44 protein-coding genes (1 of these 44 running past the window's edge) are annotated in these 57,671 nt (G+C 42.7%); 24 read left to right on the forward strand and 20 right to left on the reverse strand.

Features of this window, described 5'->3' with window-relative positions; genetic code table 11:
* The coding region (locus R7Q09_RS09385; RefSeq protein WP_318143697.1) for a Calx-beta domain-containing protein at positions 1 to 3,975 on the forward strand (3,975 nt) is incomplete at its 5' end.
* 70 nt (positions 3,976 to 4,045) lie between these two features.
* On the opposite strand, the gene R7Q09_RS09390 is transcribed toward R7Q09_RS09385, so the two are convergent.
* Positions 4,046 to 5,239 carry a class I SAM-dependent methyltransferase gene (locus tag R7Q09_RS09390; protein WP_318070754.1) on the reverse strand — a complete coding sequence of 398 codons (1,194 nt, stop codon included), beginning with the start codon at positions 5,237 to 5,239 and terminating at the stop codon, positions 4,046 to 4,048.
* 161 nt (positions 5,240 to 5,400) lie between these two features.
* Positions 5,401 to 6,804 (reverse strand): methyl-accepting chemotaxis protein, encoded by a 1,404-nt coding sequence (locus R7Q09_RS09395; protein ID WP_318070753.1) that lies wholly within the window; start codon positions 6,802 to 6,804, stop codon positions 5,401 to 5,403.
* Between the two features lie 91 nt (positions 6,805 to 6,895).
* Between R7Q09_RS09395 and yccX the strand changes: the two genes are divergently transcribed.
* On the forward strand, positions 6,896 to 7,168 hold the full coding sequence (yccX, locus tag R7Q09_RS09400; protein ID WP_017634611.1) for an acylphosphatase: 273 nt from the start codon (positions 6,896 to 6,898) through the stop codon (positions 7,166 to 7,168).
* Between the two features lie 2 nt (positions 7,169 to 7,170).
* Here the strand turns inward: yccX and R7Q09_RS09405 are convergent, their stop codons facing one another.
* Positions 7,171 to 7,500 carry a TusE/DsrC/DsvC family sulfur relay protein gene (locus tag R7Q09_RS09405; protein WP_005377396.1) on the reverse strand — a complete coding sequence of 110 codons (330 nt, stop codon included), beginning with the start codon at positions 7,498 to 7,500 and terminating at the stop codon, positions 7,171 to 7,173.
* A gap of 908 nt (positions 7,501 to 8,408) precedes the next feature.
* Here R7Q09_RS09405 and R7Q09_RS09410 point away from each other — a divergent pair.
* The gene (locus R7Q09_RS09410) at positions 8,409 to 8,783 is read left to right on the forward strand and encodes a chromosome partitioning protein ParB (RefSeq protein WP_318070752.1); all 375 of its coding nucleotides are present in this window, start codon (positions 8,409 to 8,411) and stop codon (positions 8,781 to 8,783) included.
* A 76-nt stretch (positions 8,784 to 8,859) separates the two neighbouring features.
* On the opposite strand, the gene R7Q09_RS09415 is transcribed toward R7Q09_RS09410, so the two are convergent.
* The 5 genes from R7Q09_RS09415 to R7Q09_RS09435 all read right to left on the reverse strand — a co-directional run bounded on the left by R7Q09_RS09415 (position 8,860) and on the right by R7Q09_RS09435 (position 14,101).
* Positions 8,860 to 9,528: a Bax inhibitor-1/YccA family protein gene (locus tag R7Q09_RS09415; RefSeq protein ID WP_017634610.1), complete on the reverse strand. Its 669-nt coding sequence runs from the start codon at positions 9,526 to 9,528 to the stop codon at positions 8,860 to 8,862.
* A gap of 249 nt (positions 9,529 to 9,777) precedes the next feature.
* The gene (locus R7Q09_RS09420) at positions 9,778 to 10,527 is read right to left on the reverse strand and encodes an amino acid ABC transporter ATP-binding protein (protein ID WP_005377400.1); all 750 of its coding nucleotides are present in this window, start codon (positions 10,525 to 10,527) and stop codon (positions 9,778 to 9,780) included.
* A gap of 23 nt (positions 10,528 to 10,550) precedes the next feature.
* On the reverse strand, positions 10,551 to 11,648 hold the full coding sequence (locus R7Q09_RS09425; protein WP_005389988.1) for an amino acid ABC transporter permease: 1,098 nt from the start codon (positions 11,646 to 11,648) through the stop codon (positions 10,551 to 10,553).
* Position 11,649: 1 nt separating this feature from the next.
* Positions 11,650 to 12,855, reverse strand: coding sequence for an amino acid ABC transporter permease (locus tag R7Q09_RS09430; protein WP_005377402.1), 1,206 nt, complete (start codon positions 12,853 to 12,855; stop codon positions 11,650 to 11,652).
* A 217-nt stretch (positions 12,856 to 13,072) separates the two neighbouring features.
* The gene (locus R7Q09_RS09435) at positions 13,073 to 14,101 is read right to left on the reverse strand and encodes an amino acid ABC transporter substrate-binding protein (RefSeq protein WP_005377403.1); all 1,029 of its coding nucleotides are present in this window, start codon (positions 14,099 to 14,101) and stop codon (positions 13,073 to 13,075) included.
* A 460-nt stretch (positions 14,102 to 14,561) separates the two neighbouring features.
* Here R7Q09_RS09435 and R7Q09_RS09440 point away from each other — a divergent pair, with 460 nt between their 5' ends.
* Positions 14,562 to 15,482 carry a bifunctional precorrin-2 dehydrogenase/sirohydrochlorin ferrochelatase gene (locus tag R7Q09_RS09440; RefSeq protein WP_258641781.1) on the forward strand — a complete coding sequence of 307 codons (921 nt, stop codon included), beginning with the start codon at positions 14,562 to 14,564 and terminating at the stop codon, positions 15,480 to 15,482.
* A gap of 101 nt (positions 15,483 to 15,583) precedes the next feature.
* Here R7Q09_RS09440 and R7Q09_RS09445 read toward each other — a convergent pair whose 3' ends face one another.
* Both R7Q09_RS09445 and R7Q09_RS09450 read right to left on the reverse strand, forming a co-directional pair.
* Entirely contained in the window at positions 15,584 to 16,066 is a 483-nt protein-coding gene (locus R7Q09_RS09445) for a YajQ family cyclic di-GMP-binding protein (RefSeq protein ID WP_005377415.1), read from the reverse strand.
* A gap of 21 nt (positions 16,067 to 16,087) precedes the next feature.
* Entirely contained in the window at positions 16,088 to 17,146 is a 1,059-nt protein-coding gene (locus R7Q09_RS09450; protein WP_005390197.1) for a 3-deoxy-7-phosphoheptulonate synthase, read from the reverse strand.
* 372 nt (positions 17,147 to 17,518) lie between these two features.
* On the opposite strand from R7Q09_RS09450, the gene R7Q09_RS09455 reads away from it, so the two are divergent.
* The gene (locus R7Q09_RS09455) at positions 17,519 to 18,016 is read left to right on the forward strand and encodes a DUF4442 domain-containing protein (RefSeq protein WP_005377418.1); all 498 of its coding nucleotides are present in this window, start codon (positions 17,519 to 17,521) and stop codon (positions 18,014 to 18,016) included.
* A gap of 33 nt (positions 18,017 to 18,049) precedes the next feature.
* Here R7Q09_RS09455 and R7Q09_RS09460 read toward each other — a convergent pair whose 3' ends face one another.
* Entirely contained in the window at positions 18,050 to 19,402 is a 1,353-nt protein-coding gene (locus R7Q09_RS09460; RefSeq protein ID WP_005377421.1) for a hypothetical protein, read from the reverse strand.
* 192 nt (positions 19,403 to 19,594) lie between these two features.
* Between R7Q09_RS09460 and R7Q09_RS09465 the strand changes: the two genes are divergently transcribed.
* A complete protein-coding gene (locus tag R7Q09_RS09465) occupies positions 19,595 to 20,428 on the forward strand; it encodes a S1 RNA-binding domain-containing protein (protein WP_017633794.1) in 834 nt (277 codons plus the stop codon).
* A 283-nt stretch (positions 20,429 to 20,711) separates the two neighbouring features.
* On the opposite strand, the gene rsmF is transcribed toward R7Q09_RS09465, so the two are convergent.
* The 4 genes from rsmF to R7Q09_RS09485 form a co-directional block, all read right to left on the reverse strand.
* Entirely contained in the window at positions 20,712 to 22,148 is a 1,437-nt protein-coding gene (gene rsmF / locus R7Q09_RS09470) for a 16S rRNA (cytosine(1407)-C(5))-methyltransferase RsmF (protein WP_151514807.1), read from the reverse strand.
* 150 nt (positions 22,149 to 22,298) lie between these two features.
* Positions 22,299 to 24,947 (reverse strand): PqiB family protein, encoded by a 2,649-nt coding sequence (locus R7Q09_RS09475; protein WP_151514806.1) that lies wholly within the window; start codon positions 24,945 to 24,947, stop codon positions 22,299 to 22,301.
* Positions 24,940 to 26,190 carry a paraquat-inducible protein A gene (locus R7Q09_RS09480; RefSeq protein WP_005377429.1) on the reverse strand — a complete coding sequence of 417 codons (1,251 nt, stop codon included), beginning with the start codon at positions 26,188 to 26,190 and terminating at the stop codon, positions 24,940 to 24,942. The genes R7Q09_RS09475 and R7Q09_RS09480 overlap by 8 nt, the downstream gene beginning before the upstream one ends.
* A gap of 24 nt (positions 26,191 to 26,214) precedes the next feature.
* Complete coding sequence (locus tag R7Q09_RS09485) at positions 26,215 to 28,011, reverse strand: ABC transporter ATP-binding protein (RefSeq protein ID WP_318070751.1); 1,797 nt, start codon at positions 28,009 to 28,011, stop codon at positions 26,215 to 26,217.
* Between the two features lie 92 nt (positions 28,012 to 28,103).
* Between R7Q09_RS09485 and R7Q09_RS09490 the strand changes: the two genes are divergently transcribed.
* From R7Q09_RS09490 to rmf, 14 genes are all read left to right on the forward strand, one after another.
* A complete protein-coding gene (locus tag R7Q09_RS09490; protein ID WP_005377433.1) occupies positions 28,104 to 28,577 on the forward strand; it encodes a GAF domain-containing protein in 474 nt (157 codons plus the stop codon).
* A gap of 97 nt (positions 28,578 to 28,674) precedes the next feature.
* Complete coding sequence (gene proQ, locus R7Q09_RS09495) at positions 28,675 to 29,301, forward strand: RNA chaperone ProQ (protein ID WP_005377435.1); 627 nt, start codon at positions 28,675 to 28,677, stop codon at positions 29,299 to 29,301.
* Positions 29,302 to 29,318: 17 nt separating this feature from the next.
* Complete coding sequence (gene prc, locus R7Q09_RS09500; RefSeq protein WP_318070750.1) at positions 29,319 to 31,325, forward strand: carboxy terminal-processing peptidase; 2,007 nt, start codon at positions 29,319 to 29,321, stop codon at positions 31,323 to 31,325.
* A gap of 194 nt (positions 31,326 to 31,519) precedes the next feature.
* On the forward strand, positions 31,520 to 32,185 hold the full coding sequence (locus tag R7Q09_RS09505; protein ID WP_182016347.1) for a hypothetical protein: 666 nt from the start codon (positions 31,520 to 31,522) through the stop codon (positions 32,183 to 32,185).
* A 226-nt stretch (positions 32,186 to 32,411) separates the two neighbouring features.
* Positions 32,412 to 35,018, forward strand: a complete 2,607-nt coding sequence (pepN, locus tag R7Q09_RS09510; RefSeq protein ID WP_318070749.1) for an aminopeptidase N — start codon at positions 32,412 to 32,414, stop codon at positions 35,016 to 35,018.
* 65 nt (positions 35,019 to 35,083) lie between these two features.
* On the forward strand, positions 35,084 to 35,302 hold the full coding sequence (locus tag R7Q09_RS09515; RefSeq protein WP_005377440.1) for a DUF2835 domain-containing protein: 219 nt from the start codon (positions 35,084 to 35,086) through the stop codon (positions 35,300 to 35,302).
* A gap of 201 nt (positions 35,303 to 35,503) precedes the next feature.
* Positions 35,504 to 40,345, forward strand: a complete 4,842-nt coding sequence (locus R7Q09_RS09520) for an NAD-glutamate dehydrogenase (protein WP_005377441.1) — start codon at positions 35,504 to 35,506, stop codon at positions 40,343 to 40,345.
* 311 nt (positions 40,346 to 40,656) lie between these two features.
* Positions 40,657 to 41,667, forward strand: coding sequence for a quinone-dependent dihydroorotate dehydrogenase (gene pyrD, locus R7Q09_RS09525; RefSeq protein WP_017634281.1), 1,011 nt, complete (start codon positions 40,657 to 40,659; stop codon positions 41,665 to 41,667).
* Between the two features lie 168 nt (positions 41,668 to 41,835).
* Positions 41,836 to 42,378 (forward strand): cell division protein ZapC, encoded by a 543-nt coding sequence (locus R7Q09_RS09530; RefSeq protein ID WP_005377444.1) that lies wholly within the window; start codon positions 41,836 to 41,838, stop codon positions 42,376 to 42,378.
* 486 nt (positions 42,379 to 42,864) lie between these two features.
* Entirely contained in the window at positions 42,865 to 44,985 is a 2,121-nt protein-coding gene (gene rlmKL, locus R7Q09_RS09535; RefSeq protein ID WP_318070748.1) for a bifunctional 23S rRNA (guanine(2069)-N(7))-methyltransferase RlmK/23S rRNA (guanine(2445)-N(2))-methyltransferase RlmL, read from the forward strand.
* A gap of 21 nt (positions 44,986 to 45,006) precedes the next feature.
* Positions 45,007 to 45,249 carry a glutaredoxin family protein gene (locus R7Q09_RS09540; protein ID WP_017821808.1) on the forward strand — a complete coding sequence of 81 codons (243 nt, stop codon included), beginning with the start codon at positions 45,007 to 45,009 and terminating at the stop codon, positions 45,247 to 45,249.
* Positions 45,227 to 47,146, forward strand: coding sequence for an ABC transporter ATP-binding protein (locus tag R7Q09_RS09545; RefSeq protein ID WP_005377449.1), 1,920 nt, complete (start codon positions 45,227 to 45,229; stop codon positions 47,144 to 47,146). The genes R7Q09_RS09540 and R7Q09_RS09545 overlap by 23 nt, the downstream gene beginning before the upstream one ends.
* Before the next feature lie 7 nt (positions 47,147 to 47,153).
* Positions 47,154 to 48,887, forward strand: a complete 1,734-nt coding sequence (locus tag R7Q09_RS09550) for a DUF3466 family protein (RefSeq protein ID WP_318070747.1) — start codon at positions 47,154 to 47,156, stop codon at positions 48,885 to 48,887.
* Between the two features lie 181 nt (positions 48,888 to 49,068).
* Positions 49,069 to 49,242: a ribosome modulation factor gene (rmf, locus tag R7Q09_RS09555; RefSeq protein ID WP_005377453.1), complete on the forward strand. Its 174-nt coding sequence runs from the start codon at positions 49,069 to 49,071 to the stop codon at positions 49,240 to 49,242.
* Positions 49,243 to 49,382: 140 nt separating this feature from the next.
* Here the strand turns inward: rmf and fabA are convergent, their stop codons facing one another.
* Positions 49,383 to 49,901: a bifunctional 3-hydroxydecanoyl-ACP dehydratase/trans-2-decenoyl-ACP isomerase gene (gene fabA, locus R7Q09_RS09560; protein ID WP_005390081.1), complete on the reverse strand. Its 519-nt coding sequence runs from the start codon at positions 49,899 to 49,901 to the stop codon at positions 49,383 to 49,385.
* Between the two features lie 70 nt (positions 49,902 to 49,971).
* Entirely contained in the window at positions 49,972 to 51,612 is a 1,641-nt protein-coding gene (locus tag R7Q09_RS09565; RefSeq protein WP_005377458.1) for a Lon protease family protein, read from the reverse strand.
* 210 nt (positions 51,613 to 51,822) lie between these two features.
* Here R7Q09_RS09565 and matP point away from each other — a divergent pair, with 210 nt between their 5' ends.
* The 3 genes from matP (at position 51,823) to R7Q09_RS09580 (ending at position 53,037) form a co-directional block, all read left to right on the forward strand.
* A complete protein-coding gene (gene matP, locus R7Q09_RS09570) occupies positions 51,823 to 52,272 on the forward strand; it encodes a macrodomain Ter protein MatP (protein ID WP_005396497.1) in 450 nt (149 codons plus the stop codon).
* Positions 52,273 to 52,287: 15 nt separating this feature from the next.
* Positions 52,288 to 52,599: a DUF3634 family protein gene (locus R7Q09_RS09575; RefSeq protein ID WP_005377468.1), complete on the forward strand. Its 312-nt coding sequence runs from the start codon at positions 52,288 to 52,290 to the stop codon at positions 52,597 to 52,599.
* A 114-nt stretch (positions 52,600 to 52,713) separates the two neighbouring features.
* Positions 52,714 to 53,037 carry a hypothetical protein gene (locus tag R7Q09_RS09580; protein WP_318070746.1) on the forward strand — a complete coding sequence of 108 codons (324 nt, stop codon included), beginning with the start codon at positions 52,714 to 52,716 and terminating at the stop codon, positions 53,035 to 53,037.
* A gap of 644 nt (positions 53,038 to 53,681) precedes the next feature.
* Here the strand turns inward: R7Q09_RS09580 and R7Q09_RS09585 are convergent.
* The 3 genes from R7Q09_RS09585 to R7Q09_RS09595 all read right to left on the reverse strand — a co-directional run bounded on the left by R7Q09_RS09585 (position 53,682) and on the right by R7Q09_RS09595 (position 57,044).
* A complete protein-coding gene (locus R7Q09_RS09585; protein ID WP_005377471.1) occupies positions 53,682 to 55,403 on the reverse strand; it encodes an ATP-binding protein in 1,722 nt (573 codons plus the stop codon).
* Entirely contained in the window at positions 55,393 to 56,574 is a 1,182-nt protein-coding gene (locus tag R7Q09_RS09590; protein ID WP_005377472.1) for an FIST signal transduction protein, read from the reverse strand. The genes R7Q09_RS09585 and R7Q09_RS09590 overlap by 11 nt, the downstream gene beginning before the upstream one ends.
* Positions 56,575 to 56,687: 113 nt before the next feature.
* Positions 56,688 to 57,044 (reverse strand): hypothetical protein, encoded by a 357-nt coding sequence (locus R7Q09_RS09595; protein ID WP_005377473.1) that lies wholly within the window; start codon positions 57,042 to 57,044, stop codon positions 56,688 to 56,690.
* Between the two features lie 257 nt (positions 57,045 to 57,301).
* Between R7Q09_RS09595 and ccoN the strand changes: the two genes are divergently transcribed.
* On the forward strand, positions 57,302 to 57,671 hold the start of the coding sequence (gene ccoN, locus R7Q09_RS09600) for a cytochrome-c oxidase, cbb3-type subunit I (protein ID WP_005396488.1). Its footprint extends 1,058 nt past the window's final position; the window shows 370 of its 1,428 coding nt (coding positions 1-370); it begins with the start codon at positions 57,302 to 57,304; its stop codon lies off the right edge, out of view.

Genomic DNA, 57,671 nt, shown 5'->3' on the forward strand with positions numbered 1-57,671 from the left:
GAAGTTGGAGATTTGGGCACCTTAGAATACAGCACGGGAAGTGGTTGGGTTGCAGTGCCAAACGATGGCGTGGTGACCGTGCCAGCAGGGCAAACCGAGTTTGATGTACGCATTGCTTCTATTGATGATGCCGTTTATGAAGGTCCTGAAGATTTCAGTGTGACAGTAACTGGCATTGGCGCGGTGCAAGGCAGCGATACGGGTACGGCGACGATAGTGGATGATGGCAGCGGCCCTGGACCCGATCCGGATGATGACCGTCCGAGCGTGACTATTACCGATGCTGGCATTATTAATGAAGGTGATACGGCGAACTTCACAGTCACCTTATCGAACGCGTCTGAAGCGGAAACGCAAGTGGAGTTGGGTCTTAATCTCGGCGATACCGAAGCCGGTGACTTAGGTACCTTAGAATACAACACCGGAAGCGGTTGGGTTGCAGTACCAAATGATGGCGTGGTGACCGTGCCAGCCGAGCAAACCGAATTTGATGTGCGTATCGCTTCCATTGATGACACCGTTTATGAAGGCCCTGAAGACTTCAGTGTGACCGTGACTGGCATTGGGGCGGTACAAGGCAGCGATACGGGTACAGCAACGATAGTGGACGATGGCAGTGGCCCTGGACCCGATCCGGATGATGACCGTCCGGTTGTTGCGGCAATTAGTGATACAACCGTAAACGAAGGTGAGTCTGCTACGTTGGTTGTCACTTTGAGTAACCTAAGCACTACGGATACTCTCGTTAATCTGACACTTAATGATGGCACAGCAGAGGGAGGGGTAGATTACACCAAATCGTCTGTTACTGTTACCTATGCAGATAGTTCATCAGACGTTATCCCTGTGAACCCTGATGGTACATTTAATGTGTCCGTACCAGCTGGTGATATGACCTTTGACGTTGTGATAAGTACCACCGACGATGAGCTGTTCGAAAGCGATGAAAATTTCACATTAATTGGACAGACCGAGATACAAACAACTCCGGTTATAGGCACGGTAACGATTCTTGATAACGATACAGTCAGCGTTGCCTCTATTTCTAGTGAAGTGGTTAATGAAGGTGAACCTATCATTTTTGATGTTACTTTAAGTAACCCTAGTGATAGTGAAAGTTTGGTCAATATGGTGCTCGCTGATGGTAGCGCAGAGGGGGGCATAGACTACATCAATACATCGGTTACAGTTACCTATGCGGATAACTCAACAGATGTCATTACTGTCAACGCAAACGGAACATTTGATGTTTCAGTTCCCGCGAACGACGTCTCATTCAGCGTCACAGTCAATACTAATGATGATGACCTATTCGAAGGCGCAGAGACTTTAACACTGTCGGGTAAAACTGCCACTCAAATTACATCTGCAATGGGTACAGGGACTCTTCTTGATGATGGTTCGGGGCCAGGACCTGATCCAGATGACGATCGCCCAACAGTGGCAGCGATTACCTCTACAACGGTAAACGAAGGTGATATTGCAACACTAGATGTAACGTTGAGTAATGAAAGCACCACCAACACCACTGTCAATATGATGCTGACTGACGGATCAGCAGAAGGCGGTGTGGATTACACCGATACTTCAGTAACAATTACTTATGAGAGTGGCGGCATAGAAGTCGTTACGGTAAATCCAGATGGCAGCTTTATTGTCGATGTGCCCGCAAATGATACGACTTATAGTGTTTCTGTAAGTACAACAGATGATGACTTATTCGAAGGACCTGAAACCTTTACGTTATCAGGTAACACTGATAACCAAGTTGGTTCTGTGATTGGTACCGGTACTATTGTTGATGATGGTAGTGGCCCAGGACCAGATCCTGATGATGACCGCCCGACTGTAGCAGCGATTACGGATGCCATAGTTAGTGAAGGTGAGCTGGCAACGCTTGAAGTCACTTTAAGCAATGCAAGTACCACAAACACCGTTGTTAATATGACATTAGCAAATGGGACAGCTGAAGGAGGTTCGGATTATACAAATACGACAGTAACCGTTACCTACGCTGATAGTAGTACCGACGTTATTTCAGTGAACCCAGATGGTACGTTTGATGTCATTGTACCAGCGTTAGACACAACATTTAGCGTTACTATGGTGACGTTAAACGATGATATTTATGAGGGTGATGAGAACTTTACATTATCCGGTGCCACTACTGTGCAAACAACTGCTGCTGTCGGTACCGTAACGATTAACGATAATGCAGACATACCAACTGTCACTGAAATTACGGATATTCAAGTGGTGGAAGGTAACGATGCGAAATTTAACGTTACACTGAGTAATGCAAGTGCGGTTGCGATTATGGTTAGTATGTCTCTCTTAGACGGAACCGCTGTCGCTGGAGATGATTTTAACGCTACGAGTGTGACCATTACTTATGCTGATAACACGACGGAAGTTATTGCGGTAAACCCTGATGGAACGTTTGATGTCTCCGTACCTGCGAGTGATACTAACTTTAGTGTTACGGTAAACACTGTTGAAGACCAGATTTATGAATCTTCAGAAAACTTTGTTTTAACTGGTTCGATTCAAGGGCAATCACCTGCAGCGTCAGGCCTTGGTACGATTATTGATGATGACAATACACCTCCGACAGTAGAAGACTTTGGCATTTCGGTTGACCTTAGTGTGGGAGGAGACGCTTTAATTGACTTTGCACCACATGCGCAAGACTTTGAAGATGACTTTGATCTTCAAGATGATAAAGAAACGAGCATCTGTGTCACGACGCTTCCAGACTATGGCTATCTCTATTACTTGGATGATCAGAACAATGAAGTCATATTGGACATTGGTGATGTGATTCCAGAAACTACGGAAGTCAGATATGCACTAACGGAAGACTTCTTTGATGAGCAAAGCTTTGATTCCCAAGATTTACTCGATGAATTTTCTAAAGACTTCATTGCCGATTCAGTCGATGTTAACGGTTTAAGTTTCTTTGGAGGAACCATTGATGGTAATGGTGACTTTGTCAATAATGCTCAAATCAAGGTCGACTTTGCCGCTCAGCAGGTAGGTTTAGTTGTAGTGTCACCGGGCGAAACTGGCCAAGGGGATGAAATTAGTACGAGTGAGTTCATTGCCATTGAATTAGATGAAGGGCTTGAAGCTAAAGAAGCAAGGTTAAACCTAGCAAGCTTGAATGATAGGTTTAACAGTGGCGGCGCTTGGATTCAAGCATACTTTTATATGGGCGATACTCTTGTTGATATACAAACCATACACACCAGTGACATCGTATTTACTGGTAATCAAGAAGGTTACGCTGACGTATCGCTAAGTAATGGCAGTTTTGATGAGATTCGCTTGTTCCCTGAAACAGACAGTTCAAGTGATAAAGCCAGCTTTACTCTAGTTGGTACTCAGATTACAAGTTTTAATAATGTAAACGACTCGTTTGATTACAAAGCGATTGACTCAGATGGTTTAGAAAGCGATACCACTGCAACCGTTGATATTGATTTTAACAATGTCTCTTTTGAAACAGTGACCGCTTTCGGTACACAGACTGCTTCGTTACAGCAAGAGCCTAATATCATCATGGGAACAGACCAAGATGATGTTCTTGTAGGCACCGATGGTAATGATATTCTAATTGGTGGTCTAGGTAATGATATTTTGACTGGTGGCGGAGGTGATGACATCTTCAAGTGGACAGAGATGCAATCCGCAACTGACACCGTGACGGATTTCAGTGACGGGGATCAGCTCGATTTTACCGATGTATTTGATGATATGAGTGGTACTGATATTTCCACATTACTTGATGATCTCGGCTCTGGCGATTATCACGGAAGCGTGGATGATATCACGGTGGCGGTGACTGAAAGTGGAGGTAACTCAACTCTGACCATCAATAAAGATGGACAACAGTTGGAGGTTAATTTTGACGGAGCTTCTGCTTCTGATATCGCCAATAGTTTGATTTCTAATCTTGAACAATTACGAGAGTAAATGATTCAAAATGAAAAACGGAGCGAAAGCTCCGTTTTTCATTTAGTAATGCAGTAAGTTCAGGCAATAATTAAAGCACTTTACATGCAAAACCTTTTAAGTAGAAACCTTCTGGATATGCTGTATCGGTTGGGTGGTCAGCGGCTTGTTCAAAACGCTCCACAAACTTTACTTGGCGGTTAGCGTCTACGGCTGCATCAGCGATGATTTTCTGGAACAGAACTTGATCCATCAAGCCAGAGCAAGAGTAGGTCAGTAGCGTGCCGCCCGGTTTTAGAATTTGCATTGCTAGCATGTTGATGTCTTTGTAACCACGACATGCGCCGTTTAGTTGTGCTTTGCTCTCTGCGAACTTCGGTGGGTCCATGATCACAACATCGAACTGAGTTCCTTGATCACGATACTCACGAAGCAGCTTAAACACGTCTGCATTTAGGAACACGGCACGCTTCTTCGAAATATCAAACTCGTTTAGTTCTGCGTTGAATTTTGCGGTATCTAAAGCAGGTTGTGACACGTCAGCGTTAATCACACGCTTTGCATCACCTTTTAGAGAGTAAAGTCCGAAGCCACCAGTGTAAGAGAAGCAGTTAAGAACTTCTTTGCCTTTCATATATTTCATCGCTTGCTGGCGACTGTCACGCTGGTCTAGGTAGAAGCCTGTTTTATGTCCACCTACAATGTCGACACTGATTTTTACGCCGTTTTCTTCGATGACGACAGATTTTGGAGGCACTTCACCGTGCAATACGCCAGTGGTCTCTTTCAAACCTTCTTTCTTACGAACGGCCACGTCAGAGCGCTCGTACACATTACAATCAGGGAAGCACTCAACCAGAGCGTCAACAATAGCCTGCTTATTGTGTTCTGCGCCAGCACTGAGAAGTTGGCACACAAAGAAATTTTGGTAACGGTCGATCGTAACGCCTGGTAAGCCGTCAGACTCTGCTGCGATAAGGCGATAACCCGTAAGGCCATCACGTTCGATAATGTCTTCACGAAGAAGTTGTGCGTCTTTAAGTCGTCTAACGAAAAACGCGGTGTCGATTTCTTCTTTATCAAAACTCCAAATACGAGCACGAATTTGTGAAGCTGGCGAATATGCCGCCTTAGCTAGCCATTTACCGTCGTGAGTGAATACATCAACCGTTTCGCCAAGAGCAGGTTCGCCCTCAACTTTGTTGATGCCTCGAGAGAAGATCCAAGGGTGCTTGCGCTTGACCGATTTCTCACGACCTTTAACCAAATAGATAGCAGCTGTCATTTCATTAGCTCTTGTTGAATTTTGAAAGGGGCGTATTGTCCGGGATGTGGATGGTAAAAGCAATATCCCTCGGCAATCCAGTACATTGTAGTGACTTTTAAATACAAAAAAGGTCACTAAAGTGACCCTTTTATTTGAATTTGCTGTAACAGATTCCGTTGCTATGCTTTAAGTCCAGTAAGTAGTGCTTCCATTGTGTCGCTTTGCTTACGCAGTTGATAAACGTTTTGTGAAGTCGTGCTTATCATATTGCACACGTTATCTGCTTGAACTCGAATTTCTTCAACGCTTGAGGCGATATTGTCCGCGACTACACCTTGCTCTTCAGCTGCTGTTGCAATTTGAATGCTACTGTCGGAGATAGTTTGATTTTTATCTGCCAAAGAGCCGATTTCGTGATTCACTTCCGTCATGAGGTTTTGTCCCTCATTTGCATTATTAACTGTAACTTCCATCAGCTTAGTAAGTGATTGGCTGTTACGCTGTAACGACTCAATCATCGTTTGGATTTCAACTGTCGCTTGCTGAGTGCGTCCCGCAAGAGCGCGAACCTCATCCGCAACGACCGCAAATCCACGACCTTGTTCTCCAGCACGTGCAGCTTCAATAGCCGCGTTCAGAGCAAGTAGGTTGGTTTGCTCGGAGATCCCATTGATTGTTGTCACTACTTCATCAATTTGTGCTGCATTGGCATCTAACTCGGCAACGGCTTGAGACGCAGATTGAATCTCATTAGAGAGGTTCGAAATCGAGTGAAGCGTATTCTCAACTTTCACTTGTCCAGACTGAGCCACGTTTCGCGCATCATCGGTTTGCGTGCTTGAATCGTGAGCTAGTGTCGCGACTTCTCGAATCGTTGATGCCATTTGTTCCGTTGCACTCGCAAGAGAGTTGAGGTGTTCCTGCTGAGTCGCTGAAATATCTGAACTGTGATGAATCGATTGATTCAGGTCTGAGCTAATTTGTTGCATTAACGCCACAGACTCTTGAATCGACAGCACCATTTGTTGCTCTCGTTCTGCAACTTTGTCTATCGTAATAGCAATTTCACTAAACTCGTCGCGAACAGGGAAGAAGTTCATTCTCGCAGTTAAGTCGCCACCCGCAAGGGTGTTTAATGCTTTGTTCATCGTGAACATCGCGCCGCCAATAAACGTCATGATGTAGTAAACGCCAAGAGCGAGAATAAACAAGCTCACACAGATAATGCTTACTTGAGTCGTTGATAGGGCAGCCCATAAAGAAAGTTCATGGTTCGCAACCAAACTGTACGTACCATTTAAAACAGACACGGATTGCGAACCAGAGCCAATAGAAACGGTTTCTGAACCAGCGATGAGGCTTGCTACTTGAGATTGAGAAAGGTTGCCTGCCTCTATCAGACCTTTCATAAGCATGAGCTCTTCTTGGTACATACTTGAGATCAGTGTATTAGCCGCGCTATTAAGGACGAGAGTGAGAATGACTAAAGCAAGAAGAGGGAGAGCGAAGAGCAAATAGAACTTTTCTTGAATCTTTAAGTGAATGAGATACTTATCAATCCAGCGGAATGGAATTTCTTTCATAATTATAATAACCGTGCAAAAAAACCACTATCCTTAGTGGGGTGAATAGACGAAAAGAATATATCACTCAGTAAAAAGAAGCGGTACAAAGATGAACGTAAAGTGTGAGAGATTTATAGTAAAAGGTCACGTTCAAGGCGTCGGCTTTCGTTACCATACTTCCCATCAAGGATTGAAGCTAGGGTTAACAGGTTATGCGAAGAACCTAAACAATGGTGATGTTGAAGTGATGGCGTGTGGAACAGACGCGCAAATAGTTGCGTTTTCGGAATGGTTACAAGAAGGACCGCGAACGGCAACAGTAGAGCATGTGATGCAGGAGCCTGCGTCGTATAAGCCGTTACGCGGTTTTAAAATTTTATGAATCTACAAGCATTTAGCTGGCTTTGGTAGGCCGGCTAATTTGGTTGCTTGTTTGGCTGGTCCCTTTTTAAACAGCTTGAATAGATACTTACTGTTACCTTTTTCCGGGCCGTGCGCTTTTTCCATCGCTTTCACAAGCATACGCACTGCAGGGGAGGTATTAAACTCTTCATAAAAGTCTCGCACAAAATGCACAACTTCCAAATGAGCATCCGTAAGCTCGATGTCTTCTTCTTTTGCTAAAAGCTCAATCATACCTTCTTCCCATTGAGTATGATCCAATAAGTAGCCTTGAGCATCCGTTTCAATTTCTTTGCCGTTGTAAACGAACATAACGTTTTATCCGTTAAGTAAACATGGATGTTTATAGATTAGCGACAGCCGAGAATGTTCTCAACAAAAGAATCTCGAAGTCGTATCGAGCGAATCAAAAGCGTACAAAGTAGTGGCCTATAACTGAATACTCTTAAATTATATTTTAAGCATAAATTTGTTTTTTTATTCGTGTTGTTAGAAAATTTTCGGGGTTGATATCGGTGTTTTTGCATTGTTATGCAATTCGCCTGGTGTGATTGATTTGTCAGTTATATTTATTGTTTTAGATAAGTCGATCACAACGAATATAAACTAGTTTTAAATCAAAAGAATAAATTGAAAAAAATCGTTATGTTCACCCATGCTTAACAACAACACGGAGCAATTCAGGAGTGTATGGAGTGGTTGAATCTTTTCGTTTCCATTGGATGGGCGGTACTGCAAGCATGCTTTAGCATTTTCTCTTTTCTATGTCTGACGGGATTTGTAAAACATAATCCTATAAAACCGAAGTATGCTTGGTTGCAGTACATCTATGGGCCGTTACTTTTTTTGACTTGGGGAGTCATGTTAGTGACACCGATGATGTCGGCCTACATATTTTTTAGCGTAGCTGGTAAATCAGTAGTCTGGTTGCCCGCGCTCAAGATGTTCGGTTATTGGTGGGTTGCGTTTGGAGTATTTTGCTTCTTGTCATCAGTCGATGAGCGATTGCGAAGTCGCGGTTTGAATTAAGACAAGTTATACCCTGAAATCAGTTTACAAACTGAGAGAGGTGATTATAAAGCGCTCATACAAGCGATATAGCGATTGTTTGAGAATTAATAGCTTAAACGTTGTGTTTGTTTTCATAGACCGATATTCTCATTGGATTAATGAAAGCCTGTATTCAGGTTAGAAACAACAATGATGACAAGGAGTTAGTCATGTCGAAACAACGTTACATTGAGATTAATGACAATGTAAAATCCACTTGGTCCATCGAGCGAATTTGGCAACTTGCAGAATCCTTACCTGTAGAAGAAATTGCGATTGATGATATAAAAGGCCCAAATGAAGTGACTTGGTTTAGTCATGAAGGGCCACAGCCAACCTGCCGTGAAATTGCAAAACATTGCCAACGAATCAACAATGCTGATTTGTCGTATCCGGTAATCTTAACCAGTGACTATCGTGTTTTTGACGGTATGCACCGAATCGCCAAGCAAATTATGTTGGGGGAAAACACGATTAAAGTGAGACGCTTTAGAGAAAATCCAGAAGCTGACGAAGTTATCGAGTTGTCAGTAGATCAGGCGTAATACACTGAATTGCAGACAAAGAAAAAGCCCGAAGGAATTACCTTCGGGCTTTTTTATTCTACTTAACGAGAAACGATTAATCGTCGTTCATGATGCCTAGAATGCTTAGTAGACTAGTGAACAAGTTAAGGATGTTTAGGTACATCGAAATTGTTGCACTGATGTAGTTTGTCTCTTCACCACGAACGATACGACTTGTATCGAATAGGATGAAACCAGAGAACACGAGTGCAGAAACACTGCTGATTACTAGGTGAGCCATTGTTGAACCAACGAAGATGTTAATCAGCGCTGCAACGATCACAATGATCAAACCTGCCATCAGGAAGTTGCGCATGAAAGAGAAATCTTTCTTGCTTGAAATGGTGTAAGCCGATAGGCCAAGGAACACCATACCAGTCAAACCTAGAGCTTGAGCAATGATAGTAGGACCGTTTGGAATTGATGCGTAGTAGTTAAGCATTGGACCTAAAGCACCACCCATTAGAGTCGTGAAAACGAATGTCCAAACGATACCAGATGATGAGTTGATTGCCTTTGGCATAACAAAGAACAAAATACCAATCGCTGCAACCTGCATCACAATTGCCATGATTGGTGAAATTTGCATTGCCATAGTCGCGACTGCTGCGATAGCACTGGTCATCAGTGTCATCGACAGTAGGAAGTAAGTGTTTTTCAGTACTTTGTTAGTTTCTAGTGTATTAGGAACACTTGTTGAACGAGTAAACATTGGACTGTTCATAATTATCCTCAATAAGGGAGTTTACTATTGGTACATTTATGGGGCTGAAAGTTCAAAAAATCAAGCCCTTTTCATGCATATCCTAGATAAAATGATAATGGAAATAAGATGTTATGTATTTGGCAACTTGTAACACAATATTACTGCCTAGCATAGCTATGTTGATTCTCACACGGATTTTTGAATTTAGTAACAAAAAGCACTGGCTTCATAGAAACCAGTGCTTTTTTATGTCGATTCGGCTAAATCTTAGTGGTGTAAGATTTGCGCTAGGAAGTTTTGGGTCCTATCCGATTGAGGATTTTCGAAGAAATCAACAGGGTTGTTTTCTTCGATGATCTCTCCTGCGTCCATGAATATCACGCGATCGGCAACTTCTTTAGCAAAGCCCATTTCATGTGTCACACAAAGCATAGTCATGCCTTCCTCGGCGAGTTCGACCATTACATCCAGTACTTCGCGAACCATTTCCGGGTCGAGTGCAGATGTTGGCTCATCAAAAAGCATGACTTTAGGGTTCATACACAAAGAGCGAGCAATCGCCACGCGTTGTTGCTGACCACCAGACAGCTGACCGGGATACTTCTCCGCTTGGTCTGGAATTTTAACACGTTCCAGATATTTCATCGCAACTGCTTCTGCCTCATCTTTTGGCATCTTCTTCACCCAGATAGGCGCGAGCGTACAGTTTTCCAGTACGGTTAAATGAGGGAAGAGATTAAAGTGTTGAAAGCACATGCCCACTTCTCGGCGTACTGCTTCAATGTTCTTTAAGTCTTCAGTTAATTCCGTACCAGAGACGTAAATGCTGCCTGCTTGGTGCTCTTCAAGACGGTTAATACAGCGAATCATCGTTGATTTTCCCGACCCTGATGGACCACAGATAACGATTTTCTCGCCGCGCTTAACGTCGAGGTTAATATTTTTTAGTACGTGAAACTCACCATACCATTTATTCATGTCCTTCAATTGGATCATGTAATCTTGTTGTTGCGTCATAATACGTCCTTGATCTTGATGAGTTATCGTTTGTGACCGGTATGAAGTTTGTTTTCAAGCCATATCGAATAGCGTGACATGCCAAAACAAAATACCCAAAACACTAACGCGACAAATACATAACTTTCTGTAGCAAAGCCTAACCATTCAGGGTCGGTGTTTGCTGCTTGCCCTATACCGAGTACGTCAAACATACCAATGATGAGTACCAAACTGGTGTCTTTAAACAAACCGATGAAGGTGTTCACGATAGAAGGAATAGTAATCTTTAGCGCCTGTGGCAAGATAATCAGCCCAGTCTTTTTCCAGTAACTTAACCCAAGCGCATCAGCGGCTTCATATTGACCTTTCGGAATGGCTTGTAGACCACCGCGTACCACTTCTGCCATGTAAGCGGAGGCAAACATAACCACACCGATAAGGGCGCGAATCAGTTTATCTGTCTCTGAACCTTCAGACATAAACAATGGAAGCATAACCGAAGCCATGAACAAAACCGTAATCAGCGGAACACCACGCCAAACTTCAATGTAGACGGTACAAATGCTGCGAATGATCGGCATCTCTGAACGTCTACCAAGCGCAAGCACCACACCAATTGGCAGTGAAACTACGATACCAACTAACGCAATAATGAGCGTAACGAGTAATCCACCCCATTTGTGTGTATCGACCACTTCTAGTCCAAAGACACCCCCGTATAACAGCCCAGCGATGATGAATGGGTAGATGTTTACGAAGAAAAGCCAAATCCACATCCTTTTCGGTGTCTTCTCATAAGCGAGTAAAACAGTAAATATGGCCAATGTGATATAGAAAAGGCGAGGGCGCCATAGTTCGGACTCTGGATAAAAACCATACATGAACTGCTCCCAGCGCACGCTGATAAATACCCAGCAAGCACCATCTCGGCTACAGTCGTCACGCGTTGAGCCAATCCAGTCTGCGTTAATAAACGCCCAATCCACGATATACCATATTGCAGTTACGACAATATACGCAAGAATGACAGTAACAATGGAATTGATAGGGCCATTAAATAGATTTTTCCGCATCCAACCAACGAAGCCTACAGTATTGGCGGGTGGTGGGAGATCCGGTTGAAATTGATGAGTACTCATATTATCTCTCCACCAGCGCGACTTTACGGTTATACAAGTTCATTAATGCAGACGTAATCAGACTTAATGTCAAGTACACGCCCATCGTCATCGCAATGATCTCAATCGCTTGTCCCGTTTGGTTCAAGGTAGTACCAGCAAACACAGAGACAAGATCTGGATAACCAATCGCCATCGCTAACGATGAGTTTTTGGTGAGGTTGAGATATTGACTGGTTAAAGGTGGAATAATAATTCGTAACGCTTGAGGAATGACAACAAGCTTTAAAGTTTTCGAGCGTGGTAAGCCTAGCGACATCGCTGCTTCGGTTTGACCATGGCTAACCGCATTAATACCAGAGCGCACAATCTCAGCAATGAAAGAAGCTGTATAAACACTCAATGCCAAAAGTAGCGCAGCCAATTCAGGAATAATGCTAATACCACCTCGGAAGTTAAACCCTTTTAGTTCAGGATAATTCAGTGAAATTGGCATACCAGCAAGGAAGTACACAACCAATGGAAGGCCAACAACTAAACCCAAAACTATTCTTCCCATTGGGGTTTGTTGCCCAGTGAGACGTTGCTTATTATTCGCCCATACATTAATTAACAAGCTTGCGATTACCCCGAAGATTAACGCGGCAATAACGTAGCTACTGCCAGGTTCCATAGTCGGTGCAGGGAAATATAAGCCACGAACGTTCAGGAAAATAGCTTCACCAAGACTTAAGCTTTGGCGTGGTGAGGGTAATGCTTGAAGAACAGCGAAATACCAGAAGAATATTTGCAGAAGAAGGGGGATATTTCGGAAAGTTTCGATATAAACTGCCGCTAAACGACTAACTAACCAGTTAGAAGAAAGGCGGGCAACCCCCATGGTAAAGCCAATCACAGTAGCCAGAATAATACCTAATACGGAGACTAACGCCGTATTAAGAAGGCCGATGATAAATGTTCTACCGTAAGAGTACGTTTCATCGTATTCAATTAATGTTAACCCAATACCAAACCCGGCTTCTTGATTCAGAAAACCGAAGCCCGTTGCAATACCACGAGCATCTAAGTTATTGAGAGCGTTGTTTACAATCGTGTAAAAGAAAAATACCAGTGCAGCAATGGCAATGATCTGGAAAATAGCAGAACGAAAGGCAGGATTATAAATCAGGCTCTTGCTTCCGCTTGGTTTGGACATCGTACTTGGCGATGCATCTTGTGTCGGTTTCATACAGCGATAACCTCAAACCTTAGTTATAGATATCGGCCTGTATAAAGAAGTTTCGTCCTTGCTGGCTAAAGAATAACGCTCCATGTCTGGTGACGTACGAACCTTTAAAGCCGTTCCACCAAGCGAGCGCTTTTCGCCATCCAATGAGCGATCCTTACTCATACAGTGAGATATAATCAAGAAAAAGGGCGGCATGAACCGCCCTGATTAACTCTTTCTATCGGATTGGTGGCGCGTACATAAAGCCGCCTGCATTCCATAGCGCATTAACGCCACGAGAGATTTCTAACGGCGAACCAGTACCGACTGTACGTTCGAAGCTTTCACCATAGTTACCAACTTGTTTGATAACCTGGTAGCCCCAATCGTCGCGGATACCCAACCCTTTGCCTTTAGGGCCATCAACACCAAGGATACGTTTGATGTTTGGATCTGTTGACTTCAGCATTTCATCCGCATTCTTCGAACTAATACCGTATTCTTCAGCGTTAATCATCGCAGACAATGTCCACTTAGCGATGTTAAACCATTGATCATCGCCTTGACGAACGACTGGACCTAGTGGCTCTTTAGAGATGATTTCTGGAAGAACGGCCGCAGAGGACGGATCTTTCAAATTCAAACGCAGTGCATAAAGGCCAGATTGGTCAGTTGTTAATACGTCACAGCGTCCCGCATCAAAACCTTTCGAAGTTTGCGCCGCTGTGTCGAATACCACAGGTTTGTACGCCATGCCTTGGTTGCGGAAATAATCTGCAAGGTTTAGCTCGGTTGTTGTACCTGATTGAACACATACCGACGCACCATCAAGCTCTTTAGCACTTGATATACCAAGTTCCTTCTTCACCATAAAACCTTGACCGTCGTAGTAGTTCACACCTACGAAGTTTAGGCCCAGTGCAGTGTCACGGTGGAGAGTCCAGGTCGTGTTACGGGAAAGCACATCAATCTCACCAGATTGAAGCGCAGTGAAACGTTCTTTTGCGGTTAGGGGTACATATTTAACTTTCGTTTTATCCCCAAGAACGGCTGCAGCCAGTGCTTGGCAATATTCTACGTCGATACCTTCCCATTCGCCTTTTGAGTTAGGGTTAGAGAAACCAGGTAGACCGGTACTTACGCCACAAGTAAGAAAACCTTGTTTTGTGACTTTGTCCAGAGTAGTGTCTGCTGCTTGAGCTGATGTTGCCATCATCGCAGTAGAAGCCGCTACGACGGAAGCAAGAACTGTGAGTTTATTTGCCATTTGTATCCTTCCTGTATGATCCATGTTTAATCAGGAGTGACCTGAAATAACGTGTCCAATTCGTTAGAGTTATCGTCCTACGTGATTGATTTTCGAAGAAACGGCATTCGATAGATCAACCAGTTATAAGCGTAGGAAAGGATCTGTTAATTCTCAAATATATAATTTAAATGAAGTTTTGAGAGAACTTACAAAGTGCCTTGAGATTTAGAATGACGAAATGTTAATTGTTTGTAAATAGTGCAATTCATGGACAATTTGGTGCATCAGAACAATCAATAGAAGAGTGAACAATACAAAAGAATAAAAAGTTGTTATTAAAACTGTCATTAGCTGAGCAAGGTGAAGTTCAGTAAAAATTCAAACAAAAATTATTTGTGATACCGAAACAGGGTGATGAGCTTGCCCCATTTTTGGTAGCATGGTCTACAACAGCTAATTAGAGTAATCATGGATTGAAATGCGATATTTTCCTCTGTTCTTAGATTTAATTAATAAACCCGTTCTCGTCGTGGGTGGCGGTGAGGTGGCAAGCCGAAAGGTGGAAGCGTTGCTAAAGGCTGGGGCGGATGTGACTATCGTTTCTCCGACGTTGGTTGATTTTCTGTCTAAGCTTGCTTCTGAGCATCAACTGCGCTGGGTACAACGTTTCTATTCGAGTGACATTGTCACTAAAAACTTTGTTCAAGTGTGGGCGACGACAGACAATCCTGAGCTAAATCACCAAGTGTACAAAGATGCCAAAGAGCTAGGCATCTTGGTTAACGTTGTGGATGATAAGCCTTATTGTGATTTCATCACGCCGTCAATGATTAATCGTGGCCGCATCCAAATCGCTATCTCTAGTGGTGGAGCTTCGCCAGTTTTAATTCGAAACATCCGTGAAAAGCTTGAATCGATACTGCCACAAAACATGGGGTTGATGGCGGATTTTGCTAACTCAAAGCGAAACTCAATTAAAGAGGCGCTGCCTAGTGTCGATTTACGCCGCAAGTTTTGGGAGCAATTCTTCTCGAATCCCGAGGTGGAAAACGCGCGAGATAATCGTGAGTTAGAAGCAATTTACCAAGCGACCATGGCAACACCTTTAGATGAAAAGGGAAGTTGTACTTGGGTTCATGTTGGGAAAGATGTTGAGATGTTGCCAATAAAAGCCGTACGCTATATGCAACAAGCGGAGCTGGCTCTGTACTCAACTCGATGTGAAGCGAATGTGTTAGAACTAATACGAAGAGATGCAGAAAGAGAAGATTTCTCGAGCGCAGCTGAGCTTTCGGATATGCTGGCCAAGGCTAAAGCTGAAAAGCTTCGAATTTGCGTGTTCATACCACAAGGAACGAGCGAATTCGTATTGCTGCAAGGGCAGGACTTAGTTATCTAGCAATGCCAAATGCTAAAGTGGATACGTAGTTCGTTACACTAAAGCCAATAAAAAACGCCAGCGGATTATGCGCTGGCGTTTTTATTTACTTCTCAGATTGATTAATCACGGAAGTTGTTAAACTGGAATGGGATACCCATCTCTGCTTCACGAATCGCTGCCATTGTCGCTTGCAGGTCGTCGCGTTTCTTACCAGTAACACGTACTTTGTCGCCTTGAATAGAAGCTTGTACTTTTAACTTTGCGTCTTTGATAAGTTTCACTACTTTTTTCGCCGTTGGAGTATCAATACCTTGGCGGAAAAGCAGAGTTTGGTGCCAGTTTTTACCAGTAACGTCTGGGTCTTGTGCATCCATTGCGTTCGCGTCAATGTTACGCTTCGCTAAGTGGCCGCGTAAAATGTCGCGCATTTGCTTAAGTTGGAAGTCACCTTCCGCAGACATTTTTACGTTTTCTTCTACTAGCTCAAAGCTCGCATTTACGTTGCGGAAATCGAAACGAGTAGACAATTCACGGTTAGCGTTATCAACGGCGTTACGTAGTTCAACCGTATCGATTTCAGAAACAATATCAAACGATGGCATGAAGATTCCTTGATTATTTTGTTATAGGGACTTTCGGGACTTAACAGCGCTTGCCAGCATATCTAGCATTGTAGCAGTATCTTCCCAACCTAGGCATGGATCTGTAATAGACTGACCATACGTTAGGTTATTGATGTCAGTCATTGGCTGATTGCCTTCAAGAATAAAGCTTTCAGCCATGATACCCGCAATACGAGTGCTGCCTGACTTAATTTGGTTACAAATGTCCTGAGCTACGTCGATTTGTTTTCTGTGTTGCTTCTGACAGTTTGCATGGCTGAAATCCACAACCAAACGTTGTGGCAATCCAAACTCAGCTAAAGCATCACATGCTTGTTTGACTGATGCTTCATCAAAGTTAGGGCCTTTTTCTCCACCGCGCAGAATAATATGACCATAAGGGTTACCACTTGTGCGGTAAACCGTCATTCGGCCGTTCTTATCTGGCGAGTAGAAGTAATGCGATGCTTTCGATGCGCGAATTGCATCAATTGCAATTTTTACGTTGCCATTTGTGCCATTTTTGAAACCAACTGGGCAAGATAGTGCCGACGCCATTTCACGGTGAATTTGTGATTCTGTTGTGCGAGCACCAATCGCGCCCCAAGTGATCAAATCCGCGATGTATTGGCCAGTGATCATATCAAGAAACTCAGTAGCAGTCGCAAGACCAAGCTTGTTGATATCCAGTAGTAGTTTACGAGCTTTATGAAGACCAGCTTCAAGTGCGTAAGAACCATCTAGGTTAGGGTCCGTAATCAAACCTTTCCAACCAACTACTGTACGAGGCTTTTCAAAGTAAGTACGCATCACGATAAACAGTTCGTCTTTGTACTTGTCTTGGATTTCACTCAGGCGAGTGGCGTAATCAATGGCAGCTTCAGTGTCGTGAACAGAACACGGACCTACAATCGCAAGAAGGCGATCGTCTTCACCCGATAAAATGTTTTCAATCTGACGACGAGATTGAGCGATACGGTCTGCAACGTCATCCGTAATAGGATGTACACTACCTAGCTCTGCTGGGGTAGGCATTGGACCCAAAGGCTGGGTTCTCAATTCATCTGTTTTTATAGGCATGTTATAGCTTTATTCTCTATTGCGAAGGGGTAAAGATAACGGAATTACAGGCAGGAATAAACCGTTTCACGGGAATCTTCGCCAGGAAATACCGAATTGTATACAAAGGTGTAGGTATTCATTTAAATGACTTATGTATAAATGACAAAACTTGATCATTAAATCAATATATATACATTTGAATTTATAACCATTTTATCTATCTCGCTGTAAGGTAATCTAAGTAACTGCGATAAACTTCATACCTTACGGGTGACGCCGTCACTTTGTGAGGGTTAAATAACTCGTGAGATCGAGCTTTTGTTAACATTTCTTTGACATCTATTTCTTTCGTTGATTAACTGGTCTGACTAGATTGGTAAGGAGACCAAAATGTTATCAGCTCTACGTCGTGCGAATTTGTATCTAAATCTGTTTGGCTTTTCGAAAGTGCCGCTGATTTGGCTTTGCCACCCTAAAATCATTGCGATAGATAGCAAGCATGTTGAGGTTCGTATCCCATTGCGCAGAAGAACGAAGAACCACCTGAATAGCATGTATTTCGGCGCTTTAGCCGTTGGCGCTGATGTTGCTGGTGGTTTTCTTGCTATGAGTAAAGCGCAAGAAAAGGGAGAAGCGATCTCGCTAGCATTTAAAGGTGTGAAAGCCGAGTTTTTAAAGCGCCCGGAAGCCGATGTGCACTTTGTTTGTAACGATGGTCATGTCATTGATGAGATGCTCGAGCACACCTTGGCAACAGGTGAACGAGTAAATCGTGACGTAAAAATTGTCGCGCTGTGTCCTAACTTACATGGTGACGAGCCAATGGCTGAATTCTCGCTTACTCTTTCGATAAAAAAAGCAGCCCAACAAAGAAAAGAGGCTGCCTAGTGGTTTGTGGCTCGTTTGTTTAAAGGCGTTGGCTTAATTGAGTTCAATCTTCTCGATAGAGACGATTTTGGAGCGATTTAAGACCACTTTCCAGCGGTAATAAACAGGCTCATCGGTGTGGTTGTCCTCTTTGACAATCACATTGAGCAAATGACGTTTCTCTACTGACTCTTTGGTTACTTGACCTTCATTTAAACGGTAAACTCGGTTTGAGCTTTTATCCATCAAGCGGATGATAGGGCGCAAACTGATGTTCAATGTTTCTCTCGTTTGTTCGTAACCACTCAAGAAAAGAGAGGTCGCCATTTCGGTTTTCTCGTGATAATGAAGAATCTGCTCTTCACGTTGAACGACGCGTTTTTTACGTATTCTTTGAATCTTATCCGGCAAGCTACTTAAGGTACGATAATCGAGCCACTCCAATTTTTTGCCAACCACTTTTTTCGTCGTTGGATCAACGTACTTCTTACGCCATTTTGGTTTGCCTTTACGGATCCATCGCCACATGGCATCGCGTAAATCATCTTTAAAGATTTCTCGTAAAGCGTAAATAAAAGACATCGCGATAATGAATGAGGCAGAAATTTCCCCCAGATAATCGCGAGCGAGAATCACGGTCGAGGTCACGACAACCATCACTAAACCGGTTGCAATACCTTTGATAGCGCGCTTAATGTTGTTACCCATCGATATGGTTTCTTCACGAAGTACGATAGGGTGTTCAATCAATCGCCTTAGCAAGCGCATTTTGTTAGATAGGCGAGTAACGTCTTCAACGACTCTTGATGAGTTGTATTTGTTGAGTTTACGATGGGCTTGCTCTTTCTCACATAGCGTGATCAGGCGCTTCTTGATCGTGCCATAGTCGCCTTCACGTGGGAGATGAGCCACCAGTGACAGGAACTTTTGCTCGGTATACCAAGACAGATAGTTATCGATGTTAACGTAGTAGCGTTTTAAGTTCTCTTCATAAGGAATAGAACGCCGCAAGCGCTTTAAGATCTCAAGCGTGAGCTCGATAACTTCGTCCACTTCATCTTCCGTTACCGAGTTGTTCTCATGCTTGTTTAAACTTGCTACCGCTTTGTCTAGCGCGATAACGTATTGGTAAGCGAACAAACTCAAACTTACTCGGTATTGCTGATTCGACAGGCGTCCACGTTTGGCAAGTCGACTGTGTACTAGCGGAAGAAGGATTTCAGTACTGTAATAAGATCGTTGCTGTGTGATTGAGGTGTAATAAAATTCGGATTCACTGATGATATCGGCGTTTAAACCAAGCTCACCAGGTATAAAAAAGTAAATATCTAGGTCGACACTTTTGCTCTTTGCGAGTGCATGACTGATTTTTAATGTTATTGAGTCTTGTTTATCGACGGTGACCAAAGAAAGCTCCTGACTTTGCTAAAGCATTCTTAACTTATGCGTTCCGTTGAGCAGGTAAGTATAAGAGTGCTAAAAGAGTGACTGGGGCATATAGCTGAACGACAACAGCATAACAGAGCACTATGCTTTTCTCTCTGATTTTCTTGTTAGTTTAGGTATAATTCCACGTAAATTTAAAAAGAGACAAAATCAATGATTAAAATTGGTCAAATTAACAGCTTAGAAGTCATTAAAAAGGCTGATTTTGGCGTATTTCTGGATGGCGATGATTACGGTTCTGTTCTACTACCTAGTAAGTATGTACCAGAGGGTACTGAAATTGGTGAGCATGTAGACGTATTTCTGTACTTCGATTCAGAAAGCCAACTTGCTGCGACCATTGAAAGACCAATTGCCCAAGTGGGTGAATGGGGTTTAATGAAGATTGAGGGTGTGAACGCGACAGGTGCTTTTGTAAATTGGGGCATCAAAGAAAAGGACTTACTGATTCCTTTTAGTGAGCAACGCACTCGCTTCTCTGCCGGACAAACCATTTTAGTGTATGTTTATACCGACAAAGCGTCAGGTCGCATTGTTGGTACGACTAAGTTCAATAAATGGTTAGATAAAACTCCAGCGAATTATGAAGTTAACGAACAAGTTGATTTGATCATCGCAGAGCGTAGTCAACTTGGTTATAAAGCTATCGTTAACGGTAAGCATTGGGGCATGATTTTCCCATCGGATGTTTTTGGTAAGCTTTACATCGGTAAAAAGCTGAAAGGCTTTATTAAGCACATTCGTGAAGATGGCAAAATCGACCTTGCTCTACAAAAAGTCGGTGTGGCGAAAATGGACGATCTTTCTAGTAAGATCCTTGACCTGCTAGAGAAGAAAGGCGGATTTTTGCCTTTGAATGACAAGTCGTCTCCTGAAGCGATTTTTGATGCTTTCCGCACAAGTAAAGGGACTTATAAAAAGACCATCGGTGGCTTATACAAGCAGGGTAAAATTGTCATTGAGAAAGACGGTATTCGTCTAGCGTAGTCCAAACTCACGTATAGCGGATCTACAGCCAAAAAAACGGCCCAAACTTTTCCTTTTTTTGGGCCTAGGGGAAACGACTCCGCAGAGCCTGCGCTAAACTTGTCCAACAATAATTTTGTTGGTTAACATAGAGAGAAATGCCACATCAAAGCATTACTTTGATACAACTAGTTTAGTACAGCGTGTCCGGATCGCTAGCGAGCCCACTTGCTTTCATACTTACGAATTAAAAAGCCATCGCAAATACGATGGCTTTTCATTTATTTATGGTTCGTTACGTCTTTTAAAATAAGTTCTTATCTCGTACTAATTCGCGAGGGAGGCCATTCTTTATTCGGTTGCTTACCCACTTGCCAAGGCCAATAACTGCGCCTTGATAGGTGACAAGCACTTCGCCTTTACCTGTTTTCATTCCCTCAGGAATGGTTTGTGGGCGAACATCACGCCCCATGTACCATTCGCGCGCTTCTTCAATACTGAGTTCAATGGCGTTGCTTTCAGAACCTGTCGCCAGGGCAGTCGCGACTTGGTGTTGCCAACGGTAGCCATTTTTATGGGCTTCCGCGATCTTTATACCCATACGGGAGAAGCGTAATTCGCCGATCATCGCTTCTAAAGCATTAGGGAACAGCCAGACATCTTTATCGCGAAGCCATACAGAACTGTCATTTGGAAGTTTAATACCTAACGCGCTTTGGAGTTGTTGAGCAATTTCTGTCGATTCTTTTTTTGAAGTTTTAGCAAAGGGGAATTTCCCCATGCGCTTTTTGACTTCTGGCGCCTCAACAGCAGCCAGTTTGCGAATTCTTGCAACAAAGAACCCTTCACAGTCGTAGACCTGCGGGAAAATATGCAAAAAGCCTTCTTCAGTTAGAGCTGCCTCTGCGTTTTCAAACAAGTTCTCAAGGCTTTCAAACTCTACAGCATCCCCAAAGGTTTCTTTCAAGTGATGACAAACTTGTTGGTTTTCTTCTGTACTGAGCGTACATGTTGAGTAAACCATCACACCACCGGGCTTTAATGCATGGAAGGCGCTTTCAATAAGATCTTTCTGCGTGTCAGCGATGTCGAGTACGGAAGCTTGCGTCCAGTTTTTCATCGCATCTTCGTCTTTGCGAACGGTGCCTTCTCCAGAGCAAGGCGCGTCGAGCAAAACCGCATCAAATTGTTCTGGTAGCCAACCGCCAAAAACGCGCCCATCGAAGTTACTTAGTGCGGCGTTACGTACCCCACAACGTTCTACATTAGCGTGCAGTACTTTTACACGACTTGCGGCGTATTCATTGGCCACAAGTACACCTTTGTTGTTCATTAAAGCTGCAATTTGAGTGGTTTTTGAGCCGGGAGCGGCTGCGGTGTCTAACACGGTATCGTAAGATTCATCATTCATAAACAGAGCAGATACCGGCATCATAGAACTGGCTTCTTGAATGTAGAATAAGCCAGACATGTGTTCTGCTGTGTTGCCTAATGGTACAACTGACTCATCCGCTTCAATCCAAAAACCTGTGTCACACCAAGGCACGGGAGAAAGCTTCCAGCCTTTTGCTTCTGCTCGTTCTAGAAACGCTTCAACACTGATCTTCAACGTATTAACTCGAATACTTTTGCGCAGTGGCTTTTGGCACGACGCGATAAAGTCTTCCATGTTGAGGTGAGCAGGAAGGATAGTTTGGATTTTTTCCAGAAACGCGTCTGGGATGTAAACATTAGGATGCAATGTGGGATCTCGTTTGCAGAATTTGTGGCAAATAATATACGAAAGCGAAGCAGAAACGAATAGTGACAAGGGCCGAGCAATAAAAAAGAGCAGCGATTGCTACTCTTTTAAAGTGATCAAACTTCAATTGTACGTGAATTGAGCTTTATTCTACGGCTTAGGAATCGCTGTACGCCATTGAGTCCAACCTTCTTCAGCTTGTGGATACAAAAAGAAAGATTGCCCACTCTTTGCCGCTGGTGGAATAGTCGATTGCTCTGGCGTTGAAAACGCAATTCCTCCGCGAACTAAACTATCAAAGGTTCCCGCTTTGATGTTAGCGCCGGTAAGCCCGATGGAAACATCTACTCCTGAAACATTCCAGAACACACTGTTTTGACGAACGAGGTAAGCATATTCAGGCTGTATTTTGATAGTTGTGACGATGCGATCAGCAAATTCTCCTAGGCTTACGTCGGTCACTTGGCCAACTTCCATCTGGCGGTAAAGAATAGGGGTACCGACTTGTACTGAGCCTCTTTGTTCACTTTGTAACGTAAACATGATTCCATGCACGCGTTCTGAACTATTTTCTAACTGAAAATCAAATTTGGCTTTACCTTTACCTGGTTCAACACTGATGGATTTCGACACCAACGCTCCGAGGTTTTTAACGCCACCTAAACCAATTTCTGGTTCAGTTAGCCAAAAATGTGAACCTTCAACCGCAATGTTTTCTACGTATTCAGGTAGGACCCTTGCAGTGACTTCAACCATGTTACGACGAAAATTCGGTACAACCAGAGTGATTTCACCAACTTTAACACCTTGATATTCAATCGGCATTCCTTTAGCAATCTCTTGCGAACCGTCGGTTTCTAAAGTAATGACGCGCCCAAACTTGCGAGCGGTTTTTTGATCAGAATACAGCTTCCAGTTTTCTCCGATTTTGTTTTCAACGCCTGGCACGGAGTCAAAAGCGATGCCACCTTCGATTAACGACTTCAAAGGGTGTGCTTTCACACTGACGCCAGCTAATGATGCATCTATCTCAATCCCTGAACGATTCCAAAAAACGGTTTTTGGCGTTACAAGATAAGCGAAGCGGTTTTCGATAGTAGCCTTAATTAGTACTCCGCCATCAACTAGTTGGAAATCGGAGACGTTACCAACTGGAAGATTACGATAGAGTAGAGGACTGCCTTTGGAAATCGGCGGCAATTCAGAAGCAAATAGTGTTAGCGCCCTAGAGCCACTTTGATTGTACTGCGCCAATTCAGCCAATGATTCATTTTGGAACAGTTGATACTCTTTTTGAATATCTTGCTTGCCTTCGCTCACAAAACTAATTGACCCCGTTAACAACTGCTTTGCTGGAGGAACGGTAACGCTGAGCCCCGATTCAGTTAACTCTGCTGATGCACTGCCGGTTACATAAAAACGATTGTTTGATTTGATCAGATGTTTATATTCATGGTCAATCAATACATCCATAAATACTTCGTGTTGTGATTTTTTATCTTCCTTAACTAGGCCCACTTTGATGATTGAACCAACAACGATGCCTTTATAAAGTACATTGGCACCGCTATCTAGGCCAAACGAATTGTCGGATACCAAACGAATCGCGATGGACTTTTCTTGCTGTTGGTTAAACACGTTTTTACGAATGGCAGTAAAGCGGCGAGAGCGTTCACCCGCGCCCGGCACGATCGTTAAGAAGTTTCCTCGCACTAAATTAGCAATGTTTTCAACACCAGAAAGGGACACCTTTGCTTCTTCTAAGACAAATCGAGTACCTGTCGTCAGCATGTCACTAAAAGCGGGTTGAATTGCCGCTGACGCCAATATCACTTCTCGGCCTTCGGAAAGGCTCAAGTCCGTAACTTGGCCAATTTCGATTCCGCGATACATAATTGGAGCGCCTTCTCCGCTGATCTTGCTGTCATCAGGTAGGACGATTTTAACCGCGATGCCTCGACCAGCAGTTTTCAAATCTTTATACAAACGGAACTCGGTGTTCTCTTCTACAGGTTCACCATCATCCGGAGAGTCGACGGCGATGGCGCCACCTAGTAAGGCACTCATGCTTTCTAGTCTTACATCGACACCTTCAAAACCGATGCTGGCACCAATTCCACTGACGTTCCAGAATCGACTGCGGTTGTTAATGATATGTCGGTATTGATCCTGAATGTTGGCTTGAATAGTGATAGATTTTGCATCTTCATCTAGCTGGTAACTGTACACTTCACCGATTGGGATTTTCTTATAAACAATTTGAGAGCCAACCGATACACCACCTAAATCACGGCTTTTGAGCTTAATATTCAAACCTTGAGAAACGCGTAAATCTGTTGGGGCAGAGTCTAACGCATGGAATGTTGTCTCAAACTCTTGACCATCTCCGGGTTGAATCGAGATGTAGTTACCTGAGACGAGCGCATCCAGTCCGGAAACTCCTGTTAGGCTAGCTGTTGGTTTTACTAACCAAAAGCGTGTTTTATCGTTCAGTAACTTTGCAGCTTCAGGATAGATATCAGCATCGACATAAATACTGCCGAGATCTTCGGTGAGGTTAATGTCTCTTACCATGCCGACTTCTAATCCTTGGTAACGGATAGTGGTTCGGCCGGCTACAAGACCAGCGGCATCAGAAAAATAGATTTGCACTCGTTGTCCTGCATCGTGTATCGACTTCACAACAAGCCAGCCAGCTAAGACCATGGTCAAAATTGGCAACAGCCAAAGAGGAGATATGCCTTTACTCCGCTTTACATCTGGTACGTATGACGTTTGAGAACTGTTCTGATCACTCATTCATTGACTCTTTTTCTGATTGTTTTGGGCTTGTTTGGTCCCAGATTAGCCTTGGATCAATACTTTCTGCTGCAAGCATGGTCAATACAACGACAACACCAAATGCTACCGCGCCATATCCTGGTGTGAAATCCAGTATCTGACCACGATCGACTAACGTCATCATGATAGAAATAACAAACAAATCCATCACAGACCATTTACCGATCCATTTAACAACAAAGTAAACCATCATTCGTTGTCTCTTAAACACCGAACGTTTGAATTGGATGCAAAGCATGATGTAGGCGAGCCCAAGTATTTTAATCACCGGGACAACGATACTGGCAACAAAAATGATCGCAGCGATTCCATACATGCCGCTTTTTACCAAACCAGCCACGCCTGAAAAAATAGTGTCCTCCAAACGCTTACCATTGGTAAGCAAGATGGAAATAGGGATCAGGTTAGCGGGGAAGATGGCGACCGTTGCTGCGATGAGGTAAGCCCATGTTTTCTGAATGGAGTTTGGCTTGCGATGATATAACTCGTGATGACAACGCTGGCAATGGTCACCTTCAGGCTGGGACAAGTGGCATTCATGGCAATGCACATCTTTATGCTCAAAAGCATATAAACTTTCTGGTTTCCAAGCTTCCCAATAACGACGCACGCTGATTCTTGAAACTAACAAAACGGTAAATATCTGCAAAAGAACCAGACCAATTAACCCTGGGCCGACGAAAATGTCGGAATAATCTTGGAGTTTAAAACAGGAAATGGCGATGCTAACTAAGAACACATCCAACATAACCCAATGCTTCAAATGTTGAATTAGCCACAGTGAGATACGAAGCCCACGGAACCATCGTTGATGTAAAGAAATATGCGCCGTTACCACTGAAACACAAACCGTCAGTGGCGCTAGAGAGCTACAAAATAGAATGAGCAATGAAAGAAGAACAAATCCTTCTTCCATCAATGTGATCATCCCTGAAGGCAGGGTTGCCGGAATCATCACACCAAAGAGTCGGATGCTAATAAAGTTAAAAAAGTGCGATGGAATAAATAGTAGGATACAGGTTATCGCGACGGCTAGATTACCAGAGAGGCTAGGGCTACCTCCGCGATATAATTGTGTACCACAACGAGGGCAGTGTGCATTTTTGCCATGGGGTAAGTCGACGATGTCGACAGGCAATTCACAACCTTGGCACAAACGTACGTTATTGGGTTGCATGGCGTGCTTAGACAGAGAGGTCATAACGACCTCTCTAGCTTGAACGATTTAAGCGTGGGACTGTATGCCCCCATATAAGGTTTGATATAAGCCTTCTTGCTCAACTAACTCACCATGAGTACCTGTTTGCGTCACTTTCCCATCTTCAAGCACGTAGATCAAATCGGCTTGTTTCACAGCGGATAGTCGGTGCGCAACGATTAATGTTGTTCTACCACGTAAGAACTCGGTCAGTGCTTTGTGTAAAGCCGCTTCAGTAGCGGTATCTAGCGCAGACGTGGCTTCGTCTAAAATAACAAATTGAGGATTACTCAGCACCATTCTAGCAATGGCAAGCCGTTGTCGTTGACCTCCTGACAAACGAATGCCATTACGACCAACTTGAGTATCCAAGCCGTGGTTAAGTTGAGAAATTACATCATGCAGCTGAGCCACTTCAAGCGCACGCCAAAGTGACATTTCGTCAAAATTCCCACCAAGCGTTAGATTATGCCTCAAGGTATCGTTAAATAGTATAGGTTGCTGTAATACCACGGCAATTTTGTCGCGAATTACTTCAAAACCAATATCTTCTGTTAATTCATCATTAAAGCGAATGCTACCGGAGTTTTGACGGTAAACCCCAATAAGTAATTGTATCAAGGTTGACTTACCACCGCCGCTTGCACCAACCAACGCCACTTTCTTTCCTGCCGGCATATGTAAAGAAAGATTATCTAGGACTTTGTTTTCATTATTGTAAGAGAAATTAATGTTTTCTACTTTAACATCAACTTCTCTACCTTCTTTGAAAGGATTTACCTTAGGAACCGGTCTCTGCTCTTCTTCTAACTCTAATAAGTCGTTGATGCGTTTTAATGCGGCTTTAGCGCTGTACCAAGAAAACTGAATCCCAAGCAACTCTTGAACAGGAGAAAGCATGAACCATAGGTAACCAAAAACGGCAAATATTTGGCCAATAGTAAGGTCACTGAACATGACCATTAACATTGCGACAGCTCTGAATAATTCAAAGCCGATCAAAAAGAGAAGAAAAGAAACGCGACCAGCCGCTTCAGATTGCCAAGCATACTTGTCTGCATCAACGCGAACTTGGTTCGCACTGTCTTTGAGTTGCTGGAGAAATTCTCGCTCTTTATTGGCCGCGCGTAGTTGGTAGATTCCATCTAATGTTTCAACTAAACGGTTTTGGAAAATTTCAAAAGAATGATTTTCCTTCCGTTTCAGATGTTTAACCATACTGCCTAGTTTACGTGAGAAGTAAATGACAATAGGGTTAACTAACAGGATAAACAGACCAAGTCGCCAATCGAGCCAAAGTAGAACGATAGCAGTACCAATAACAGTCAGAAAACTGATAACGAATTTTGCTAACGTAGAACCAATAAATTTATCAATGGTCTCAATGTCAGTGATAAGGTGTGCGTTGATTCCTCCGCTACCTTTGGTTTCGTATTGTCGGATGCTGATACGGCCGAGTTTGTCGATCATTTTACTGCGCATCTCAAACGTGATGGTTTTTGAAACAAGCGTAAATTGTCGGCTTTGAAGGATATTTAATCCTTGGCTCGCAGCTCGCATAAGAACAACCAAGAACAGGGTGAAGAAAATATAGCCTGTCGGAGTGTGCCACGCTTCAGGGAGAATGGCATTCATGGTATCTAAGCCTTTTGCAGGTTGGTCCAATAAGACCTCATCAACCATCAAAGGCATGAGGAGAGGAATTGGAACACTAATCAAGGTTGCAAGCACCGCTATCAAGTTCGCTATGATCAGCTTGGACTTGTGCTTTTTTACTTGTGTTATCAACCAAGAACGGCTAATAGTGTCATTTTTCAGAAGCATTGTAATTGAGAATAAGTCCTATTATAAAGTAGGGCTGCATTTTAGCGCCATACATTGAGAATGGAAGCTTTTATAGTAAGTAGGAAGTTAATATGAACTTAGAACAATACCAAAGACTAACCAAACAAGCTGTTGCTCTAATTGAGTCTGAACCAGACTTTATTGCGAACCTAGCAAACTTGAGCTCATTGCTTTTCATGGAACTTGACGATCTTAACTGGGCAGGCTTTTACCTAACAAAAGGTGAAGAGCTTGTTCTTGGTCCGTTCCAAGGAAAACCAGCTTGTGTTCGTATCCCAATGGGTCGAGGCGTCTGCGGTACTGCTGCACAAACTAATACTATACAAAGAGTATACGACGTTCACGAATTTGAGGGGCATATTGCGTGCGATGCAGCGAGCAATTCAGAAATTGTGATTCCATTTTCTATTAATGGAAAGGTGGTTGGTGTACTTGATATTGATAGTCCAAGTATTGGCCGATTTAATGAAACAGACGAAGAAGGTCTCACTCATTTCATGGTTGAAGTAGAAAAGCTGCTTAATTCACACGCGAACGACGCATAAATTAGCCTTCGAGTGTGGTTTTTCCTTGGCATGTCACTATAATACGAGAATATTTTTTCTTAATGCTCGCGGAAATCCGCTCAAATCAGGACCCCTCATGACTGAAAAGTTAAAAAACAGCAAAGAAGTTATTGCATATATTGCTGAATGTTTCCCTAAGTGCTTTACTTTAGAAGGTGAAGCAAAACCTCTGAAAATTGGTATTTTTCAAGATCTTGCGGAACGTCTAAATGAAGACGAAAAAGTAAGCAAAACACAGCTTCGTGCAGCGTTAAGACAGTACACTTCATCATGGCGTTACCTACACGGTGTAAAACCAGGTGCAGTACGTGTAGACCTAGATGGCAACCCTTGTGGTGAGCTAGAAGAAGAGCACGTTGAACACGCGAAAGCGACACTTGCAGAAAGCAAGGCGAAAGTTCAGGCTCGTCGTAAAGAACAAGCACAAAAAGCTCGTGAAGAGGGTAAGGCGAAAGCGAAACCTGCGGCTAAAAAGCCTCAACAGCCTCGTCGTACTAATAAACCAAAAGTACAAAAACCAACTAAGCCTGTAGAAACGCGCGCTCTAAATGCTGATGAAATCACAGTAGGTAACGCAGTTAACGTGAACATGGGCAAAGGAAACATGGCAGCGACCATTGTTGAAATCAATAAGGATGATGTACGTGTTCAACTTGCTAACGGCCTACAAATGGTTGTGAAAGCGGAGCACTTGCGCGCATAAAGGAGATACTCCTACGCATGAATTGCCGTTCAAAAGTGACCCTGATTGCTGCTAGCTTATGGCTAGCAGCATCAGCTCAGGCTCTTGAAGCCAAACTACATAAAGATGACCTGCCGGTTCTTTCTCCTGAAGTTCAGCATGAAACAGCTAGCAAACGAGTCACCTCGCGATTTACCCGCTCTCATTATAAGCACTTCAGCCTCAATGATGATTTCTCTAAAGCGATCTTTGAACGCTATATAGAGTTGCTTGATTACAATAGAAATATTTTCACTCAAGCAGACATCGATTCATTTAAAAATTGGTCAGTCGAGCTTGATGATCAGCTTAAATCGGGCAACAACCAAATTGCTTTTGATGTTTACAACCTCTCAATGCAGAAGCGCTTCGACCGTTTTGCTTATGCGTTAACTCTACTCGATGAAGAGATCAAGTTTGATACCGATGACGAGATAGAGTTAGACCGCTCTGAAGCCGCATGGCCAAAAGACGAAGCAGAGCTCAACGAGTTGTGGCGCAAGCGTGTGAAATATGACGCGTTAAATCTGAAACTGACTGGCAAAGAGTGGCCAGAGATTAAAGAAGTTTTAGAGAAGCGTTATAACAACGCGATGAAGCGCATCACACAGACCAACAATGAAGACGCATTTCAGTTATATATGAATGCCTTCGCGCGACAGGTTGACCCTCATACAAGCTACCTTTCTCCACGTAATGCCGAGCAATTCCAATCGGAAATGAACCTTTCTCTAGAAGGCATCGGTGCCGTTTTGCAAATGACAGACGATTACACAGTAATTCGTTCACTTGTTGTTGGCGGTCCGGCGTCGAAGAGTAAGCAACTTGGTGAAGGGGACCGAATCACTGGTGTTGGACAAGACGGTGAAGAAATTGTCGACGTGATCGGTTGGCGTCTGGATGATGTTGTTCAGTTGATTAAAGGCCCTAAAGGCACAAAGGTTAATCTACAGATCTTGCCAGAAGGTAACGATGCGAAGAGTTACATTGTCACAATTGTTCGTGACAAAGTTCGCTTAGAAGATCGTGCGGTTAAGTCAGAAATCATCGAAAAAGACGGTAAGAAGATTGGTATTTTAGAAGTACCAAGTTTCTACGTCGGCTTATCGAAAGACACCGATAAATTACTAGCTGAGTTGAAAACCAAAAACGTTGACGGCGTAATCGTTGATCTACGTAACAATGGTGGTGGTGCGCTAACAGAAGCGACGGCATTGACAGGTTTATTCATTAAAGAAGGTCCTGTAGTTCAAGTTCGTGACAGCTATGGCCGCATCAAGGTGAATGCCGATACCGATGGAAAAGTGAGCTATGATGGCCCATTGACGGTGTTGATTAACCGCTACAGTGCTTCAGCATCTGAAATTTTTGCAGCGGCAATGCAAGATTATAATCGTGCAATCATCTTAGGTGAAAACTCTTTCGGTAAAGGTACAGTTCAGCAACATCGTTCACTGAATCATATTTACGATCTTTTCGATAAAGAGCTAGGTTATGTTCAGTACACGATTCAGAAGTTTTATCGTATTGACGGTGGAAGTACGCAAAATCGCGGTGTTGCACCAGATATTTCGTACCCAACGCCAATTGAGGCTTCTGAAACAGGTGAAAGTGTTGAAGACAATGCTTTACCTTGGGATCAGATTGATAAAGCACAATATCAAACGTTTCCAAGTAACGACGCCTTAGTTGAAAAACTTACTGCTCTTCATAACAAGCGTATTTCTGATGAGATGGAGTTCCGCTTTATCAATGAAGACATCGAGAAATATCGTAAAGAAAAAGACGATAATACTTTGTCTTTGAACGAGAAAGTTCGTAAAGCTGAATCGGATAAAGCGGAAGCCCTTCGATTACAACGCATAAATGAACGTCAAGTTGCTTTGGGTAAAAAAGCATTCAAAACATTGGATGACATACCAAAAGACTACGAGGCTCCTGATGTTTATTTAGATGAGTCTGTCGCGATTATGGTCGATCTACTTAAGCAGGAAAATCAGTCATAATAACTGGCAATTTAGAATAAAAAGAGTGAGTCTTTCAGATTCACTCTTTTTTTATGCCTTTTTGTCTTCCGCTGTCTCGATATCGAGCAAGATATTCGCTTATTTTCCCCCAATAATTTACGTGATCTACATCTAAAATTTCGCGAAAGTGAGGACTACTGGCTAAGCTAAAAGAAAACGATAAGGATGCCGATATGAAGTGGTTCTTTATTTTACTTAGCTTTTGCTGCTTTAGTGTGCTTGGTGGAGAAAACACCAGAGAAGATGAATTAAGTCACTTTGACACGCCGTTTCTCATCGGAGACTGGTATTTGATGAACCCAAACCCCGAAGAGTCGGCTGAAAACTTTCGTGCGATCAAACTCTCATTAGGTTCTGACTACAGCTTTTCTATTGATATTCAAAAGAAGGACTATTCCGTTGACCATTGGGAAGGGCTGTATAACGCAAATGAAGACACAATCGTTCTTGGTTTAAACACCGACGAGCCTCAAATTTATGCCTATCGCAACAACCATAATACGCTTGATCTTAATGGTGTAACGTTCACTAAAGGATTATCTAATTCACTTGCAGGTATTTGGTCTAGCTCTCACGTATCTGGTGACGGTCTTGTGGCAAACAACATTAATCAGATGGATTTGATACTTCAACCTGATTTCGTGTTCATGTTTAGGGTTTCGAACGAAGAAGGGGATGAGTCCATCAAACAAGGTGTGTTTTACACAGAAGATGAGTTTTTGGTTCTGTTGTATGAAAATGGCGAGCATGGAACCACGTATAAGCTCAACAAGAATGAGCTAACGATCGAAGATTCCAATGGTGATATGTACGCCGTACTCAATAGAGTTACGCCATGATGCCTTTAACATGCGCCAAATTACACGTGCGTACGGTAAGTCATTAATGTTGTTTAAATGTTAATCAAAAAACGGAGCTAGAGCACTAAAAGCTCCGTTTTTTGATGGAAAGACTTGTATTCTGATACCACAACCCCTACAAATAGCTTATATAGTGATACCAGAACTGCATTTTTGATCATGCAGTCTGGTATTTTTGTTGTTCGACATACAAGGATTTATGCTCATGTCTCAAGCTCCCCTGGCCAAATATCGTAAAGATTATAAAGAGCCATCTCATGTGATTACTGATATCGATCTTACTTTTGATCTATATGACAATGACACAATCGTTACGGCGGTATCAAAAGTTGCTCAAAAAGGCGATACAACAACGCTAGAACTCGATGGCGAAGGGCTTGAGCTACGCGCTGTAAAAGTAAATGGTGAGGATTGGGCTCATCACGAGGTGAAGGAGTCATCGCTGGTACTGACCGATCTTCCATCCGAGTTTGAACTTGAAATCGTCACCAAAATTGATCCTGAAGCGAATACAGCACTCGAAGGTTTGTACAAATCAGGCGGTGCATTTTGTACTCAGTGTGAGGCTGAGGGCTTTCGCCGTATCACGTACTATCTAGACCGTCCGGATGTTCTAGCAAAATACACAACAAAAGTGATCGCAGATAAAGCTGCTTACCCATATTTGCTGAGCAATGGTAACCGAATTGCAGAAGGCGATGCAGAGAACGGTCGTCACTGGGTTCAATGGCAGGATCCGCATCCAAAACCAGCTTACTTGTTCGCCCTTGTTGCAGGCGACTTTGATGTATTGCGTGACAAATATACAACGATGTCAGGTCGCAGTGTTGATTTAGAAATCTTTGTTGATAAAGGTAACTTAGATCGTGCAGGCCATGCGATGACATCGCTGATCAACTCGATGAAGTGGGATGAGGAACGCTTTGGCCTAGAATACGATCTGGATATTTACATGATCGTTGCTGTTGATTTCTTCAACATGGGTGCAATGGAAAACAAAGGCTTGAACATTTTTAACTCAAAATATGTGCTGGCGAACGATCAAACTGCGACAGATCGTGATTATTTAGGCATCGAAGCTGTGATCGGTCATGAGTACTTCCACAACTGGACTGGCAACCGTGTCACTTGTCGTGACTGGTTCCAACTAAGTCTAAAAGAAGGCTTAACCGTATTCCGAGACCAAGAATTCTCTTCTGACTTAGGCTCTCGTGCTGATAACCGTATTGATAACGTACGTATTATTCGTGGTCCTCAATTTGCGGAAGATGCAAGCCCAATGTCTCACCCGATTCGTCCTGACAAAGTCATTGAGATGAATAACTTCTACACGCTAACGGTGTATGAAAAGGGCAGCGAAGTTATTCGTATGTACCATACACTCCTTGGCGAAGAGGGCTTCCAAAAAGGAATGAAACTTTATTTTGAACGTCACGATGGTACCGCCGCGACGTGTGAAGACTTTGTTTCTGCAATGGAAGATGCCACCGGTGTTGATTTAAAACAGTTCCGTCTGTGGTACAGCCAATCGGGTACACCAACGCTGCGCGTAAATAGCGAATACAACGCTGATGCAAAAACTTACGCACTAACGGTAGAGCAATTTACGGAGCAGACGCAAGACCAAGCAGAAAAACAAGCGCTGCATATTCCGTTCGATATCGAGTTGTATGATTCGAAAGGTCGAGTTATCCCACTGGTGATTAACGGTGAATCAGTTAATAACGTGCTGGATATTAAACAAGATAAGCAAACGTTCGTATTTGAAAATGTCGAAGAACAGCCAGTGCCATCTTTGTTGCGTGAATTCTCGGCACCAGTCAAATTAGAATACGATTACAGCGATGACGAGTTAGTCTTCTTGATGAAGCACGCAACGAACGATTTTGCTCGATGGGACGCTAGCCAAATGCTATTGGCTAAATACATTCGTCAGAATGTGAAAAACGTTCAAGCGGGACAAGAAGTATCGCTTTCTGAAGGTGTGATAGATGCTTTCCGCGGTGTGCTGTTGGATGAAACGCTTGAGCCTGCTTTCATTGCTCAAGTTTTCTCTATGCCTTCAATCAATGAGATTACTGGTTGGTACCAGCAAATTGATATCGATGCCGTAGACAAAGTGCTAAACAGCATTACAGTGTCACTTTCTAAGGAATTAGAAGATGAGCTAAGTGCGACTTATCACACGCTTAAGCAAACAGAGTATACGATCGACCATGCTGCTATTGGCAAGCGTGCTTTACGTAACCGTTGCCTTCAGTACCTAGCATATACGGAAAAAGGTAATGATTTAGTCAACGCGCAGTACGCATCTGCAAATAACATGACAGATACGATTGCTGCGATGAGTGCCGCAAATAACGCTCAGCTCGAGTGTCGTGAAGCACTTATGGCTGATTATAGCGATAAATGGAAGCACGATGGTTTGGTTATGGATAAGTGGTTTGCACTGCAAGGTAGCAATCCTGCAGAGGATGCTCTTGAAAAAGTAAAAGCAACCATGAACCACGAAGCATTTAGTTTGAAAAATCCGAACCGTACGCGCAGCTTAATTGGCTCGTTCTTAAGTGCGAACCCTGTACGTTTCCATGATAAATCCGGTGTAGGTTACCAATTTGCCGGTGAAATTCTTCGCCAACTAAATGATTCGAACCCACAAGTAGCTTCTCGAATGATTGATCCTTTGCTTAAGTTCCGTAAATACGATGAAGCTCGCCAAGCAATGATTCGTGCAGAACTTGAAAAGCTCAAAGCAATGGATAATCTTGCTAAAGATCTATTCGAAAAAGTGACTAAAGCACTAGACGAATAGTAAACAACACAATAGGGTGGTCATTAAGACCACCTTATTTGTTTATGTCACTTAGTTTTCACTTCATGAACTATTACTACTTCAATCTCAACATTTCATATCAAACGTTTTTATCTCATTATTCTGGTGCGGCAAGTGTTGTTCAAGTTGTCACACACAACGGTTTGCGTTTGCAGTTACCCGCCGCGAGATTTAGACCATTTCTTAGTCAATTGGGCGTTAGAGGCCAGTTTAGACTAACAACTGACCAAAATAATAAGTTTCTTAAGTTAGAAACTCTGTGATGTATTGTATTTGCAGAGAGTTAAATAGGAATCTTAGTCACAGAATCGGACATTTCACCTCTTACCACTACGATTAGTTGTTAAACATTTGTAATTATGCTTTTACAATGGGCACATGCATTACCTATGCTTAGTTTCTAAGGTAACAACCTAGCTACTAAGTCCCCCTACAAAACAACAATTCTAATGTGGAGTGTGAATATGACCGCGCGTGAAAATGTAGTGCCGGTTCTGCTTGAAAAGGTTTACCAACTGATTCAAGACAAACTCGAGCTTTCTCACCAAACGCTTGTAACTAAACTTGCTCAACACTTATTCAGTAACATTGCTGATGATGATCTAATTCAGCGAAACGAATCCGACCTTTATGGTGCTGTCGTTAGCCTTTGGCACCATATCAATGAAAAAAAACCAGAAGAGATTTCGGTTCGAGTATTTAACCCGACCGTAAGTCGTCAAGGCTGGCAATCCACACACACAATCGTAGAAATTGTTGTTCCAGATAGTCCATTCTTAGTGGACTCAGTCAAAATGGCTTTAGCACGTTTGGATCTTGTTTGTCACCTAATGTTGAATAACCCAACACAGATTCAGCGTGATAAAAAAGGCCAAGTTACAGACGTAAACGGTGAGGGTGGTGTTCTTCAATCACTTTTCCACATAGAGGTAGACCGCCTTACTAGTAAAGACGAGATGCAAGCGCTTAAAGAAGAGCTGTTAAGAATTCTATCTGATACTCGCTTAGTCGTTGATGACTGGAAGCAGATGGTTGATAAGCTTAAGTTTGTTACTGATGAACTTGAGAAAAATAAAGATCGTGTTTCTATCCAAACGGATCGTATGGATGAAACGATCGCATTTCTTCGTTGGCTAGAAGATCATAACTTTACCTTTATGGGTTATAAAGATTATGACTTAAAAGAGGTCAATGGTGATACCGAACTTGTTCCTGCTAAAGAAAAAGGACTAGGTCTGTTTGCTGATGACAAGCGCGTGCGTAGCGTCAAGCTCTCTGAATTATCAGATTCAGCGCGATTAGAAGCGAAAAAACCATACGCTCTGATCATCACCAAAGGTAACAAAGCATCTCGTATCCACCGTCCAGCTTATACTGATTACATCGGTATTAAGAAGTTTGATGAAAACGGTAAAGTAATAGGTGAGCATCGCTTTACTGGTTTATATACCTCCGCCGTTTACAACCAAGCGGTACAAAGTATTCCTTTGATCCGTGAAAAAGTTGACCGTATCCTTGAAGCAAGTGGATACCGTCACGGATCATACTCATACAAAGCATTGCACAATATCTTAGAAAACTACCCACGCGACGAGTTGCTTCAAGCTAATGAAGAAGAGCTGCTTGAGGTGGGAATGGGTGTTGTACAAATGCAAGATCGTGACTTGCTGCGTTTGTTTGTTCGTAAAGACCCATTTGGTCGTTTCTTCAGTTGCATGGTTTATGTCACTAAAGATCGTTACAACACAGAATTGCGTCGTCAAACTCAACGCATTCTTAAGCAGTACTTTGGTTGCGAGCAAGAGGTTGAATTTACAACGTACTTCTCAGAAAGCCCACTAGCGAGAACACATTACATTGTTCGTGTAGACAATAACAACATTGACGTAGACGTGAAAAAGATCGAGCAAAATCTAATGGAAGTTTCTACCTCTTGGGATGACAGACTAAAAGAATCCATCATTGCTAACTTTGGTGAAAGCAAAGGCCTTCCTCTTTCAAAAGAATATATGAGTGCGTTCCCTCGCTCATACAAAGAGGACATGATGCCAGGTTCTGCGGTTGCAGATATCGAGCGCTTAGAAGCGTTAAGTGATGATAATAAACTTGGCATGTTGTTCTACCGACCTCAAGAAGAGGGTGCAGATTCCAAAGCTGTCCGCTTAAAGTTATACCATCGCGATGAACCAATTCACCTTTCTGACGTAATGCCGATGTTGGAAAACCTTGGTTTGCGTGTGATTGGCGAATCGCCATATGAGATCGAGAAAAACAACGGGCAGACTTTCTGGATTCTTGACTTCTCTATGCTGCATAAGAGCGAGAAAACCGTTGACCTTCGTGAAGCTCGTGACCGTTTCCAACAAGCATTTGCTGCCATTTGGGCGGGTAATCTTGAAAGTGATGGTTTCAACCGATTGTTATTAGGTGCGTCTTTATCTGGCCGTGAGATTTCCATTCTTCGCGCTTACGCACGATACATGCGCCAAGTCGGCTTCCCATTCAGTCAGCAGTACATCGAAGATACGCTAAGCCACTACCCAGACTTAGCGACAGGTCTAGTCAAGCTGTTCACCAAGCGATTTGATCCGAAACACAAAGGCAGCGAGAAAGGCCAAAACGATCTAATTAAAAAGCTAACAGAGCAGTTGGATCGTGTAGAGAGCTTGGATGATGATCGTATTATTCGTCGTTATATCGAAATGATCATGGCGACGCTTCGTACCAACTACTACCAAGTAGACGAGAATAAGCAGCCTAAGCCTTGGTTATCTTTGAAAATGAAGCCAAGTGATATTCCTGAGATTCCGCAGCCTGTACCTGCATTCGAGATCTTTGTTTACGCACCAGATATTGAAGGTGTTCACCTTCGTGGTGGAAAAGTGGCTCGTGGTGGTTTGCGTTGGTCAGATCGTCAAGAAGACTTCCGTACGGAGATTCTTGGCTTAGTGAAAGCGCAACAGGTTAAGAACACTGTTATCGTACCTGTGGGTGCAAAAGGCGGCTTCGTTTGTAAACGCCAGCCATCTCTCACCACGCGTGATGAAATTTTTGCGGAAGGTCAGCGTTGTTACAAACGCTTTATCCGTGCATTGCTTGATGTGTCAGATAACATCATTGAAGGAGAAGTAGTACCACCACAAAACGTTGTTCGTCACGATGAAGATGACCCATACCTAGTAGTGGCTGCCGATAAAGGCACAGCAACCTTCTCAGATTTGGCAAACTCTGTTTCTGCAGAATACAACTTCTGGCTAGGCGACGCATTCGCTTCAGGTGGTTCAAACGGTTACGATCACAAAGCAATGGGTATCACCGCAAAAGGTGGTTGGGAATCTGTTAAACGTCACTTCCGTGAAATGGGCATCAACTGTCAGACCACTGATTTTACTGCAATCGGTGTAGGTGATATGGCAGGTGACGTGTTCGGTAACGGTATGCTGTTATCGAAGCATATTCGATTGCAAGCTGCGTTTAACCACATGCATATCTTTATTGATCCAAATCCAGATTCAGCCAGCAGCTGGGAAGAGCGTAACCGCTTGTTTAATCTGCCAAGATCTAGCTGGGAAGATTACAACAAAGACTTGATCTCTCAAGGTGGTGGCATCTTCTCTCGTCGATCAAAATCGATCCAGTTGACGCCAGAAATTCAGAAAATGTTAGGTACTAAGAAAGCATCTTTAGCGCCTAACGATCTGATAAAGATGATCTTGAAAATGAAAGTCGATCTGCTTTGGAATGGTGGTATCGGCACTTACGTTAAATCATCGACAGAAACTCATACAGATGTTGGCGACCGTGCTAACGACATGCTGCGCATTGACGGCCGTGACTTAAGAGCCAAAGTGGTTGGCGAAGGTGGTAACTTGGGTATGACTCAGCTTGGTCGTATCGAATACGCACTAACTGGCGGTCGAGTGAACACGGACTTCGTTGATAACGTAGGTGGCGTTGACTGTTCGGATAATGAAGTCAACATCAAGATCTTCCTCAATGGACTGGTTTCAAATGGCGATCTTACGGTTAAGCAACGTAACCAAATTCTAGAGTCTATGGAAGACGAAGTGGGTGAAATTGTCTTGGATGATGCTTACCGTCAGTCGGAGTCGATCTCTGTTACTGAACAGCAAGGTGTTGGCATTGTTAAGGAGCAAATTCGATTCATCCACACTATGGAGAAAGCAGGGTACTTGGATCGTGCTCTCGAATACATTCCTGATGATGAAACGCTAATCGAGCGTGAAAAACAGGGACTAGGTCTGACTCGCCCTGAGCTATCAGTGTTAGTTGCCTACGGTAAAATGGTACTTAAACAGCAACTTGTTACGGATGAAATCGCAAATGATGAATTCCATGCAAAACAACTTGTTGAATATTTCCCAAGTGCGTTACGACGTAACTATAAAGATCAAATGGTTAATCACCCACTGCGAGCTGAAATTATCGCTACAGCATTGGCTAACCAGATGGTTAATGAAATGGGCTGTAACTTCGTTACTCGTTTGCAAGAAGAAACTGGTGCAAGTGTTGTCGATATTGCCAACGCTTACAGTGCGGCTAGAGAAATCTTTGATTTAGAAGAAATCCTCAAGCAAACTCGCAAACTTGATAACGTTGCGACAGCGCAAGCTCAATACGAAATTATGTTTTACGTGCGCCGAGCACTGCGTCGAATTGCACGCTGGTTGCTTCGTAACCGTAGCGGCAAATGCACGGTCGGTGAGTTGATTGCTATCTACAAGCAAGATGTCAATGTTATCACTGAAACCCTAGACACTATGTTAGTTGAGTCTGAAGTTGAAGAACACAATGAGTTGGCTCAAGGTTGGATAGAGAAAGGGGTTGAAGAGAAACTCGCTCACCAAGTTGCCCGCTTATCAAGCTTACAATCTGCACTGGATATTTCATCAGTAGCAAGTGAAACAGGTAAAACGGTTGAGCAAGCATCGAAACTCTACTTTAACTTGGGTGACCGTTTATCGTTGCATTGGTTCTTGAAGCAAATTAATAGCCAAGCCGTTGATAACAACTGGCAAGCACTTGCAAGAGCGGCATTCCGTGAAGATCTGGACTGGCAACAACGTCAACTTACCGCTCAGGTACTGACTTGTGGCTGCTCAACCGAAGAGCTTGACGTGATGGCTGCGTTAGAAGATTGGATTGAAACTAACGAGCAATCGTTGCACCGCTGGGAGAGTATCTTAAACGAGTTCAAAGTTGGCTCAGTACACGAATTTGCTAAGTTCTCTGTAGCACTTCGAGAGCTAGTACTTTTAAACCTCAACTGCTCATCGAAAGAGTAGTGGAATAATCAAGTCATAAGTAAAAGCCTCGTTATTTAACGGGGCTTTTTATTATCTATTATTCACATTTGGAACGAAAATGGTTACATTGTCACATTTGGTTGAAATTAAAACAGAGTGAAATCGATTGCTTTTAAGCGGTTAGTTACGATTTTTATCGCAGAAACTTGATTGTAATTGTTTGTTTTATATTTAAAAATCTTATAAAGATATAGGTTTTTACTTATTACGTTCATTTTCATTGAATTACGATGAAAAACGATAAATAATATTGTCCCGTTTATACGGGGCTTTTTTCTTTCGGAGGCACAATGCTTTACCGTCTAGCCAGAACTGGCTTTTTCCAACTCGATGCCGAGAAGGCACATGATCTTGCAATCAAGAACTTCCAACGCTTTAACGGCACACCACTTGATCTCTTTTACCGCCAACAGTTACCAACTCGTCCAGTTGAGTGTATGGGTCTAACATTCCGTAACCCTGTTGGTCTTGCGGCTGGTTTAGATAAAAACGGCGAATGTATTGAAGCATTTGATGCCATGGGCTTTGGCTTTGTCGAAGTCGGCACTGTAACGCCACGACCACAACCAGGTAATGATAAACCACGCTTATTCCGTTTAGTGGAAGCAGAAGGGATCATCAACCGCATGGGCTTTAATAACCTAGGCGTTGATAATTTGATCGAGAATGTTAAACGAGCAAAATTCAATTGTGTTCTCGGAATTAATATCGGTAAAAATAAAGATACGCCAATTGAGAAAGGGGCAGAGGACTACCTGATTTGTATGGAAAAAGTGTATGAGTATGCTGGCTATATTGCAGTAAACATCTCATCGCCAAACACTCCAGGTCTTCGTTCACTTCAATATGGTGAAGCGCTTGATGAACTGCTTTCCGAATTAAAAGCGAAACAAGCGGAGTTATCAGAGAAATACAACAAGTATGTCCCGTTAGCATTAAAGATTGCGCCGGATTTAAGTGACGATGAAATCTGCCAAATCTGCGATTCTTTATTGAAAAACAATATAGATGGTGTGATCGCGACTAACACAACTTTGGATCGCACGATCGTAGAAGGGATGAAACACGCCAATGAGGCAGGTGGCTTGAGTGGTCGCCCTGTGCAATCACGCTCTACGGAGGTCGTACGTAAGCTTCATGAAGAGCTTGGAGACAAACTTCCAATTATCGGTGTTGGTGGTGTAGATTCCTATGTTGCAGCCAAAGAAAAGATCATGGCAGGCGCTAAACTTGTTCAAGTCTACACTGGCTTTATTTACCACGGCCCAGGTCTCGTACGTGATATTGTTAAAAATCTTTAACATATACATCAAAAACTACTGAAAAATCAGTACCTGTTACATAAAAAAGAGGATTTTGTTTCCTCTTTTTTTTTATCCGTTCGTTTGTAGAATTTAAAAATCACGAGTAGGTAATTAAGCGTCTTACCTCTTTACCACTGATTTAACTAGTCAAGAGAGAACGGAATAATGCTTAAACCCAGCGACAAATGGAATTGGTATTTTGACGAGCAAAAAGCTTGCTTAATGCTGGATCTGGGGGAGGAAATGATTTTCCAAACCAATCTATCCCGAAAATTGTTGGTTAACTGTGCCTTCTCAAACAGTGAATTTACCGTTGATGACGCCAGCGCATTTCAAACGTTTAATGAGCGCATTCGCTGTCTCGATATCAGTGAATATCGCCAAGCTGAATTAACACTGTATTGTGTTGCTGCAAAGCGTTTTCATAAACCTGTACAGCCTAAGAGCTGGTTCTTCGATGCACAGTCCTCTGATTATGAACCTCAAGAAGGGGACATGGTCTTCCTCACAAATCAATATTCTGATGGTATGTTCATCGTTCTAGAACCAGGCGAAACATCGAGCTTATGTGCTTATGTTAACCAAGAAGCCTTTGTTCTTGATGGCAATAAGGCGCTTCAATTTGGGCAGCCGATTAAAGTAATGCATGATCGCATGGCTTGTGCAAACCACCTCTTTGCAATGACCCCTATGGCAATGGTGGGTTAAAGCGGTTTAATTTTTCTTTATTTCGTTCCTTTGTTTGCCTTAATCGACCTTATTGGGTCGATTTTTTTTGTCCTTTCCTCTGACACTCCAATCCGAAAGACCATGAAACTGTTTGTTTTCTATGCATGCAAACATGAAGCTGGTCACTTTTATTTTACTTATTTCAATTGGATTACTCCTTTAATTAGGCAACCTATCGCCTAAAACAACCCTATTTATTCCCCTATAAAGGGTATTTGTAAGTAACTTACATCAATCAACTCAGGCTGGTATATACCAAAATGCATGTAAATAAGTATTCACTTCTTCTAAAGGAAACAAAATACGTTCATGAATGAAAAACATTCAAACTAAAGATGTTGAAAGTTTTAGATCATTTGAGTGGTGATGATTTGAACTAACGGGTGGGAAAATACCTTTAAAAACGAGGCATTGATCGTAAAGTCAGGTATAATTGAAGCCATTTTTTATCAGCGAAAGAACACTATGAATCAATATCTCGCGGTAACTTCAAATGGCATGGAAAATTTGCTTGTTGAAGAACTGACTAAACTAGGCATTGAAAATGCGAAACCAGTACAGGCAGGCGTAAAATTTAAAGCGACAAACGAACAGGTTTATCGCTGTTGTTTGTGGAGCCGTTTAGCGTCTCGATTTGTACGTGTTTTATCTGAGTTCACGTGTAACAACGACATGGACTTGTATCTATCCACTTCCACTATTAACTGGGTTAACCAGTTTCATAGCTCTAAACGCTTTGTTGTGGACTTTAACGGCACAAACCGTGAGATTAGAAATAGCCAATACGGGGCTATGAAGGTCAAAGATGGCATCGTAGATTGCTTTGAGAATAAAGGCTTGCCACGTCCTAATATCAGCAAAGAACGCCCAGATATTCGTATTCACGTTCGTTTGCATAAAGATAAAGCGTTGCTTGGGATAGACATGGTAGGTAGTGGTCTTCATCAGCGTGGTTATCGACCAGAATCGGGTCGTGCGCCATTACGTGAAACGCTTGCTTCTGCGATTATCATGCGTTGTGGCTGGGATGGGCATCAACCATTACTCGATCCAATGTGTGGTTCTGGTACTTTGCTTATTGAAGCGGCAATGATGGCAGCCAACATGGCACCTGGCGTTAAGCGCAAACAATGGGGCTTCGAAGTTTTGGAAGACTTTGAACCGGAGACCTGGGCTGAGATTAAATCAGAGGCTAATGTTCAAGCTAGACGGGGTGTCAAGAAAGTTGACGCTAAGTTTTTTGGATTCGATAACGACCCCAAAGTATTAAAAGTCGCTCAAGAAAACGCCCGCAGAGCAGGTGTTGAAGAGTTGATTGAGTTTGCGCAAGGTGATGCTGCAACTATTACTCGTCCCGCAGGATTTGAACACGGTGTTATCGTTTCAAACCCACCTTACGGTGAGCGTCTAGGAACTGAGCCGGGGCTGATTGCGCTCTATACCGCATTCGGTGGACAGCTAAAATCTGAGTTTGGCGGATGTAAAGCATCTATCTTCTCTAGCTCAGACGAGCTCTTGAGTTGCCTTCGTATGCGCGCTGATAAACAGTTTAAATTGAACAACGGTGCGTTACCGTGTCACCAAAAGAACTACAGCATTGCCGAGCGCAGCGCTGATGAAGTTAAAGGTGCAGATACTAACGTTCAAATCGCACCAGACTTCTCAAACCGTTTGAAGAAAAACATTGGCAAGATTGGCAAGTGGGCGCGTAAAGAGAAACTAGACTGCTATCGTATCTACGATGCAGACCTTCCAGAATACAACGTAGCGATCGACGTGTACGGCGATCAAATTGTGATTCAAGAGTACGCAGCACCTAAGAACATCCCTGAAGAAAAAGCCAAGCGTCGTCTAACGGACATTATCCGTGCGACGATTCAGGTGACAGGTGTCGAAGCGAACAAAGTTGTACTGAAAGTTCGTGAGAAGCAGAAAGGTCGAAGCCAGTACCAAAAATTAGGTCAGGTATCAGAGACGCTCGAAGTAAACGAGTACGGTGTGAAGCTGATCGTGAACCTTCATGACTACTTAGACACAGGCCTGTTCTTGGATCATAAGATCACTCGTCGTCGTCTTGGCGAAATGGCACAGGGTAAAGATTTCCTTAACTTGTTTGCTTACACTGGTAGTGCAACAGTGCACGCTGCAGTTTGTGGTGCGCGTTCCACTACAACTGTCGATATGTCAAACACCTACTTGAACTGGGCGAAAGACAATATGCAGCTTAATGGCTGTGTAGGGCGCCAACATAAATATGAACAAGCGGACTGTTTGCAATGGCTAGAAAACGCAAAAGGTGAGTACGACTTGATCTTTATTGACCCACCTACGTTCTCTAACTCTAAGCGTATGGAAACATCATTCGATGTACAACGTGACCACATTAAGCTAATGAAGAACCTCAAACGTTTACTGAGAAGTGAAGGCACAATCGTATTTTCAAATAACAAACGTCACTTCAAGATGGATGAAGAATCACTCGCTGAATTGGGTTTGAAGGCTCAGAATATTTCTTCTCAAACGTTACCATTAGATTTTGCGCGTAATAAACAGATTCATAACTGTTGGCTAGTAACGCACGCGTAGTATAAACAAAAGGATTAATACGTGCTGATATTGTATAGCACGGAGGGATGCCATCTTTGTGAGATGGCATTTGCTCTAGTAGACCAAGTCGGTTTGGCCGAGCAAACAGATATCATTGATATTGCGTTCGATGATGTACTATTTTCTCGTTACGGCGTCACAATACCCGTATTAAAATATCAAGATTCTGAGTTGAACTGGCCGTTTGACTTAGAACAACTCACACATTGGTTGGATAATAATGGCATTACTTACCATTCATAACGCACAACTTGCATTTGGTGACCACCCATTGCTAGACAAAGCGGAGTTCGCTCTTCAAGAAAACGAACGCGTTTGTTTAGTTGGTCGTAACGGAGCAGGTAAGTCCACGTTAATGAAAGTGCTTGCCGGCGACATTTTGTTGGATGATGGCAAGATTCAAATAACTCAAGACGTAGTAGTTTCTCGGCTTGAACAAGATCCACCGCGCAATCAAGAGGGTACGGTTTACGAATACGTATCTGGCGGTTTGGCTGAAATCGGCGAACAATTGAAGATCTATCACGATCTTCTCGATCTTGTTGCTCAAGACCCAAGTGAGAAGAACATTAACCGTTTGGCGAAAGTTCAAGAGCAACTTGATCATTCTAACGCTTGGCGCTTTGATGACCGTGTTAAGAACGTACTTGGCGCTTTAAAACTAAGCCCAGAAACCAAACTGACCGATCTATCCGGTGGCTGGCAACGTAAAGCTGCTTTAGCTCGTGCGCTGGTTTGTGATCCTGATGTATTGCTTCTTGATGAGCCAACAAACCATCTCGATGTGACAACGATCGAATGGTTAGAGAACTTCTTAAAAGACTTCAAAGGCTCGATCATCTTTATTTCTCACGACCGTGCATTCATCAAGTCGATGGCGACACGCATCGTCGACTTAGATCGCGGTCAATTAGCTTCTTTCCCTGGTAATTACGAACAGTATTTGAATGACAAAGAAGAAATGCTTCGCGTCGAAGAAATGCAAAATGCTGAGTTCGATAAGAAACTAGCTCAGGAAGAAGTGTGGATTCGTCAAGGCATTAAAGCACGTCGTACTCGTAATGAAGGCCGTGTTCGAGCCCTTAAAAAACTTCGTGAAGAGCGTCGTGACCGTCGTGAAGTTCAAGGTAAAGTTAACCTAAACATCGATGATGCTTCTCGTTCAGGTAAGATTGTATTTGAAGCAGAAAATGTATCTTTTGCTTACGAAGGCAAGACAATTGTCGACGACTTTAGCTTTAACATCATGCGTGGTGACCGTATTGCACTTATCGGACCAAATGGCTGCGGTAAGAGTACGGTACTTAAATTGCTACTAGGGCAATTGGAAGCGCAGTCTGGTCGTTTACACTGCGGAACAAAATTAGAAGTCGCGTACTTTGATCAGTACCGAGAGATTTTGGATCCAGAAAAGACAGTGATCGATAACTTAGCGGATGGGAAACAAGAAGTAATGGTTGGGGGACGTCAGCGTCATGCGCTGAGTTATCTCCAAGACTTCTTATTTGCACCTAAGCGCGCCAGAACCCCGGTTAAGGCACTTTCCGGTGGTGAGAAAAACCGATTATTGCTAGCCCGTATCTTGTTGAAACCAAACAACTTACTTATTCTTGATGAACCAACTAACGATTTGGATATCGAAACGTTGGAACTTTTAGAAGAAATGCTTGCCAATTATCAGGGTACATTATTGTTAGTGAGTCACGACCGTGAGTTCGTAGACAACACAGTAACAACCAGCTGGATTTTTGAGGGTAACGGTATAATCGAAGAGTTCGTTGGTGGTTATCATGATGCTAAACAGCAGCGTGACCAAGTTCTTGCTTCGCGCAGTCAGGTTGAAAAACCAACGAAGAAAGAGAAAGTGGTTGAGGAAACTCCCAAAACTACGCAACCTAAGAACAATTCGAAGAAGTTATCGTATAAGCTGCAAAGAGAATTAGAGGCTCTACCAGCTAAACTTGAACAATTAGAGTCGGATATCGAGAGCCTTCAGGAGCAAGTGAACGATCCAGAGTTCTTTGCTAAACCTGTAGAGCAAACTCAGCCGGTATTGGAACAGCTTGCTGCACTAGAGCAGGAGTTGGAAATCGCATTCGAGAGATGGGAAGAACTCGAAGCAATGCAACAGGATAGTTAAGAATTCAATGAATTGTAGTAATAAATTCAAATTGACCGCCATTGCAATGATGGTTGGTACCACAATGAACGCACAAGCGGCATTGTATCAAGTTGTTGAGGTTTCACCTCAGGATCATGGTTCAAACGGTGACTACCAAACGGCTTACGGGGTTGCAATTCAACAGGGCGATGCAGGTACAGATCCTTCAACAGGTTCACCTTTCACTTTAGGCTGCTTTGATGCAGCAGCAAACTGCACGCCAGAGCAGTTTAAACTTGCAATGGAAACTCGCACTACGCCGATTTCAGCGACACAAGCCGTGGATGGGAACAGCTATCGTGAAGAAATCCCATTCGGATTAGACGCTGGCTTTTATTACATCCAAGAACTCAAAGACTTTGAGCGTTACTGTTACAACCAGCTTCGCTATTCCACCTGTGACTCATGGGCTTCAGTAAACTGGACGCCGTGGAATAAAGAACGTAGTAAAGACTTTACTTCTAATGCGTTAGCGTTCATAGAAGAAGATTCTGCTGCTTATAAAAATGAATATAACAATGTTATCAACCAGCTTACCGAGGGTGGTGCAGCTGTCGGTAATCAGAGTAAAGTTAGCACAGAAAATACTTCTACATTAGAAACACGAAATACCGTAGTTGCACCAGTAGAGCCAAATATTCTTACTGGCGATGGTGACGCAAGTGTTGTGCAAAGCCATGCTTGGAGCACAGACGGCAATTTTACTGTTGGCAGTGTTTCTCGAACAGCAAGCAATACCAATGGATCTCACCACACATCAAAAGCAGCGATTTGGGATCAAAGCGGAACCGTCAGTGAATTGGCTTGGCCAAGTGGCACATCTAAAGATGGAGAAAGGTTAGCTCAAGGGAGCATGCGTGACCTTGTCACTGATGGAACTACGGTCTATGGCGTAGGTTACAACACTTACAGTGATGATAACTACCTGAATGCGACTGTTTTTGTCGGAACTCTAGAAGCCGAAGGTAGCGTTGAAAACGCAACTTGGAAAAACAAAGTTGTTGTAGGAGCTAGACAGCGCGAGGGTGATGATACGGTTCATACAAACTCACGATTAACCGACGTTAACTCTAATTTTGTTGCTATTGGTGAAGCAAAACGTTCGGGCGGATACTTAATGCCAACGGGCTCTGCTCCGAATCGTCTCTTTATCGTAGATGATGTTCGTAAGGATTCTATTAGCGCTTTTTACCCAACTACTGGCATTTTCTTTAGCGGTGCGGGCGGTAAGATGGGCGGTATCAACTCTTACAATGAAATCGTCGGGCAACTTGATGCGGAAACGACTCGTGAAGACGATGGCAAGCCACGTCGTAAGCGCGGTTTTATCTATCCATATAGCGTAGGTGGCGAGACTAGTGAACGTGCTGCAACATTATTCAATGGAAAAGCTTGGTTCCTAGACAGTTTGACTAATGGCGGTGATTACTCTGAACAAAACAATCAGTTCCGTATTATCGACGCAACTGATATCAATGATGCAGGTGTGATCTCTGGTACTGCTATGAAATGTGCAGGTGGTTATAGCACAACAGCAAACAATGCGACATGTAGCTCTGAAGAGCAAATTGTAGCAGTCAAACTAGTACCTATTGCTGACGCAACTAAGGACGACATCGTATCTCGAAGCATTGACTCAACGACGACAGAGCGTCAAGGTGCAGGCCTTGGTTGGTTAGCTTTGACCATGCTTGGATTGTTTGGGTTCCGTAGAAAATAGTTAAAAATCGTCAGTAATTTTTAAATCAAGCAGAGGCTCACACATTTGAGTCTCTGCTTTTTTTATGCCTTGAGAAATTGCCTACTTTGATCGATTCTTATAAGTGGAGTCATAAAAACTCCATCAAAGTTTCACAATAACAGCTGTACGTTAGTAAATGGACCTGTATGAGGAATTAACTATGAAGAGACAAAAGCGTGATCGCCTAGAACGAGCTCAATCTCAAGGCTACAAAGCTGGGTTGAATGGAAGGTCTCAAGAGGCTTGCCCATATCAACAAGTTGATGCTCGGTCGTATTGGTTAGGTGGTTGGCGTGATGCCAGAGATGAAAGACAATCCGGTCTCTACAAATAAACTCTCCACATACAAAAAGAAGGATTCGAAAGGGCTCTACGGAGCCTTTTCTACATTATAGGGACATAGGGAAGTAGGTTAACACTCGACAACAAAAAGGCTCCTAAATAGGAGCCTTAATAAATCGATTAAAATCGTGATTAGAAGCTTGAAGTGTCTTGGAACAAGCCAACTTTCAAATCTTTTGCTACGTAGATTTCTTTGCCGTCCACACATACACGACCGTCGGCCAAACCCATCACAAGTTTACGGTTTACAACGCGTTTCATGTGGATTTCGTACGTCACTTTTTTCGCTGTTGGCAGGATCTGACCTGTAAACTTCACTTCGCCAACACCCAGAGCACGACCTTTTCCTTTGCCACCAACCCAGCCAAGGAAGAAACCAACAAGTTGCCACATCGCATCAAGGCCAAGACAACCCGGCATTACTGGGTCGCCAGGGAAGTGGCAGTCAAAGAACCACAAATCTGGAGTAATATCCAATTCCGCCAAGATCAAACCTTTACCAAAATCGCCTTCAGTCTCAGACATTTTAGTAACACGATCCATCATTAGCATGTTTGGCGCAGGAAGCTGAGGGTAACCAGGCCCAAACAGTTCGCCTTGGCTAGAAGCAAGTAGATCGTCACGGTTATAAGAATCACGTTTGTTTTGCATTATCAATTACTCCAATTTTTGATAGCTGCATCTTAGTGAACACGTGTACGCTAAACAACTCCGATCAGTACTAGACAAACCAGTTTTTGATGCGCTGCACAATTCCTTCTGGATGCTCATGTCTTTCAAAGTTTTCAATACGTTCCGCTATTTTGCCAATAATGCTATCGTCTTCACCTCTAAAAGGTTTATTCATTACAATCGGAATAGCTTCATCTACGGTAGAAACGGACCAAATATGGAACTCACCATTTTTAATGCTTTCTATTACATCTTTATGTAATGCAAGGTGTTTAAGGTTTGATTTTGGCATCACAACACCTTGATTTCCTGTAAAACCTTGATGTTTACAAACCTGATAAAAACCTTCAATTTTTTCGTTCAAGCCACCAACGGCTTGCACTCGACCAAACTGATCAACAGCCCCTGTAACCGCAACTTGTTGATTAATTGGAGATTCAGATAAAGCACTTACCAAGCAACAAAGTTCTGCAAGAGATGCGCTGTCACCATCAACTTCACTATAAGACTGTTCAAATACGATGGAGGCTGAGTAAGGCAGTGGTTCATCCAGTTTCAGAGCAGAGCTCAAGAAAGCTTGCATAATCATCATGCCTTTTGCATGTAGATTGCCTCCAAGCTCAGCTTTGCGCTCAACATCGGAAACATCGCCATCACCAAAATGAATTACACAAGATATTCGTGCAGGCTCACCATAGCTGACAGGGTGCCCAGCCATATCAATAACGGTTAGGCCATTGATTTGACCAACTTGTTCCCCAGTTGTCTCAATGATGACTTGGCCATCTAAAATATCGTACACGGCACGCTGAGGAAGGTAAGATTCTCGGTAATACTTGTCGTCAATCGCTTTATCTAACGACTTGTAATCTAATGCGTGACCATCACTGAACTGGCTGGCAAGCGTTAGAAGTTGAGAGTGCCACATTACTCCTAAAGGCAGATAATGTTGATCTTCAGTAAATCTCATACCGGCTAGCAACAATCTTCTAAAACCACATTCAGTTAAGTGAGGCAGCTGATATTGAGAACATATCCAGTTCACTAAACCAAAGTAATCTGTCAAATTCTGCTCTGACAGATGAATATCTTCTTCAACTTCCGTATACATGGCAAAGCCAGAACAGAAGTCTTCATCGATGTATTCTAGCTCTGCTAACTGACTTCTTTCTCCTGTTACAATCAGTTTTACATCATAAGCTTTAGCTTGCGGTACTGAAGTAGGTAAACGAGTAGGGCTTAGGTTCAGTGGCTCGATAAGGTTTTGTTGAATTGCAGACTTTATATTTGGCCAAAGCCCTGGGTTAGCCAAAATTAGATTAGCCGGTACAATTAAGTAACCGTTATCTGCCTGTGAAATTAAACCAGGTTGGAAGGCAATATCACCACTTACATCAACACTGTAACGGTCAAATAAACGTTTGGCATCAAGTGATTCCGAAAAAACTATCGCAGCGTTAGACTGGCTCTGAAGAGCTTTACTGATGAACTCTCTATATACAGAATTATCTACGCAGTTAATGAGTAGTACTCGCGTCAATCCGGAAATTTTTGAAAAACGAGATATCGTTGCCGACATTCTCGGTTGGAGATCAGTAAAAGACTTCTTTGGTAACGAAGGTGCAGATTTTAAAAGTGCTTCGTACTGCTCAAGTGAAGGTGTTACGTCTTGCCAATTAAGTTGGTTCATTAAAATTCATCGTAATTCAATCTTGCCGACATTATAACGAAACGGACTATAACACCCTAGCACCAATTTGGTTTGCTCACGGCATTCAACTCTCAATGAACAATACTTAGACAAATGAGTGATCAACATCGATACTTCTAAGAGTTTTATTTGCCCAAGTAAACCATCTGGGTTACGCTGTCACTAGGTTATGTTTATGGGTCGGAACAAATGAAATATCAGCAGCTTGAGAATCTAGAATGTGGGTGGAAATGGAAGTATCTCATCAAAAAATGGAAAGATGGTGAAGCGATTACCCGACATATTGATACAAGCGAAGCAGATGCAGCGGTCGCAGAACTAAAACGCCTTGAACACGAGCCTACACTTGTCTTAGCTTGGATAGAAAACCACATGTCAGAAGAGTTAGATAATAAACTCAAGCAGGCTATCCGAGCGAAACGGAAACGTCACTTCAATGCAGAGCAAGTCCATACAAAGAAGAAATCCATTGATTTAGATTACCGAGTTTGGGAAAAGCTTTCTAGTAGAGCGAATGAACTTGGTTGTACGTTATCTGACGCAATTGAATATTTGCTTTCCGAAGCGTCGAGAAGTGAAAAAGCGAGTCAAAAAGTTACCTCAATTAAAGAGGATTTGAGTAAATTGCTATCTAGCTAGGATAGGGAGTGCCAAATGTTATATGTAATCTTAATTGCAGCCATCGTGATCTTTTGGTTGATCGCAGTCGATAGGCCGGTGTTAAAAGTAAAGTTCGATAATGGCCATATTAGTAACGTAAAAGGGCATTTACCTCCTTCTTTCAAACACAACTTACAGGATATTAGTGAGCATAACCCGTTTACTGGTGAAATGAAGGTGTATAGCCAACGAACAGGAATGCGCTTAAGCTTTTCCAAAGGCATTCCCAAAAAAGTTCAACAGAGGATTCGTAACGTTTTTCCGCACCAGGGCTTCAAAGCAAACAAAGGCAAGAAGCGCGCTTAATTACATATCAGTTACTTCATCATGTTAAATGGGACGCAATGTGGCGTCCCATTTTCGTATCTACAGAAAAATTACTTATCATCGAACAATCAACAACATAAACGGACCAAAACGATGAGATACGTTGTAACTTTAATGGTATTGATCTTTGCAAGTAATTCAGTTTTTGCTGACGATTCAGAAACGAACCTGTTGGCTAAAAAGATTAAGACTAAGCTTCAAAAGAAAGTAGACAATAAGTTTGATGGCTATCAAGGTTATTGTGACGTCATGCTAGAAATGGAGCACAAAAGTAAAAACGCAGTAATAAAAAGAGTAACCAGCAGTGGTGACCAAAAAGTGTGTAGGTACGTTAAGTCCAACTTGAAGAAAGGAAAACGCTATCGTTACAAATACCCCGAAAAGTACATTCGCCTCCATATAACCACAGGCTTATAAATGTTTCAGAACGCCTTGATTAAGAGCGAGTGAACTGAGCTCGTGATTTTTGGCAGATTTCGTTGCGGAGCGATTAGAGCGTTTAACTGATTTTTGCTGTTGTACGAGGCGAGTATGAAAGGCTTTTTTGTTTGGTAGCGCTTAAGTTAGTAATCGTGATGCCATTGAATGGCAAATTCAGTGAGTTGGCCATCATCACCATACATAGATTGATTCAGGTACTTACGGAAGAATACGCCAGTAAGTCGAGGACTAAGCGCGCATCAATTTTCAATAAGAGATTTGATTTGCTTCGTAAGCATAACCACAAACCAAACTAGCGATTGCAAGCCCACAGGAACCTCGGTTAAAGCCTCAAAAGCAAACAATGTTGTTAATCTTAGGAGGACATTTTAAAGTAGCTAAAACCGGACATTATTGCTTTGAGATTCCACCCCCCCCCATTGGTGCGCATTATATGTGTTATGTTAAATTGTATATTGCCATACGCTAAATGTTGTCTGAGTATGCTCCTATTCCCCTGCAGATTTTAAATTTAAGGGCCTTACTGTAAGTATTAAACATAATGGTTATTTACCATAAAATACTTAATATAGATCTTAATAATCTATCGATTGTTAAGATCTATATTAACGCCTTTTTACTTATTGAAATGACTGTATAGCTTCAAAGATATCTTGTCTTCTAACTGGCTTGGAAATGAATCCGTCCATACCGGCATCCAGGCATTTATCTCTATCGCTTTCTAGCGCATGTGCAGTTAACGCTATAATTGGGGTCCTGAGACCTTTATCTCGAATAAGTCTTGTTGCGGTAATTCCATCCATCACTGGCATCGAGACATCCATGAGAATCAAATCGATTAAATCCTCATTCTCTTCTAAAAATGTTAATGCCTCTGCTCCATGGCTTGCGATATGAACATTATGGCCAAGCTTATTTAAGATAAGCTTTATTACGAACTGATTCGATTCAGTATCTTCTACGACGAGAAGCTCCATTGCTTTTGTCGGTTGATTGGTTTCGATTCTAACTGGACGATTTTGATTACAACGAGTCAAAACTGGAATCGAAATCGTAAAGGTTGAACCAACATGCTCATCACTTTTAACGGCAATCTTTCCACGCATCATTTCGACTAAATGCTTGGTTATTGCGAGCCCCAGTCCTGTACCACCGAAGCGTCTCGTGATGGAACGGTCTCCTTGATGAAATGCCGTAAACAAGTGCTCTTGCTTTGCTTTAGATATACCAATTCCAGTGTCAGATATTGAGATCACAAGTTCAGCATCTTGCTCAGATACAGAAACTTTTACTTCACCTTCGTCTGTAAACTTTATTGCATTCCCTATTAGATTAAACAGAATTTGAGATAACCGCGTGGAGTCAATCCAAAATTGTTTGTCATTAGTGACAGTACAGTTGAGCTTGAATTTAAGATTTTTCTTCTTAGCTATTTGTTTTTGCTGAGAAATAACAAAAGTGACAGTGTCTCTTAAGTTAATCCATTGTTCATTGAGCTGAAAGCGACCTGACTCGATTTTAGAAAGATCAAGAATGTCACTGATTATCGCGAGAAGTAACTCTGCAGAGCACTCCATTTGGCTCAAAGCATCAATTTGTTCTTCTGACAAGGTTGATTGCTTCAGTATATCTAGCATTCCAAGAACGGAATTTAAAGGGGTTCTTATTTCATGACTCATCATCGCTAAGAACTCCGACTTAGACCGGTTCGCAAGCTCTGCTTCTTCTCTTGCTTTAGCGAGCTGAGTTGTTCTTACTTCAACGATACGTTGTAACTTCTCTTTGGTCTCGATATCAATGACCGCCCTTTCAATTAAGGGACGAAACCGCCTCAAGGTTTCCTTATTCTCTATGCTAAAGTGCCCTTTCTGAGCTCCAATAAGTAGGATTACGGTTTGCGTTACTTCTGAACGTATACCAGTTAAAACGACCGAGTTTACATGGCTTTTTATAAAGCTGTTTAAGTTAACAAACTCAGCGAGTTTATCTGGCTCGAACAGTAGAATGCATTCACCATTGAGAGCTCTTTGATAGGTGTTACCGTGTAACCAGGATACATTATCAAATACGCTATTAGTTGATATCAATGTCTTGAAGGGATATCGTTCACCATCACGAGTCAGTACAATAAAATCATCGAAGTTGATGTACTTTTTGAGGACATTGTTTAATCCCGTAAATATCTCATGCCGATTCTTTGCCTCACTCATCGCAGATATCGCGGAAAGAATGGCCTTGTTTTCATCGGCGAGTAGTCGTTCTCTTTGTCTAGCCTGCTTTAGCTCAACTAACGCTTCTTGAAGCGCTTCCTGTTGATATATGTCTAAGTATTTATCTTTCATAAGGTTTATGGAATATAGCCGATGAAATCATCAGGTTTCCATGTCCATTCTCACCACCAATAAATCTACCTTGCTCGCCGAAAGTAAAAGGGCAAATAAAAGGCAAATGCTCTAGTTCTTGGTTAATTTGTTCACAAACGCTATTCATGTCTTGCATTAAGTGCAACATGGGACCTGCGCAAAAGATATTTATCACTCCAATTTTTCGAGACTCTTCTAATTTTTGGTTAAAAGCGGCATTGACGACTTTTGCAGCGCGCGCAACGAGATGCTCACGACTTCCTTTCATTAATGTGAGCTCGTCACCCTCTTCTATTCGTGTAAATAACTCGATTCCACCATCTTGCGTCTCACGGATCGGATGGGATAACTTGTAATATGGGCGATCATAGAGATGACCTGCGATCCGCCCTAATGGATAAGCACTCGAGTTTGTAAACAGCATATTATCTTTACCTACTTGGTTATCCTGGTGATTTGTCCACCTTCTATAAACATTGAGCGCAGGTTCGTTATCAATTTCAAGTAAGCATCTATCGTTGGTCTTGGTTGCAACACCTTTGATATTAGTTGGTGTGTGTCCAGCGCTAAAAGCGATATCAACAGGTTGAGAGGAGTAAAAGAGAGTTAAGCTTAAACCTGAAGTTTGAGAGCCTTGGGCGGTTATCACAGACCATTTCCCAGCGATGTTATTATCAGCGGCCGAACCACCAATAATTGGAATTAGAGTTCCAAATCTTTCATCTATAGACGCAATGATTGATTCCTCTTGCCCTGGTGTAGCATGAAGTAGAATTAAGTTTGGTACCTCTCCTACACGGTTTGCATTCTCAAGGGCCATATCCAAAGCCTTGGTGACGCTGTCACCTGAGTTGTGATTAGAAATACCAGTACCATAAGCATGAGGACCTGTATCATAAACAGCAAGTGCCGCAATTACTGGGCCTGTATGAAAGCCCTGATCTGTCATTACGGCTTGACATGAACTGGCGCCATGAAAAGGCACACCAGGAAAATGCGCAAGAAACGCTTCTCGAATCAACTCGAAATTGTATTCTTCCGTGTAGTAACACATCACGTAAGACAAGTTCTGTTGTGTCAATTCGGATCTGAGCGTTTTTATCGCTGAGTCTTCATCTTTAATATGAGTAAAAACTGATTGGCAATGCATACGATTTTATAATTGGATATCACTCTGCTGTTATACCATTCCAACCAATTTTCTCTAGGTAAGAAGGTGTTAATTTCATTAATAAGTTACGATTATCTCGTGATAGATCGTATTTATAATTGAACTACAACAATGTTTTCACCTTTTTTAAAGGTGATTTTTTTCGATTCAGGCATGATGTCCCATTCTACTGACTTATGCTTCTCGTTGAGATTGATAAAATTACCAGATTGATTTAGATCAATTTTTAGAGTGCTACTTTCTGTCGTTTCGAGCGAAATTCCCATTGAGTCACGATTAATCGTGATTATTTCTCCTTCAATTGTTACATCGCATCGTTCTTTTTGTGAACAGTCAACGCTATTAACACTCTCGTGTGTAAAGGTACGCCAGAAAAATGCGCCTATTAAAACACTGAGCATGATTAAGATTTGTGCAAGTCGCGCCTTTGTTAACTTTTGTGCAGGCATAATTACTAATATCCTTGTTACAAACTTCAAACTTTTTAAATAAAAAATGATTTCCAGAGGTCCAGTAAGGTTACTACCCTGTCATTGAATTGTTAATTCAAGTATAGTGTCACGCTGAAAATGCCACTTTTTATTAAAGTCAGCAATGGAAATAAGGTGATGATAACACTTGAATTCTAGAGTTTACTTGGGTGGTGTTACGACGCAAGTCGTGTTGGAAGTAAAAGTGTAGTTAATTAGAAATTGGAAGCATGCAAATGAGCCAAGTAAAGCAGCTTGAACAAAACTACAACTATACAGTCGTTCGCCAATTTACCCTTGTGACCATTTTATGGGGCATAGTTGGTATGGCTGTTGGTGTTTTGATTGCCGCTCAATTAGTTTGGCCACAGCTAAACTTTGATACGCCGTGGTTGACGTACAGTCGCTTACGTCCACTGCATACTAATGCGGTAATTTTTGCGTTTGGTACCAGTGCTCTGTTCGCAACGTCTTATTATGTTGTACAGCGCACATGTCAAACACGTCTTTTTGGTGGCCCACTCGTTGCCTTCACCTTTTGGGGTTGGCAAGCAATCATCCTGGCAGCAGCCATTACTTTGCCTCTCGGTTTAACGTCGGGTAAAG

The organism is Vibrio sp. 2130-1 (assembly GCF_033339515.1).

What these genes read in the sequence shown, in the direction of transcription:
- R7Q09_RS09580 (WP_318070746.1), top strand. Translation starts at nt 52,714, where the DNA reads ATGAGATACGTTGTAACTTTAATGGTATTGATCTTTGCAAGTAATTCA.
- fabA (WP_005390081.1), bottom strand. Translation starts at nt 49,901, where the DNA reads ATGCAAAACAAACGTGATTCTTATAACCGTGACGATCTACTTGCTTCT.
- R7Q09_RS09505 (WP_182016347.1), top strand. Translation starts at nt 31,520, where the DNA reads ATGAAGTGGTTCTTTATTTTACTTAGCTTTTGCTGCTTTAGTGTGCTT.
- R7Q09_RS09435 (WP_005377403.1), bottom strand. Translation starts at nt 14,101, where the DNA reads ATGGCAAATAAACTCACAGTTCTTGCTTCCGTCGTAGCGGCTTCTACT.
- R7Q09_RS09405 (WP_005377396.1), bottom strand. Translation starts at nt 7,500, where the DNA reads ATGTTCGTTTACAACGGCAAAGAAATTGAAACGGATGCTCAAGGCTAC.
- rmf (WP_005377453.1), top strand. Translation starts at nt 49,069, where the DNA reads ATGAAGAGACAAAAGCGTGATCGCCTAGAACGAGCTCAATCTCAAGGC.
- R7Q09_RS09565 (WP_005377458.1), bottom strand. Translation starts at nt 51,612, where the DNA reads ATGAACCAACTTAATTGGCAAGACGTAACACCTTCACTTGAGCAGTAC.
- R7Q09_RS09550 (WP_318070747.1), top strand. Translation starts at nt 47,154, where the DNA reads ATGAATTGTAGTAATAAATTCAAATTGACCGCCATTGCAATGATGGTT.
- prc (WP_318070750.1), top strand. Translation starts at nt 29,319, where the DNA reads ATGAATTGCCGTTCAAAAGTGACCCTGATTGCTGCTAGCTTATGGCTA.
- R7Q09_RS09425 (WP_005389988.1), bottom strand. Translation starts at nt 11,648, where the DNA reads ATGAGTACTCATCAATTTCAACCGGATCTCCCACCACCCGCCAATACT.
- R7Q09_RS09430 (WP_005377402.1), bottom strand. Translation starts at nt 12,855, where the DNA reads ATGAAACCGACACAAGATGCATCGCCAAGTACGATGTCCAAACCAAGC.
- R7Q09_RS09575 (WP_005377468.1), top strand. Translation starts at nt 52,288, where the DNA reads ATGTTATATGTAATCTTAATTGCAGCCATCGTGATCTTTTGGTTGATC.
- R7Q09_RS09450 (WP_005390197.1), bottom strand. Translation starts at nt 17,146, where the DNA reads ATGCCTATAAAAACAGATGAATTGAGAACCCAGCCTTTGGGTCCAATG.
- R7Q09_RS09465 (WP_017633794.1), top strand. Translation starts at nt 19,595, where the DNA reads ATGATTAAAATTGGTCAAATTAACAGCTTAGAAGTCATTAAAAAGGCT.
- R7Q09_RS09420 (WP_005377400.1), bottom strand. Translation starts at nt 10,527, where the DNA reads ATGACGCAACAACAAGATTACATGATCCAATTGAAGGACATGAATAAA.
- R7Q09_RS09485 (WP_318070751.1), bottom strand. Translation starts at nt 28,011, where the DNA reads ATGCTTCTGAAAAATGACACTATTAGCCGTTCTTGGTTGATAACACAA.
- R7Q09_RS09590 (WP_005377472.1), bottom strand. Translation starts at nt 56,574, where the DNA reads ATGCATTGCCAATCAGTTTTTACTCATATTAAAGATGAAGACTCAGCG.
- R7Q09_RS09390 (WP_318070754.1), bottom strand. Translation starts at nt 5,239, where the DNA reads ATGACAGCTGCTATCTATTTGGTTAAAGGTCGTGAGAAATCGGTCAAG.
- R7Q09_RS09455 (WP_005377418.1), top strand. Translation starts at nt 17,519, where the DNA reads ATGTTATCAGCTCTACGTCGTGCGAATTTGTATCTAAATCTGTTTGGC.
- R7Q09_RS09515 (WP_005377440.1), top strand. Translation starts at nt 35,084, where the DNA reads ATGAACTATTACTACTTCAATCTCAACATTTCATATCAAACGTTTTTA.
- matP (WP_005396497.1), top strand. Translation starts at nt 51,823, where the DNA reads ATGAAATATCAGCAGCTTGAGAATCTAGAATGTGGGTGGAAATGGAAG.
- R7Q09_RS09395 (WP_318070753.1), bottom strand. Translation starts at nt 6,804, where the DNA reads ATGAAAGAAATTCCATTCCGCTGGATTGATAAGTATCTCATTCACTTA.
- R7Q09_RS09480 (WP_005377429.1), bottom strand. Translation starts at nt 26,190, where the DNA reads ATGACCTCTCTGTCTAAGCACGCCATGCAACCCAATAACGTACGTTTG.
- R7Q09_RS09595 (WP_005377473.1), bottom strand. Translation starts at nt 57,044, where the DNA reads ATGCCTGCACAAAAGTTAACAAAGGCGCGACTTGCACAAATCTTAATC.
- R7Q09_RS09585 (WP_005377471.1), bottom strand. Translation starts at nt 55,403, where the DNA reads ATGAAAGATAAATACTTAGACATATATCAACAGGAAGCGCTTCAAGAA.
- R7Q09_RS09520 (WP_005377441.1), top strand. Translation starts at nt 35,504, where the DNA reads ATGACCGCGCGTGAAAATGTAGTGCCGGTTCTGCTTGAAAAGGTTTAC.
- R7Q09_RS09475 (WP_151514806.1), bottom strand. Translation starts at nt 24,947, where the DNA reads ATGAGTGATCAGAACAGTTCTCAAACGTCATACGTACCAGATGTAAAG.
- R7Q09_RS09490 (WP_005377433.1), top strand. Translation starts at nt 28,104, where the DNA reads ATGAACTTAGAACAATACCAAAGACTAACCAAACAAGCTGTTGCTCTA.
- R7Q09_RS09440 (WP_258641781.1), top strand. Translation starts at nt 14,562, where the DNA reads ATGCGATATTTTCCTCTGTTCTTAGATTTAATTAATAAACCCGTTCTC.
- R7Q09_RS09415 (WP_017634610.1), bottom strand. Translation starts at nt 9,528, where the DNA reads ATGAACAGTCCAATGTTTACTCGTTCAACAAGTGTTCCTAATACACTA.
- rlmKL (WP_318070748.1), top strand. Translation starts at nt 42,865, where the DNA reads ATGAATCAATATCTCGCGGTAACTTCAAATGGCATGGAAAATTTGCTT.
- pyrD (WP_017634281.1), top strand. Translation starts at nt 40,657, where the DNA reads ATGCTTTACCGTCTAGCCAGAACTGGCTTTTTCCAACTCGATGCCGAG.
- proQ (WP_005377435.1), top strand. Translation starts at nt 28,675, where the DNA reads ATGACTGAAAAGTTAAAAAACAGCAAAGAAGTTATTGCATATATTGCT.
- pepN (WP_318070749.1), top strand. Translation starts at nt 32,412, where the DNA reads ATGTCTCAAGCTCCCCTGGCCAAATATCGTAAAGATTATAAAGAGCCA.
- R7Q09_RS09530 (WP_005377444.1), top strand. Translation starts at nt 41,836, where the DNA reads ATGCTTAAACCCAGCGACAAATGGAATTGGTATTTTGACGAGCAAAAA.
- R7Q09_RS09410 (WP_318070752.1), top strand. Translation starts at nt 8,409, where the DNA reads ATGTCGAAACAACGTTACATTGAGATTAATGACAATGTAAAATCCACT.
- R7Q09_RS09445 (WP_005377415.1), bottom strand. Translation starts at nt 16,066, where the DNA reads ATGCCATCGTTTGATATTGTTTCTGAAATCGATACGGTTGAACTACGT.
- R7Q09_RS09545 (WP_005377449.1), top strand. Translation starts at nt 45,227, where the DNA reads ATGGCATTACTTACCATTCATAACGCACAACTTGCATTTGGTGACCAC.
- yccX (WP_017634611.1), top strand. Translation starts at nt 6,896, where the DNA reads ATGAACGTAAAGTGTGAGAGATTTATAGTAAAAGGTCACGTTCAAGGC.